The following is a 57671-nucleotide window of genomic DNA, read 5'->3' as shown; positions in this document are numbered from 1 at the left end:
CTGCAACACTACTTCGTCTCTGCCTGGGCACCGAATGCCGACGATACCAACAGCTTCTACAGCCGTGTGATCCCGGGCAAAGGCCAGGCCATCATCGGTTACAAGGCGCCGCTGGTTGACGTGGCTGCCGGCCAACAGGCTGAAGTGACCAGCAAGCTGTGGGTCGGTCCCAAGCTGCAAGACCAGATGGCCAAGGTGGCTAACCACCTCGACCTGACCGTCGACTACGGCTGGCTGTGGTTCATCGCCCAACCGCTGCACTGGCTGCTGACCGTGTTCCACGGTTTCGTCCAGAACTGGGGTCTGGCCATCATCATGCTGACCCTGCTGGTGCGCGGCATCATGTTCCCGCTGACCAAGGCCCAGTACACCTCCATGGCCAAGATGCGCATGCTGCAACCCAAGATTGCGGCCCTGCGCGAGCGCTTCGGCGATGACCGCCAGAAGATGTCTCAGGGCATGATGGAGCTGTACAAGAAGGAGAAGGTCAACCCGCTGGGTGGCTGCCTGCCGATCCTGGTTCAGATGCCGATCTTCATCGCCCTTTACTGGGCACTGATGGAGTCCGTTGAACTGCGTCACGCGCCGTTTGCCCTGTGGATCACTGACCTGTCAGTGAAGGACCCCTTCTTCGTGCTGCCAATCCTCATGGGTGCCTCCATGTGGTATCTGCAGAAGATGAGCCCGACCACCGTAACCGACCCGATGCAGCAGAAAGTGATGCAGTTCATGCCGATCATCTTCACTTTCATGTTCCTCTGGTTCCCGGCTGGCCTGACTCTCTACTGGCTGGTGAGCAACGTCATCTCCATCATCCAGCAGACCATCATCTATCGTCAGCTGGAGAAGAAAGGACTGCATTCACGCAGCTAATCTTCCCGTGATGACAAAAGAGGCGGCCTTCGGGCCGCCTTTTTTATTACAATGTCTCCCACTACGTTTTCCTATCAGCGAACAAACGAGCCAAGCAAGATGACAACAGATACGATCGTGGCCCAGGCCACCGCGCCAGGCCGTGGTGGCGTCGGCATAGTCCGGGTCTCCGGCCCCGCCGCCGAACAGGTCGCCGGGATAGTGCTCGGCAAGCTCCCTCGGGTGCGCTACGCCGAATATCTGCCGTTCAAGGATGAGCAAGGCCAGGTACTGGATCAGGGCATCGCCCTGCTGTTCAAAGCTCCCAACAGCTTCACCGGCGAGGATGTGCTGGAGCTGCAGGGCCACGGCGGCCCCGTCATCATGGACATGCTGATCCGCCGCATTCTGAAAATCGATGGCATCCGCCCTGCCCGCCCCGGCGAGTTCAGCGAGCGCGCCTTCATCAACGACAAGCTGGATCTGGCCCAGGCCGAAGCCATCGCTGACCTTATTGAAGCCTCCAGCGAACAGGCCGCCCGCAGTGCCATGCACTCCCTGCAGGGGCAGTTCTCCAGCAAAATCCAGCAACTGGTGGAGAGCCTGATCCGGCTGCGCATCTATGTGGAAGCGGCCATCGACTTCCCGGACGAGGAGATCGACTTCCTCTCCGACGGCAAGGTGGCGGGCGACCTCTACGCCATCATGTCCGAGCTGGACGACGTGCGCGGGGAAGCCAAACAGGGCGCCCTGCTGCGGGAAGGGATGAAGGTGGTGATCGCCGGTCGTCCCAACGCCGGCAAATCGAGCCTGCTAAATGCCCTGGCGGGCCGTGAGTCGGCCATCGTCACCGAGATTGCCGGTACCACCCGCGATGTGCTGCGCGAGCATATCCATCTCGATGGCATGCCGCTGCACATCATCGACACCGCCGGTCTGCGCGACACCCAGGACAAGGTGGAGCAGATCGGTATCGAACGCGCCTGGGCCGAGATTGAACAGGCCGATCGGGTGCTGTTTATGGTGGATGGCACCACCACAGATGCGGTTGACCCGCGGGAGATCTGGCCGGAATTTGTTGATCGGTTGCCAAAAAACATCGGCCTCACCGTCATTCGCAACAAGGCCGATCTGACAGGCGAGGATCTGGCACCGAGCCAGGAGCAGGGCCACGCCGTCTACCGCATCTCCGCCAAGACCGAGCTGGGACTGCCTGCCCTGCGCGAGCACCTGAAAGCCTGCATGGGCTTCCAGGGCAACACCGAAGGGGGCTTTATGGCCCGTCGCCGCCATCTGGATGCGCTGGAGCGTGCTGCCGAGCGGCTGCTGGTGGCCAAAGAGCAGCTGGAAGTGTTCGTGGCCGGCGAGCTGGTGGCCGAAGAGTTGCGCCTGGCGCAAGAGTCCCTCTCCGAGATCACCGGCGAATTCAGCTCCGACGATCTGCTGGGCCGCATCTTCTCCAGCTTCTGCATCGGCAAGTAATGTGGTGAAAAATCAGCAATAAAAAGCAGCCAGTGAGAACATAAGATATTGTAAATATTGGACTTTGTTTTTTACTGGCTGTTCTTGCCTGATCTTGTTTCGTGAGAATTTACCCCGAGAGTACCCCGAAGTAACCTCTCGGGGTACTTTCGGGGGACAATTATGAAGATCAGCATCGAATTCCGCGAACCGGACGCCGAAGGCAAGCGCGCTCTGCGCTTAACCTATTACGCCGGCTCCTACCTTGACCCAACCACGGGCATCCGCAAGCACAAACGCAGCAGAGAGCCCCTGGATCTCTTCCTGTACGACAAGCCGCGAACCCCAGCACAGCGGCTCCACAACAAAGAAACCCTGCGAGCAGCCGAAGCCATCCGCGCCAAGCGGCTCTTCGAGTACGAGACAGGTAAACACCATCTGGATTTCTCGAACGCCTACAAGGCCAGCTTCTTCGAGTACTTCCAAGAGGTTACAGACCAAAAAGCGGCAGGCAGCAAGAGCAACCACTCTATCTGGATATCAGCCCTCAAGCATTTGCGCCAGTACCATAAACTGCCAGAGCTGACTTTCGAGGAAGTAGATCAGCTGTTCCTGGAGGGGTTTCGGCACTACCTGATGCACAAGGCCCGCACCAAAAGCGGCACACCACTGAGCCGCAACACCCAGAGTGCCTATTTCAACAAGTTGAGAGCAGCCTTGAACCAGGCAGAGCAGGATCGGCTGCTGCCGGATAATCCGGTACGACGTGTCAAAGCTATCCAGGGGGAGAAGAACAAGCGGGTTTATCTGACCGAAGATGAGGTTCGGGCCATGGCCCAGGCTGAGTGCCGCTATGACGTTCTTAAGCGCGCCTTTCTGTTCTCTTGTTGCACTGGCTTGCGCTGGTCCGACATTCACAAGCTGACCTGGGCCGAGCTGGAGCCCTTCTATGGCCATTACCGTATCGTCTTCACCCAGAAAAAGACCAGCGGCCTGCAATACCTGGATTTGAATGACATGGCGATGCAGCTGATGGGGCGCTCAGGCAAGGCAACAGAGCGGATCTTCAAGGGCCTCAAGTACTCGGCTTGGCACAACATGGAGCTCACCCGGTGGGCGTTGCAGGCGGGTATAACCAAGAAGGTAACCTTCCACAGCGCGCGTCATACCTTCGCCGTCATCCAGCTTAACCGCGGCGTCGATATCTATGCCCTCTCCCGCTTGCTGGGACACAGTGAGCTGAGAACCACAGAGATCTATGCAGACATCCTTGAATCACGGCGTAGAGATGCCATGCTCGATTTTCCCAACGTATTGGAGTGATAGAAGCACCCTCGACGAGATCATGGCCAGGAAAAGCCAACAAATAGGCCAGCGCGACCATGCGCTGGCCTAGATTATCTTAGATAATATAGATCGGATTTCAGGATCGCCCTGCAGCCCAAGCGGTAACTGGGTTTCACTGAATTGGCTTGTGACCGTTATCGTGAACTTTGTGACCACTTTCGTGATAGTTTGTGACCGTTATCGTGATAGTGCAGGCCGGCCGATGGTAAACCGCCCCTTGGCATGTTCGCAGATAGACCAGCCCAAAGCAGTCAGCTCATCCAATGCCTTACGAACTCGTGATTGCCGCTTGCGATGGGTGGCCGTGCTGACCTCATCGGGAAAGGCATAAGCGACCAAGGTGTCTAACTGCACTGCCCTTTTCTGACCACAATCCACCCAGGCACATAGCCGCTGATGCAACAACCGAGCGATGCTGCCATTCAAGTGCCGAACTTCTGTCATGTCGATACGAACATGGCGACCATTACCCATAATGGCGTAGGTCAGCAAGGGATTAAGCGCCAAAAAAAGTCCATCAGTCTGAGTGTCACTGACATAGTTCGCCAATAAGCGAAAGCCGCTACGCTGGCCAGCCACCTTTGCGATCACCGACACCTTCCACAATCGCTCGATACAGCAACGTACAGTATTGGTATCCCGAGGATTGGCGTATCCAACCTCCTTGGCCAGTTTGCGCAGGCTGCTTCTGACCACCAATACCCTTTGCTGGTTGGCAGCCCAACGAAGATCCAGAAGATCTCGCAATATCGCCCCAGTTTCGCTCACCGCAACTGGCTCAATCTCGTTACTTTGTGACTCAAGTCCAGCCAGGGCAACCAACCCCTGAAGCACACGGAGGTCATCTGCACCCAGCGGCTCAGGCCCGGAGAACTCGATCTGATTGCCACCACCGAAACGGTAAATCACCTCCAGCTTGTCACGGCGGCGTTGGCCATGCGAGATCGCCCTAAACAACCCGGGTGCAAGACAGTGCATATGGTCATGCCTAGCATGGGTCAATTCAAAGCAAGACACGTTTGCCTCCCGCTCGGCGTGTTACGCCCAACCTAGCGGGAGCGGGATACAGCACGCCACCTTCCCCCCGCACCAACCAGCGCTCCGGTAGTGGCGGCCCATAATTACTTTTGCTTACCCCAAACCGCACGTGAAGCTTGCTCTTCTCTGCCGATACACCCAGCTGCTGCGCCTCTTTCTTGGTCATAGTGGCGAGGTAGCCCTGCCAGCGCACATTGTCTACCAGCACCGACGAACCACGGCTTGCCTGCTGCAGATCGCCAACTTCTTGGAATACTGCGGATTTGCTGGTGTGGTGTACAAACAACACAGCGCATCCCAGCCTCATGGCCAGCCGCTCCAACTGACCCAGTACCTGCGTCATGGCACAGGCCGCGTTCTCGTCGGCATCGTGGAAGCGCCTCAAAGTATCGATGACAATCAACCTCACCCCTTCAGCCCATATAGCAATCGCTTCCCACCAATGGCTATCCAGCACATTCGGACTGGAGCCATGCAGCGGTATAAGACGAAGGTTTCGTTCGACGTTGGCACGAAGTTCAGCATCAAGACCTCCGCCCAAGGCAAACAAGCGCTGGTGCAGTACAGGCCAAGGGTCCTCAGCAGGCAGGTAGAGCACGGTTCCCCTGCCCAGCTTGCCAAGTCCAATCCAATCCGGCCCACCGGCGATCTGCATTGCCAGTTGCAATGCCAACATCGATTTGCCCACCCCTCCCGGTGATACCAACGCACCAACGCAGCCAACAGGCAGCCCCGGGAGGACAAAATCGAGGGGTTTCGGAGGTTCAATAAAAGCCGACCGGAGATCCTGGGGGCAGAGAGATGTAATCAGATCCTGTGTCATACCCACCTCACAACCGCCCATGGCTAGCTTGCCGCACACGCTTGGTTACATGCTCGGTGAGTTCGGCGTCTGGTGAAATGCGGTGGGAGAGCAGCCAGTCCAGCAGCTCAACGCGCTTGAAGTAGATCTTTTTGCCTTGTGGCTTGTAATGCGGCAGACGCTTTTCACTGGTCAGCCGGTACACATAGCAGACAGAAACCCCCAGCAACTCAGCGCACTCCTCGGCAGAAAGCACCTCTTTTTGCGCCTGTCCTTGCTGGATTACCAACTGCTTAAGCTCATAAAGCTCTTTCAGGATTGCCCCATTCGGATCACTGAAAACTGACGAATTTTGTTCGCGCATGCAGATTGTCTCCTAGTTACAAACATCAGCATGCAAGAGCGTACTGGGGGCTAGGCGAAAACCTCGTTGCTGTAGTTGTCCAATTTGGGCACCAAGAGCGATTTTTACGGAGGGAAAACTTTCACATGTGAGAGCCACACAACAAGATTCATCGCCATTGATGCAAAAAAAGATCGAACATTGTCTTGACGGAACAAAGTCTCATCAGAGACACTAAGCATCAGCATCATTAGCGATGACGAGATTTTTTGTGAAATTACACCTGAACCAAATCGCCACTATCAGCGCTGGTTATCCGTTTCGCGGCAAGATCCCCGAGTATCCAGAGGGGAATCTGGCCGTTGTGCAGATGAAAGACACCTCGTCAGAGTTCGGTGTCGACTGGATGAGCTGCTTGCGCAGTGAGGCAACTGGCAAAAAAGCACCGGACTGGCTGCAAACTGGAGATATTCTGGTGGCAGCACGGGGCAACCAAAACTATGCCGTGCTGGTTGATACTCGGCATGCCCCACTGCCAGCTGTGGCGGCCCCCCACTTTTATGTGGTACGGCCACAATCTGATGCACTGATCCCGGAGTTCCTCGCCTGGCAGCTCAATCAGCAGCCCTGCCAGCGTTACTTCGAACTGCATGCCGAAGGCACCCTGACCAAGAGTATTCGCCGCCAGGTGTTGGAAGAGGCCTTGATTGGGCTTCCATCACTGGCAGAACAACAAACCATTTTGGCAATGGCTCGCACGCTGCAGGAGGAGCGCCAATTGATGCAGCTCCTCCAGCACAATGGCGAGCAGATGATGCATGCCATCGCGACTCGCCTACTTGAACAATCCGATACAGATGCCTCTTGAGGCTCGCATACCCGTTATTACGCCAAGGAAACACCCTTTATGACCGAACAGATCAATCAGGACGTTATCAACAACACCGTTTGGGGTGCTTGCGATGTCTTCCGCGGCACTATCAGCGCCGATACCTACAGGATTTCATCCTCACCATGCTGTTCCTGAAGTACATCTCCGATGTCTGGCAGGATCACTACGACGGCTACAAGAAGCAGTACGGCGACGCACCAGAGCTTATCGAAGAGATGATGAAAAGCGAGCGCTTTGTGCTGCCCAAACAATCCAGCTTCTACACCCTCTATGAACGACGTCACGAGCCAGGAAACGGCGAGCGGATCGATCAGGCTCTGCACGCACTGGAAGAAGCCAACGGCACCAAGCTCAAAGATGGCAACAAGAGCGTGTTTCAGGACATCAGCTTCAACAGCGATCGCCTCGGCGAAGAGAAGCAGAAGAACACCATACTGCGCTATCTGCTGGAGGAATTTGCCAAACCGGAGCTCAACCTGAAACCAAGCCGGGTCGGCAACCTCGACGTGATTGGCAACGCCTACGAGTACCTGATCGGCAAGTTTGCCGCCAACAGCGGCCAGAAGGCTGGCGAGTACTACACCCCGCCCGAGGTCTCCGATCTGATGGCAGAACTGCTGGATCCGCAGCTCGGCGATACCATCTGCGATCCCGCCTGTGGTTCCGGGTCGCTCTTGATGAAGTGTGGCCGCAAAGTGGCACAAAAAAATCACGGCCAGAAACGTTACGCCCTCTACGGGCAGGAAGCCATCGGCTCCACCTGGTCACTGGCCAAAATGAACATGTTCCTGCACGGGGAAGACAACCACAAAATCGAGTGGGGCGATACCATCCGCAACCCCAAACTGCTGGATAAAAACGGCGATCTGATGCACTTCGATATCGTGACCGCCAACCCGCCGTTCTCACTGGACAAGTGGGGTCATGACGAGGCTGGGATTGATAAATATGGCCGCTTCAAGCGCGGCATTCCACCCAAGACCAAGGGAGATTACGCCTTTATCCTCCATATGATCGAGACCCTGAAACCCAAGAGCGGTCGCATGGGTGTCGTGGTGCCTCATGGCGTGCTGTTCCGGGGTTCGAGCGAAGGAAAAATTCGCCAACAATTGATTGACGAGAACCTGCTCGATGCGGTGATCGGCCTGCCGGAGAAACTGTTCTTTGGCACCGGCATCCCCGCCGCCATCCTGATCTTTAAAAAAGAGAAGGTGGACGACAATGTGCTGTTTATCGACGCCAGCCGCGAATTCAAGGCCGGCAAGAACCAGAATGTACTGAGCCCGGAGAATATCGCCAAGATCGTCGCCACCTACCGCAACGGCGGCAATGTCGATAAATATGCCTATCTGGCCTCACTCAAAGAGATCAAGGAGAACGACTACAACCTCAATATCCCCCGCTACGTGGATACCTTCGAGGAGGAAGAGGAGATCGATCTGCTGGCGGTACGTGCCGAGCGGGAGTTGCTAAAAACCCAACTGACCGATCTGGAAACCGAGATGGCCAAGTATCTGGAGGAGCTTGGTTATGGTGCCTAATGGATGGAAGCTTGTTGAAGCTAAGGATGTATGTGAATCCATTTCTGTTGGCGTAGTCATCAAGCCTACTCAATATTATATTGAAGAAAGTGAAGGGGTTAAAGCCTTCAGGTCAGCCAATGTCAGAGAAGGCTTTATCAATGATAATGACTGGGTATATTTCTCCCATGAAGGACACGCTGCAAATAAAAAAAGCCAGCTTAAAGCCGGAGATATTTTAATAGTACGTACAGGATATCCTGGTACCGCCTGTGTGGTGACTCCTGAATTTGAAGGCTCAAATGCAATAGACATTGTAATCGCACGACCAGATAGGGAGCAGATCATATCTGAGTATCTTTGTGCATATACAAACAGCCACATGGGGAAGAGCCAAGTCTTGGATCTACAAGGGGGTATGGCACAGAAGCATTTGAATGTTGGCGCATATCAAGTGCTAAAAATTAAACTTCCCCCACTCCCCGAACAAAATAAAATCGCCCAAATCCTCTCCACCTGGGATAAGGCCATCATTACCACCGAACAACTGCTCGCCAACAGCCAGCAGCAGAAAAAGGCGCTGATGCAGCAACTGCTCACCGGCAAAAAACGCCTCGGGATACCTGATAAAAGTTACGAGTTCCGGAAAACTCGGTACGGAACTATTCCTAAAGATTGGGAATATCCCGCAATCAAGGATATTTGTACGCAGGTGACCCAAAAAAATACAGTGTCTGCTGACTATCCAGTTCTATCATGCTCCAAGTACGATGGTTTTGTTGACTCGCTTAAGTACTTCAAAAAAAAGGTCTACAGTGATGACACATCTGGCTATCGGTTAATTCACCGAGGTTGTTTTGGTTTTCCATCCAACCACGTTGAGGAAGGCTCGATTGGCCTACAGAATCTCTACGATACTGGAATTGTTAGCCCTATTTATGTTGTCTTTCGAGCAAAAACGAAAAGTGTAGATAACGATTATCTTTATGCTGTTTTAAAGACTGATCACTATCGACAGATCTTTGGTGCTGCCACTAATGCATCGGTTGATCGCCGGGGAAGTCTCCGTTGGAAAGAGTTCAGCTTGATACATGTGCCACTTCCACCGCTTGATGAACAACAAAAAATAGCCGCAGTCCTGTCCACCGCCGATCAAGAAATCAGTGCCCTACAACAAAAACTCGACGCCTTAAAGCAGGAGAAAAAGGCGCTGATGCAACAACTGTTGACCGGCAAGCGGCGGGTCAAGGTGGAGGCGGCTGCATGAAAAAAGTGACCATTCACCCCATGACCGAGGCCGAAGTGGAGTGGCTGGAGCAGCGGTTGATGGAATATGGCAACGACGATTCGATGCTTAGTTTGTCGGCGCTCGACGGCTTTCTGACTGCGGTACTCTCCGGCCCCGAGCTGGTGCCACCCAGCCAGTGGTGGCCGGTACTCTGGGGTGGCACGCCCCCTGAGTGGTCGTCCGAGCGGGAGATGAAACGGACGCTGGATTTGATCCTCGGCCATATGAATATTCTGGCCCATACCCTCTGTTATCAGCCCAAGCACTTTATCCCGGTGCTGATGGCCAACTATGTCGAAGGGCAGGAGATCTGCAACGCCGAAGATTGGTGCTTTGGCTATCTGCGTGGCATGGCACTGGGAAACTGGCCAGCCTTGCCAGAGGAGCTGGATAGCTCGCTTGAGGTGATCCGCCTGCATGGCAGCGATGACAGGCTGCCACAGCTTGCCAGCCTGTCGCTACCGGAGCATCAACAGAGCGTGGCCGAGGTGGGCACCGCCGCCTTGCGACTGCACGCCCATTTTCTGGCCCAACGGGGGCCAAGCACAGCGCCGATAGTCGCACCAGCCCTCACACCAGTAACCCTGCCGGTTAGAGCGGCCTCCAAGATCGGGCGCAATGACCCCTGCCCCTGTGGCAGCGGCAAGAAGTTCAAGCAGTGCTGTTTGCACTGAGTTGAGATGGCAAGACCCCGAATAGACGCCATCGGTAGTACACAGTTGAAGGAGCGTTCAGAGGCATGATCGAATTTACCCCGGAGCAGTTGCTGGCTCAGTTGCGCGAGCTGGATGAGTGTCCCCGTATCGAGGCCAAGCGGGGCTGCGACATCGGTTCATCCGTCATGCAGTCGATCTGTGCCTTTGCTAATGAGCCAGGCCTTGGTGGTGGCTATCTGCTGCTCGGGGTTAACGAGCCAAATGAAGCACACGACACCTTTTCGGTATGCGGTGTCAGCCACAGTGACCAGCTCCTCAACACGCTGCAGACCAACTGCCGTGATCAGTTTGAACAGCCGATCCCGGTACAGGCGCAAGCCCATCAGCTGGAGGGCAAACGTGTGCTAGTCGTCTTTGTCCCCGAACTGGAGCCGGCAGCCAAGCCTTGCACCTTTAAGGGGAAGTTCGACAGCAAGAACAAGCGCAAGAGCGGCGTCTGGCGACGGGGATTGAACGGTGATTACGAATGCTCCCAGCTGGAGCTGGAGCCCTTGCTGCTCGCCAAAAATGGCCTGGGGTTCGAGCAGGTTCTGCTGCCTGACGCCCACTGGGATGATCTCGATCCCCACGCCATCGAGCTCTATCGCACGCTGCGCAGCAAGGTTCGCCCTCATGCTGAAGAGTTGCAGGCCAGTGACAGTGAGATGCTCCAATCCCTCAATCTGGTGAAAAAGCGCCAGGGTGAATGGGTACCCAATATCGCCGGCTTGTTGCTCCTTGGCAAACCGCTAGCGCTGCGAAGACTGTTACCCGCCATGCGCGTGGACTACGTGCGCGTCGCCGGCACTCAGTGGGTGGAAGACCCTCAACAGCGCTTCGACACCACGCTGGATCTGCGTGAACCCCTGCTGACGCTGATCCCCAAACTGGAAGCCACCATTCTGGATGACTTGCCAAAGCATTTTCGTCTGGAAGAGGGCAAAACCCAGCGAGACGACCAGCCCTTGCTGCCACATAAGGTGATTCGCGAAGCGGTGGTCAACGCCGTCATGCACCGTGATTATCAGGTTAATCAGCCCATCATAGTGGTGCGCTTTAGCAACCGCCTCGAGATACGCAACGCCGGCTACTCTCTCAAGCCGGAGGCGATGCTGGGGGAGATGGGCTCTATCCTGCGCAATCCGGTGCTGGCTTCTGTGCTCTACGACGTCAGCTTTGCCGAGACCAAAGGCTCCGGCATCCGCACCATGCGACGTCTGCTGGACCAGGTGGGTCTGACCGCGCCTGTTTTCATGAGTCAGGTCATCCAGAACCAGTTTCTGGCAACCTATCTATTGCATCAACTGATGGGCGAAGAGCAGTTGGCCTGGCTCAAACAGTTCGCTCATTTCACCTTGAACAACGATGAGGCCAAAGCACTGATCCTGGCCAAAGAGACGGGAGCGGTGGATAACGCAGGCCTTCGCGCCATTACCGGCCTTGATACGCTAGCCGCCAGCCAGATACTGGGAAGATTGCATCATCAGTACCAGTTGCTGGTCAAAGGGGGGGCAGGCTCCTCCACTTACTACGAGCTGTCAGCGCCTCACGAACTCCCGCTGTTTGCTGCTGCCAATGATGAGGGCCCCCGCTCAAATGCGGGTGACCCCGTGGCAAATACGGGTGACCTCGACGCAAATACGGGTGACCTCGCGGCAAATAGAGGTGACCTCTGCTCAAATGCGGGTGACCTCCCGTCAGATCTGCTCGCTCGTATAGACCAGCTCACCCCCAAAGCACGCAGAAATAACCTGTGGCCAGTGATTCTGTGGCTCTGTGCCATGCGTCCTTACAAGACTGAGCAACTGGCCAAAACGCTGAACCGGCGAGAAAACGCACTAAAGGCGTCCCATTTGAACATTATGAGGGAACAAGAGGGCTTGATTGGCTATGCCTACCCAGAAGTACCCAATCATCCGGAACAGGCTTACCAAACCACAGAGAAAGGGCGCCAATGGCTCGCTGCACGGGGAATTGAACTCAATGACTGATCATCACCACGCACCCAAGTTTCAAGAAGAGTTCAGCGCCAAGATCCCGGCCCTGACCCTGCTGACCCAGCTGGGCTGGACTTTTCTGCCCCCCAAGCAGGCACTGGCAGCCCGTAACAATAAATATGACCAGGTCGTGCTGAGCCAAATTCTGCGCGAGGAGCTGAGCAAACGCGCCTTTGTGTATGCTGGCAAGAGGTATCCGCTGTCCGCCAAGTCAGTCGACAATCTGGTAAGTGAGCTGTGTACTCCAGCGCTTAACGAAGGGCTGATGACCGCCAATGAACGGACCTATAACCATTTGCTCTATGGCATGTCGGTCACCGAATTCATTGACGGCAAGAAGGTGAACCCGACCATTGCCCTGATCGACTGGCATCACCCGCACAATAACCGCTTCACCTTTACCGAAGAGTTTCACGTCACCCGAGCCAGTGGTATAGAGTCTCGTCGCCCCGATATCGTCTGCTTCGTCAATGGCCTGCCATTGGCGGTGATCGAGGCAAAACGCCCGGATAGCAACGCCAAGAAGGGACCTACCGTCAAGGAGGGGATCTCCCAGACTATTCGCAACCAGCTACACGGTGAGATCCCGCTGTTGTTCGCCTATAGCCAGTTGCTGCTATCCATCAGCGGTATCGAAGGACGCTATGGCACCTGCGGCACACCGGAAAAATTCTGGGCAGCTTGGCGTGAAGAAGACATAAGTGACGCGCAGATGGCCGAGATCAAGAATCGGCCGATTCCCCAAGAAACCCTCTCGACACTGTTTGATCATCGCCCAACGGCCACACTGGATTGGTACCAGACCCTATTGGCCGCCGGCGAGTTGGCTGTGACGGACCAGGATCGGCTGCTAATCAGCCTGCTGTCACCTGATCGGCTGCTGGATATGACCCGTCTGTTTACCCTGTTTGACAAGAAAGCCGGCAAAATAGTGGCCCGCTATCAGCAGGTGTTCGGCATCAAGCGACTGATCGAGCGGATCAGCCACAAGCGCCCTGATGGCGGCCGCCAAGGCGGGGTGATCTGGCACACCACAGGCTCAGGCAAGTCGTTCACCATGGTCTTCCTGAGCAAGGCGATGATCCTGCATGATGCGCTGAAAGCCTGCCGCATCATTGTCGTGACCGACCGGGTGGATCTGGAAAGCCAGCTCAGCAAGACCTTCTCATCCAGTGGTGAACTGGCTGGCAAGAAGGACAAGGACGCGGCGATGGCCACCTCGGGCAAGCGACTGGCTGAGCAAATAGGCAAGGGTACCGAGCGCATCATTTTCTCGCTGATCCAGAAGTTCAACACTGCTACCAAATTGCCTGAGTGCGTCAACAAGAGCTCGGACCTCATCGTGCTGATTGATGAGGGGCACCGTAGCCAAGGGGGCGAAAACAATATTCGCATGCAACTGGCCCTGCCCAATGCCGCCTTTGTGGCCTTTACCGGCACCCCTCTACTGAAAAACGACAAGACGACCAACAAGTTTGGCCCCATCCTGCACGCTTACACCATGCAGCGAGCCGTTGAGGACAAAGCGGTCACCCCCCTGCTCTATGAAGAACGCATCCCGGATCTCGATGTGAACGACAGGGCGATTGATGCCGGTTTTAACCGCATCGCCACCAACCTGACCGAGGAGCAAAAGGCTGACCTGAAGCGCAAATACACACGCAAAGGCGAGCTCTACAAAGCCGATGACCGGCTCCAGCTTATCGCTCGCGACATAGCCGAACACTTCGACAAGAACATTCCGGAAGGGCTGAAAGGTCAGCTCGCCTGCGACAGTAAGTCTTCCGCCATCAAGTACAAGCAATATCTCGATGAGGTTGGATTGTTCGAATCCGCCATTGTTATCAGCTCCCCCGATAGCCGGGAGGGCAATACCGATGTCGATGAATCTAACCTCCCTCTGGTCGTGCAGTGGTGGAAAGATAACGTGGGTAGCCAGGATGAGCAGCTCTACACCAAGCAGATTATCGAACGCTTCGCCGACAAGGATGATCCGCTCAAGCTCTTGATCGTGGTAGACAAGTTACTGACCGGTTTCGATGAGCCCAAGAATACGGTGCTTTACATCGACAAACCCTTGAAGGAGCACAACCTGATCCAGGCCATCGCCCGGGTCAACCGGCTGCACCCGGACAAAGAGTTTGGCTTGCTCATCGACTACCGCGGCATTCTCTCGGAGCTAGATACCACTATCGCCAAGTATCAGGATCTCGCCTCACGCACTCAGGGTGGCTACGACCTTGACGACATCGCCGGCCTCTACAACCAGATGAGCTCTGAATACAAGCGCCTGCCACAGCTCTACAAGGACCTGTGGAACATCTTTGCCGGGGTAAAGAACAAGCAGGACATAGAGCAACTGCGCCAGGTGCTGGTACCCCGAATGGAAGAGGTTGAGGGAGAGCTGGTAGATGTGCATCTCAAGGTGCGTGAAGACTTCTATGAGGCACTCTCCCGCTTTGCCAGTTGCCTGAAAGTAGCTCTACAGTCGGCCTCGTTCTTCGAGGACACCGCCTTTACCGAAGCGGATCGCCGCCATTACAAAGAGACGCTGCAGCAGTTCTCCAGCCTGCGGCAAACCGTGCAACAGGATGCAGGTGAAAGAGTCGACTACCACGAGTACGCCCAGCAGGTGAAAAAGCTGCTCGACAAGCATGTGGTTGGCGTCGAGGTCAAAGAGCCCGGTGGTGTGTATGAAGTCGGCAAGATGGGACTGCAAAAACCGCCGGAAGAGTGGAGCAAAGAGAAGACCCGCAACGAGACTGACATCATCAAGACTCGCGTCACGCGCATGATTGAGCAGGATCTCAGGGATGACCCTTATGCTCAGGAGTCTTTCTCAACCTTGTTGCGCCTCGCCATTGCAGAGGCGGAAAAACTGTTTGATCACCCTCTCAAGCAGTACATGCTGTTCCGCGAGTTTGAAGAGCAGGTACAGGAACGCCGCCTGAACGATATGCCTGATGCGTTTGGCACTAACCGCCATGCTCAGGCCTACTTCGGGGTCTTCAAAAAGAACCTGCCACAACTGTTTGACAGCCAGGATGCTCAGGTTGAAGAAAAGTGGGTCAAACTCGCTTTCGAGATCGACCGGTTGGTTGATGCCTCGGTCGCTGAACACTCTATCAACCCGCAAAATATTGAAGCCGATATTCGCAAGAAGCTGCTGCCATTGCTGTTCACCGAGTGCAAGGCCATCGGCTGTGGCATGGATCAAGCCAAGCGCATGGTGGAAATGGTCGTGCAGATTACCCGAGTTGGTCACAGTGGGATGTAACTGCAGATGAGTACCTCCGGCAACATGACCAATAGGCTCCAGCACTTTTCCTATGGCAGCGAGCTCATCCGGTTCGAACGGCTTACCAGACCCAAGGCCGGCAAACTGCTGATCAAGGTGCATCCTGACTGTCGGGTTGAGGTGATGGCCCCACCGCAAACGCCAGATGAAGAGGTGCTTGCGGCGGTAAAAAAACGTGCCCGCTGGATCTACGAGCAGTTGCGTGACTTTCGTCAGCAGTTGGAACATGTTACGCCACGCCGTTATGTCAGTGGCGAGAGTCACCTTTACCTCGGCAAGCAATACCTGCTCAAGGTCATCGTTGCACCAAGCAGTGTGCAAGGGGTCAAACTGCTGCGAGGCAAGCTGGAAGTATCAGTCAGGCAGCCAGGACCCGAGACAGTGAAGGCTCAACTGACCCAGTGGTATAGAACCCGCGCCAGAGAGCTTTTCGCCAAACGTCTCGATGCCATGTTGGAACAATCCTTGTGGGTTGTGGATCGCCCTCCGCTACGCCTGCTGAATATGCAAACCCAATGGGGAAGCTGCTCGCCCAATGGCCGGATCACACTCAATCCTCATCTGGTAAAAGCCCCCAGAGAGTGCATTGATTACGTCATCCTCCACGAGCTTTGCCACCTAGCCGAACACAACCACAGCGAGCGATTCTGGCGGTTGCTCAGCCAGGTGATGCCGACCTGGGAGAAGACCAAACAGCTGCTCGACGGGATGGCCCACCGACTGCTGACATCCTGAAATATGAGGGGCAAAATTCCAGATAGATAGGAATCCGCCCCCATCAATTCCAGCACACCAAGGTCCATCATCCCTTCAAATAAGACGACCAACATTCCAGAGCGAAAAACAACACGAACATTCCAGATAGATGGGAAGGCCCCTATCAATATTCCAGGTGCTCGTTCTGAAGCGAAATTCCACTATCTGGAATATCCTCACCAAGATTCCAGATAGATAGTTATGTGGAGGGGAACTGGACAGGGGTTGGCCGGGAATGAGGGCGCTGATTCCGCTGGTCAATAAACCACTGGATTCCATAGTTCCAACTTTGTCACTAACGAACAAACTCAACATTTTCAATAAGTTGATTGAACGCCAACACCTTCAGTGCCATGCTGAAATTATCTTCAGTGGTGGAGCAAAACGATGGATGCGTTCAGTTGGGGGATGGCGGGCTTATTGGCCTTCTTCACGCTTGTTTTCGTGTGGAGTCTGTATAGCTACAAAGCGCATGCAAAAGAGCGGCACCATGAAACCGATCGCTGATATCGCCCTCATGGCGGTGGTTGCGCTGGGCTTGATGGCACTTGGCGACACGTTGTTTGCATGGCTGCTGATCTGCCAGCCACCGGTTTACTGGTGCTGGCCAATACTGGCCTGGGCCACCAGACGCCCCATCACGGCCAGGTTGCAGTTAATGGCTCTTGCCGCACTCACCTGCTGGCACTGGCCCGCCGGGCTGTTCACTGCGCTGAGCATCGCTCTTATCTGGACAGCGAAAACCCTCAAGACAACCCCACGCTCAAAACGCAAGGGTGGGCCGGTCATCAAAAATTACTACTTCTGGAGCTAACTGCGCGCCTCCTTGGCCACACTGGCGATAAGGTACCTTGAGCAACCAAGCATCTCCTGAATCGCGGAATAACTGTGGCCAGTCACCAACAGCCTGGCGATGTGCTGACGCTTCTTCTCATCCTTCTGCCTACCACGGTATTTCCCTTCATCCCTGGCCTTGGCAATACCCTGCTGCTGCCTGCGACGGCGATCTTCATAGTCTTTACGAGCGACGGCTGCGAGCATATCCAACAGCATGCCATTTACAGCCTGCAAGATGGCGCTGGTGAACTCGGAGCGGCTGTCCCCCTGTAATGCCACCCAGGAAGTCGGAAGCTCAGGAGAAACGATGGAGAGCTGTTTCTGTGCCAAAAGCTGCTTCAGTGTTTGCCAATCCGTCTGATTGAGACGGGCCAGACGATCAATCTGCTCTACCAGCACAATGTCACGATCTGCAGCGTCGCGGATCAGCCTCATAAGCTCAGGCCTGTCCAGCGTCGCTCCCGACTCATTCTCCACATAGAAACTGGCAATCTGATGGCCATGCTCAGCAGCAAAACCAATCAGCAGCTTTCGTGCCCGCTCAGCATCCTGTTCCATAGTCGATGCACGTAAATACGCCCGTATGAACATTGAAACCCCCATCAGTCTGTTTAAAGTGGTTCTTAATTATTGGTTCAATATAAGTGGTTTCAATATTTCTTTCGAGAGGATATCGAGTGGTTTTTATGGGGTATACCTTTTTAGAACCACCACATGACGATCGAAATACGACCTTTCGATAGCCTTCTGATCTGACAGAACAAACTTTAAGTGTGATCCGTCATCACAAAGTCGCTTTTGAGTTGTATTTGAGTATTTAAGCGACGTTGCTCACCATTCCTGATCTGCTGAATGGGATGCCAAAGGAGGAAATCTACAGAAGCTGGGCTTTGAGGTGAGTCATCTTTTCGACTCACCGAACAAGCCAGCAGCCAAGCGCAGCGCGGCAGGCTATTGAACGTTACGTACAAAAGCCCAACCATGTGACACCATACTAACCAGTATTCTGTCTCAAACTACCAAATGACCGTACCAAGGGGACAGCTTGCCCTAGCACCAACTGGGATCTGGCGGTGGCCTTTGCTCCGACTAAACAGAGTGGACTACTGGATACAGCACTCAAGAACTGCTGGCGCTGTAGTGGCAATGAGTTCTGGGGAAAACTCTCGGTTATCGATATCAATAAACATTAAGTAGAGAAGTAGAGATGAGCGATAACGCTTATATCGGCGCTTTGCGCACCAGCTTGTCGCGCTACCAGGCCGAGCTGTCAGAGATCCGGGCAATTCTGGCGCTGCGTACCCTTTCCAATCTGGAGTACCGCGCCGCCGAGCGAATCCTGCAAGTTTCTATCGAAGCAAGTATTGGCGTGGCAAAACACTGGGCCAAAACGCTGGCAGGCCATACCCCACAGGATGCCTATCAGGCATTCGAGTTCCTTGTCCTACGTGGTGAGCTATGCCCCGACACTCTGATCTGTTGGAGCAAGCTCATTAGCCTTCGCATTGCGCTGGTGCACGACTATCTGAATATTGACCCCGAGATCATCCGTAGCGTCATTGCTCAAGGCTATAGCGACCAGCTGTTCACGTTTGCAGAGCAAGGTCTCGACTGGTTGGCTGCCCATATTGATTGAAACTTCGACGTCATATCTCCGTTTACCGTTCTCTTACCCGCTATAGGGGATAACTGTTAAATACCGCCTATAGCGTGTAAGTTATATTTACCTCCTATAACAGGTAAACATTGATATACCTGCCATAGCGTGTAAATTGGAAGAAGGCATGCTACCAGGTTGTCAAATCATGAAAGTAACCAGCGCCAAGCAGCTGAGCGCCTGTATCAAGGATGCCAGGCTTTCGCAAAAGCTCTCTCAAGGCAAAGTGGCCGAGAAAGTGGGGATTAGGCAAGACACAGTATCCAGCTTCGAGCTCAACCCTGAGTCCACCAAGCTGGAAACCCTGTTCAAGATCCTCGCGGCACTCGAATTGTCACTGGACATCAAACCCCGCAATGAGTCATCCGATAGTCCGACATCGGGCTGGAAGGAGGAGTGGTAATGGCCAATCTGGCTGTCTACATGAACGGCTATCGGGTAGGCACATTCACCAAAACTACCAGCGGTGCCCATCAGTTTCAGTACCATGAGTCCTGGCTGGCACAACCAGGCAGCCGTCCCATCTCACTCTCCATGCCATTGCGCCATCAGGCCTACCGAGGCGATGAAGCATATAACTTCTTTGATAACCTGCTGCCAGATAATACGGAGGTGAGGAACAGGGTTGTAGCACGCTATCAGGCGGTATCAACCCAGCCCTTCGATCTGCTCAGTTGCATTGGCCAGGATAGCGTAGGGGCATTACAGCTGGTTACCGAAGGACACGATGTTCCAGATGTCAGGCGAATCGACTACAAGGCCCTTTCCGATGACGAGCTCGAGCAGATCCTGACCAGCTACAAATCAGGAATCCCTTTGGGGATGGTCAGGGAACAAGAGGAGTTTCGGATCTCTATCGCCGGGGCGCAAGAAAAGACTGCGCTGCTCTATCTCGATGGCCTTTGGTACTTGCCACTCAACGCAACGCCGACAACCCACATTATCAAACTCCCTATCGGCAAGATTGAAAGCCACTCCTACTCGATAGACCTCTCCCAAAGCGTAGAAAACGAATATCTCTGCACTCTGATTGCCAAGGAGTTTGGTCTACCCGTACCTCACTGCTTCATGATGCAGGTTGGCCAGGTCAAAGCACTGGCTGTGGAACGCTTCGACAGACGTTACGCTGCCGATCGCAGTTGGATCATGCGCCTTCCCCAAGAAGATTTCTGTCAGGTATTGAATGTTCCGTCAGCACGGAAATACGAGAGCCATGGAGGACCAGGGATCACTGACATCATGGAAACCTTGCTGGGCTCTGCGACACCAGAACAGGATCGCTACCTGTTCATGAAATCTCAGGTCCTGTTCTGGCTGCTGGCGGCCACCGATGGCCATGCAAAGAACTTCTCGGTCTTTATTGAACCGGAAGGGCGTTTTCGCCTGACCCCTTTTTACGACATCCTATCTGTCTATCCAGTGTTTGGCGGCCGAGGCCTCAACCGAAGGGACGCCAAGCTCGCTATGGGCCTAGCAAGCAGCAAGGGAAAGAAGTACTCCATTGAGCAGATATTCCCGCGTCATTTCTTCCAAACGGCAAAAACTGTGGGATTTGAGCGTTCTGCTATGGAAGAGATCCTGACAGAACTGGCCAACTCCGTTGATGATGTTATTGAGCGCGTTACCCAGCAATTGCCAGCAGACTTCCCCGACACCATCAGCAGCACCATTCTAGAGGGCCTAAAAGCCCGCTCAGCCAGGCTGATAAAGGGTTGGGATTAAATTGGCGTTATGTGGGATGACTGCACGGTTAGCCAAACTACCTATGGGAAACTTGCACGGTTCGAAGAGTAAAGCGGCTTTCCAGGCACCGGACGATGCTATAGTCGGTTCAAAATATGTTCAAAACTCACCTAAAAAGCGGTTTTGAGTGCGTGTGGTGGCATCGCGTTGATTCATATGGGAAGGCTGCACGATCGAGAATGGACTATGTGGGAACGCTGCACGATGACAGAAACCCGTGAGCGGCCTCTCAATATGCTGTTTTAGTTACTTTTACCCCAAGTGGCCCCCGAAAAGTCACTAACATATTGAAGATAATAAATTATTTACATTCTGCATCGGCAAGTAACGCCGCACGACAGACAATAAAAAGCCCGGGTTCATCCCGGGCTTTTTATTGTGCGTTTGTCCCGTCCTGAATATGGTTTACACCTTTCCCCCCAATAAATGGAGAGCCCGATGGGACAAGGTGTGAAACGGACACAGCGCGATTACTCGCTGACTTTTAAACTGGCGCTGGTCGAGCAGATTGAAAAAGGCGAGCTCACCTACAAACAGGCTCAGGTGCGTTATGGCATTCAGGGCCGCTCCACCGTTCTGGTATGGTTGCGTAAACATGGTCGGCAAGATTGGAGCCAGGGGGCTTCTGTGCGTGCCGGCAGGAGCATCACCATGCCTGACCACGACAATCAGACGCCCGAACAGCGCATCAAGGAACTTGAGCAACAGCTGGCGTTGATGAGTCAGAAGGCCCAGTTCTTTGAGGCCGTCGTCGATGTACTGAAGAATGACTACGGCGTCTCCATCGTAAAAAAGCGACCCGGCAAGTCCTCTCGCAGCGGCAAGTCGAGAGGCTGACCATTGTCAGGGCTTGCCTGTTTCTGGGGATAAGCCGGCAGGCTTACTACAAGCGCAATCGGGTCGCCGACGAGCGCCATGCACAGGGATTGCAAGTGGTGCGTTTTGTGCGTCAGGTTCGACTGCGACAACCGCGGGTGGGCACTCGCAAGCTGCATTATCTGCTGCAGGGTCAGGATGATGGCGGGCTCAAGGTCGGGCGGGACAGGCTGTTTCAGATATTGGCCGAGCACCGCCTGCTGGTGCAGCCCAGGCGGGCGTATCACAAGACCACCCACAGTTTTCACCGTTTCTACCGTCATCCCAACTTGCTCAAGGCGGGGCCAGAGCAGGTCACACCGGTGGCCCCGGAGCAGGTCTGGGTCGCTGATATCACCTATCTGCCAGCCAGAAGCGGGCCGCTGTACCTGAGCCTGGTGACGGATGCCTACTCACGCAAGATAGTGGGCCATCACGTGCACGAAGGGATGCACGCCGAATCGGTGGCGATGGCGTTCAAGAAAGCACTGAAGCAACGACGTGGCGGCGGTGAACTCATCCATCACTCTGACCGCGGCGTGCAGTATTGCTCTGGGCTGTATCAGTCATTACATGAACGGTACGGGGTGAAATGCTCGATGACGGATGGGTATGACTGCTACCAGAATGCGTTGGCGGAGCGGGTGAACGGGATTTTGAAAGGAGAGTTATTGTTGCAAAGCCCGCAGGATTTGACGCAAGCGCGGGAAATGGTGCGTGAAGCAGTGGATATTTACAACGCGGAGCGGCCGCATCATGCGTTGAAATACAGAACCCCCGATGCGGTACATAGGGGGTTCTGAGTGGAGCAAAGCTAGCCGAAAATGTGTAAACCTATTTCAGGACTAGACAGTTTTTTGTCCGCGAACCTAGAGGCGACGCAGGCACCACATGAAGTAAGCGCCCCCTAACAGGGTGGAGACCAGCCCGACCGGCACCTCCTGCGGGAAGAGGAACTGCTGGCCGACCCAGTCTGCCGATACCATCAACAGGGCGCCGGAAGCGGCGGCCCCAAGCAGGTGCCAGCGTGCCCGCACCAGCCCCATCAGCTTGGCCATATGTGGCGCCAGAAGACCGACGAATGAGAGCGGCCCGACCACCAGGGTGGCACTGGCGGTGAGCACGGCCACCAGCAGCAGGATGGCGAGCTGGGCACGGTTGAGGCGAATGCCAAGCGCGGTCGCTACAGCACTCCCCATCGGCAGCAGATCGAGCCAGCGGCTCACCAACAGGCAGGCGGACAGCATCAACAGCGCCAGCCCCACCAACCCATAAGCCACCAGCAGGGTGACGTAGTAGGTGGAGCCGGACATCCAGGAGAGCAGTTGCTGCACCCGCATGTCGCCGTTGGCCAGCGCGATAGCCTGCAGCGGCTCAAACAACGCCGTGATGGCGATACCGGAGAGCAGGGTCCGCTCCGGCTGGAAGCCGTGCTTGCGATTGACCACCACCAGCAGCAAGAGACAAGCGAAGGCACCGAGCAGGCCACCGGACAGCATCAGCGGCAGGGGCAATGCAGGCAGCAACAGCGCCGTCGCTATCACCCCCATAAAGGTGCCACCGCTCACCCCCAGCAGCTCCGGGCTCGCCATCGGGTTGTTGCTGACCCGCTGCAACAGGGTGCCCGCCAGCGCTAGCAGCACACCGGCCGCCCCCGCCGCCAGAGTGCGCGGCAGTCGCCACTCCAGTTGTGCCTGCCAGCGGAGCCAGCTTGGCCAGCACCAGCCCGTCATTCCCTGCCCAAACAGCAGGGAGGCGACCACGACCAGCATCAACCCGACCAGCAACAGGCCAATAAGGCGAGCCGGTGCCGGATGTCGGGCCACCAGCAGACCGGCGTTTGCCTTCGGCGTACCCGACTTGATGCCAAGGCGCGGGATCAACCAGAGCAGCAGCGGCGCCCCCAGCAGGGCGGTCATGGCGCCGGTGGGGATCAATACTGGCCAGAAGCGACTCAGACTCTGCAGCAGCAGATCGGTCGCCGCCAGCAGCAGGGCGCCGAGGATCGGTGCCCACAACAGCCGCTGGCCGAGCTGGCGGATCCCGAGCAGCCGCACCATGGCGGGTGCGGCCAGCCCGATAAAGCCGATCAGCCCCACCACGCTCACCACGCAAGCGGTGACAAACACCGCCAGCCCCAGTCCGGCAAAACGCAGATGCTGCAGGGAGACCCCCAGACTGCGGGAGCTGGCATCATCCAGCTCCAGCACCGCCAGCGGGCGCACCAGTACCGCGGCCAACGCAGCAGCTGCCAGCAAGCGGGGCAACAGGTAACTCACCCCGCTCCAGCTGTTCTGCACTAGCGAGCCACTGCCCCACACCAGCAAGCCTTTCAGCTCCTCCTGAAAGAACAGCAAGAGCCCCATGCTGATGGCCGCCAGATAGAGGTTGATCACCAGCCCGGCAAAGACGATGACCACCGGATTGAGCTGGTGACGCCAGGCCAGGGCAAACACCAGTGCCATCGCGAGGCTGCCACCGGCCATGGCGATCCACTCCCGCCCCAACAGCAACCAGGAGGGGGCAAACAGGGTCACCATCATCAACGCCAGTTGGGCACCGGAGGCCACCCCCAAGGTGGTCGGTGACGCGAGCGGGTTGCGCAGCACCTGCTGCATCAGGGTGCCCGCCAGCCCGAGCGCCGCCCCGGCCAGCAGGGTGACCGCCAAGCGGGGCAGCCAGCTGAAATGCACCACTGCTTGGCTGACGTCATCCAGATTGGGGGTGAAGAGGCTCCGCCACCAGAGCGCACCAGGCAGCTGGCGAGCCAGCTCCCAATACGCGAGCAAGAGGGTCAACCCCAGCAGGATCGAGACCGGCCGCAGCAGCGGCGATGTGAGCAGTCGCTTCATCGACCAGCCTCCATACGCTCGGCATCTTGCAGCAATGCATCACTGAGCAGACCGGCGAAACGGCGGGCGGCAAGTACGCCGCCAAAACTCCAGACCGCAGGCAGATGCAGCACGGGGGCTTGGCGTACCAGCGGCAGATGCTGCCACAGCCCAGGCTCCTGCAGCCGTTCGCTCACCCCTACCGGGATGGGATCGACCACCACCAGCCGCGCGGTTGGCAAGGTCATAAACTGCTCGATGCTGACCACCGAGAAACCCCAGTCATTGGTCTGCTCCTGCCAGCCATTACGCAGCCCAAGCCGCGTCATCACCGCATCGAACAGGCTGTGGCGACCAAACACCCGCACATGGCGCTCATCGATAAACTGCACCACCAGCAGGGGCGGCAGATCCGCAGGCAATCCGGCCTGCATGCTGGCGAGATCCCGATCCAGCCCGGCCAGCAGCCGTTCGCCCTCGGCAGTTTTGCCCACCATACGGGCGAGAGTCAGGGTCACCTCGTGCAGTCTCTGCCACAGATCGGTTTGCCCATCATAGAGGGCGATGGTGCTCACCGGCGCGATGCGGGAAAGAGTTGGCGCCAGCGGGGCCGCCAGCGGCGAGATGAGGATGCGGTCGGGTTTGAGCTCTGCCAGCAGCTCACGGTTGGGCTGGGTGCGCAGGCCGATATCCACCACTCCGGCGGGTAGCCGTGGCTCGCCAACCCATGCCTGATAGGGGCCAACATCCCCAACGGCCAGCGGAGTCACCCCGAGTGCCAGCAGGGTTTCGGCTATGGTCCAGTCGACGGTGGCGATACGGGGTAGCGGCGCAGAAGCGATCGAGGATGTGTCAGCCTGCGCCACAAGTGGTAACAACAGGCTGATAAGGCAGGGAGCCATCTTCTTCAATAAAAGGTTCAAGGATGCCCCCGGTCAGACGATGGCGATGGGATGAGCATGAGCCGGGTGGCGAATGACCTCCATCGGAATGCCATAGATAGCATGCAGGGTCTCGCTGGTCATGAGCCCCTCAGGTTCACCGTGGGTGAGCAGGCGGCCGGAGTGGAGCGCCACCAGCCGATCACAGAAGCGGGAGGCCATATTGATGTCGTGAATGACGATGATGACCCCAAGGTTGAGCTGACGGCTCAACTGCTTGACGAGCGTCAGCACCTCCACCTGGTGGGCCACATCCAGCGCGGCCAGCGGCTCGTCCAGCAGGATGAAGCGGCTCTCCTGGGCCAGCAGCATCGCCAGCCAGACCCTGCCCCGCTCGCCGCCGGAGAGGGTATCAACCAGCCGATCGGCAAAGCGTTCGGTATGGGTAAGGGCGATGGCCCGATCGACCTGACGGTGATCCTCCACCCCCATCCGGCCCAGCAGGCCACGCCAGGGGTAGCGGCCCATCTCCACCAGCTCCCGCCCGAGCAGATTCTCGGCGCTCGGCAGATGCTGGGGCAGATAGGCCACCTGACGGGCAAACTCCCGATTGCCCCAGTCGGGCAGCGGCTTGCCATCGAACAGGATCTCGCCGTCGCTGAGGGGTTGCTGGCGTGCCAGCAGCTTGAGCAGGGTCGATTTGCCCGACCCATTGTGGCCGATGAGGCCATAGACCTGTCCCTGCTCGAAACGCAGGTCGGTGGGGTGCAGCAGCGTGCGGTCATTGACCGTGAAGCTGGCTGATTTCATCTCGAACATAAGCAATTCCTGTGCTGGCTTGCCGCCAGTCTCATCGGTGCCAGCATCAAGCCGGCACCTCGCAATCCAGGTGAGCGATCGCATCACGGCTCACTGCGGCGCGGCGCGCCCCGGTCAGTTCGGTGAGCTGACCCTGACGCATCTCCAGCAGGCGATCTGCCAGCGGGAAGTAGTGATCATCGTGACTGATGGCAATCATCGTCTTGCCCATCTCCTTGAGGCGCGGCAGCAGCGCCTGATAGAAGATGCGGCGGAACTGGGGATCCTGATCCGCAGCCCACTCGTCAAACAGCATCACCTCGCGCTGCTCGGCCAGCGCCAGTAGCAGGGCGACCCGCTTGCGCTGCCCCTGAGAGAGTTCGATATCGGCGATAAATCCATCCTCGATGGTGAGCTTGCTGCCCATCTGCAACCGCTCCAGCCACTCGGCCACCAGCTCATCCTTGGGTTCCGGCCCCAACAGGTGCTGGAACAGGTGATAATCGGTGAAGATGGCGGAGAAGAGCGCCAGATAGCCGTTGCGATCGGTGATCGGCTCACCATCCAGCAGGATCCGGCCCGATACCGGCTGGTAAAGGCCGGTCAGCAGCATGGCCAGCGTCGACTTGCCGGAGCCATTGCCGCCGATGATGAAGATCTGCTCCCCCTTTTCGATGACCAGATCGATGGGGCCAACGGCAAAGCCGCCCTCCCCCTGATAGTGAAAGCTCACCTGCTCCAGCTCGATACGCTGCCAGGGTCGGATGGCGGGCGGCAGCGGGAAGTCCGCATCCGGCTCGGCCAGATTGAGGGCGGCTATCTTGTCGAACGCTACCTGAGCGGCAAGCAGGGTCGGCAGGGCGCCAATCCCCTGCAACAGCGGGGTGCGCAGGAACAGCAGGGTCAGGGCGAAGGTGGCGGCCACATTGGTGTTGGCCCAGCCAAGGCCGTTGGCCAGAAAGAAGACCAGACCGATGGCCCCCAGCATCATGATATTCGACCAGTTCACCGCGCTCAGGTGATAGGTGTCGGCGCGAATGATCTGCTGGCGGTAGTCACGGGCATTTTGCTCATAGAGCTGGTGGTAAACGAAGTGAGCCCGCTCGCGGTTGAGCGCCAGCTCCTTGCTGCCGGCGATGATGGCCTGATAGTTCTGATAGAGCCGATCTTCGGCCTGACGCATGTGGGAGAGATGGCAATAAACACGGTTCACCAGCAGCCAGCCCACCACCATGGTGACGGTGACCCAGAGCGTGGTCACCCCGAGCAGGGCCGGAGAAAGCCAGCCAAGGTAAAGGGCAGAACCCAGCGTGAGCACCAGCCCCTGCACCAGCTCAGGCAGGCGCACGAAGGCGATGGTTATCTGGCCGATGTCGCTGGAGAGGGAGGCCAGCAGCGGCCCCTGACCAATCTGGCGGATGCGGGCGACATCGGTATCCAGCAGTTGCTTGAGCTGACGGCCGCGCAACCGGTAGACAAAATGGTGACCGAGAGTGGTCAGGGCCAGCTGAGATCCGAGCGTGATCACCAGCAGCAACACAATCAGGCCGACCAGCTGACCGAGGATCGGCAGCGGATCACCTATAGATTCGATAAGAGACTGATTGATAAAAGCAATGACGCCAATCCCGCTGACGGCACTGAGCAGACTGAGCAGGGTGATGGCGATAAAGGGCCAACGATATTGGCGATAAACCAGAGACAAGAGTTCCATAACGGACCGGTATTCCAGAGAGATCAGAACAACTGCAGGTGAAAAGAAGGGCGGAAATCCGGTTCCCGCCCGACTTCGATTACCAGCGGTAGTTGATGCTGCCCACTACGCTGCGCGGCTCGCCGTAGTAGCAGTAATAGTCACAACTGGCCACGTAGGTTTCACCCAGCAGGTTGTTGACGTTGAGCTGGGCGCGCCAGTTCTTGGCAAAGTCATACCCGATCATCGCATCCCAGACGGTATGGGCTGGCACCTCGGCAGAGCCGTAGATGGGGGTATAGTCCGCATTCACGGCGCCAATACCCACGCTGGAACCGATATAACGCACACCGGTACCCAGCTCCAGACCCGAAGCCACCCCTTGCTGCACCTTGTAGTTACCCCAGAAGGAGGCCTGGTGGCGCGGGATCAGGCTGGCACGGCGATCGCCACTGCCGGTGTCGTTGGTTTTGGCATCTGTGTAGGTATAAGCAGCGGTCAGACGCAGCGCATCGGTCACCTGCACGCTCCCTTCCAGCTCAATCCCCTGAGAGGTCATCTCGCCAGCTTGGGTCTGCTGGCCTGAGCCACTGGAAACCAGAGCGTTACTTTGCTCCAGATCGAACAGCGCCAGATTGATGTAACCGTCGAGGAAGGCAGGCGCATATTTGACGCCTGCTTCATACAATTTTCCCTCACGGGATTTATATGAAGTTTTGGTATTCGGATCGATCCCGGGCAACATCAAGAACGACTCAGAATAAGCAAGATATGGCGAGATGCCGTTGTCGGCCAGATACATCAAGCTGCCGGAAAGGGATAGCGCATGATCGTACTGCTTTTCATCTCTATCATATGTTTTGCTGATGTTATGGGTCTCGACATAGTCAAAGCGACCACCTCCTGTCAGCAACCAGCGATCGTCCCAACGGATCTGATGCTGGGCATAGATCCCCTCTTGAGCCATGGTTGTTTTTTGGTAAGTGGCCGTTGACTCGTCAAAACCGGGGAAACCGCTGTAATCCGGGTTCATGGTATTGATGGAGCCCATGGCGTAATTGTCGGCCTCGACCCCTTCATTGACGTGACGCTGCAGATCCACCCCCAGCAACAGGGTCTGCTCGGTGCTGTCGGTGTTCCAGTAGCCCACCATCTGGTTATCCATGGTGGCACTCTTGGTATTGCCATCGCGGTAAACCAGACCGCGGTAGGCGGTCGTGCCTTCATAGGTCGGGAAGATATAAGTCTGCCGCAGCAGCAGATCGTTGTAGTTGAAGCGCACGTTCTGCTTGAACTCCCAGCTCTGGTTGAGCTGGTGGGCCAGCTCGTAACCGGTGGAGATCTGGGTGTTGCGGTTGCGATCGTAATCCGGCTGACTCAGGTTGGTGGAGGGATCAATCTGGCCACCTGACGTATTCAGAGTGCCATAGACCGGGAAGAAGCCGTTGGTCGGGACCCCTTCGTCGTGCAGGAAACTGGCCAGCAGGGTCAGGCTGGTACGATCCGAAAGATCGAAGGTGACGCTCGGCGCCAGATAAACCCGATCGTTGTAGGTGCCGGTAAGCACCCCATCACGCTCTTTATAGAGAGCCACCATCCGGTAGCGGCTGCTGTCGGAGAGCGCGTCAGAGACATCCACCCCGACCTGACGATGATCCCGGCTGCCAAGCTGCAGATCCACCAGCCCTTGCGGCGTGGTGGTCGGTCGCTTGCTAATGGCATTGATCACCCCGCCCGGAGGCGCTACGCCATAGAGCATTGAAGCGGGCCCCTTCAGCACTTCCACACTCTCCAGGCCGAACGGTTCCGGCGTCCAAAGATAGTAACCAGAGCCAAACAGGATGCTTCCATCGAGATAGGAAGCAGCATCGAAGCCACGCACCTTGAACCAGTCGGTGTTGTTGTCGGAACCATAGAGGCCGGTCAATACGCCGGAACGATAGCGAAGCGCCTCATCCAGCTGCAACACGGCGTGCTGATCCAGCTCCTCGCGATTAACTACGGAAACGGCGCGAGGGGTCTCGGCCATCGGCACTTCCACCTTCATGGCCGTACCGGTCACCACCATGGTTTCGCTGGCTTTGGGCAGCTCAGCGGTGGTTTGTTCGGCCATCAGCGGCAGGGAGACGAGCAAACCGGAGAGCGAAAGCACGCCGAAGGCGCCCTTCTTGCCGGGTCCTGTAGTGTATTTTTGCGCAATCATATTAAAGTCTCGTTTATCAATGAGTTATGTTGTTTTAATTGTTATTTGTGGTCGTTTGTCACGACATCACCCTGTTCCATGGGCGAATAAAGCAGCGCAATCCTACTACAGGAGCCGTGATCGAATCGATTCAGTAATTGCTAATCATTTGCATCTACATTGTTATCTAGCTGCATCGTTGGCAGGATCTCGCAGGGGATGGGAGTCATCAGGAGAACCATGAGCGGAGAAGAAAATGAAGAGGGATATAAAGAAGCAGAAAAAAGATCGACGGGATGGATCCGGCTGCATTATCTGACTGGATCCATTATCCCCAAGCTTTATCCATATTTATCCACACCCTTTGGCGGTAGAATCCGGCTTTCCGTTTCTTTGTCTGAAATCAGGATCCATTCCATGGCCAAACTCAATCTCGTCGTCGGCTCCATGCTGGGCGCCGCCGAATATGTCGCAGACCACGTCGCCAACCTGCTGGAACAGGCTGGCCACCAGACCCGGATCCACAACCCGGCCAAGCTGGCAAAGGTGCTGGATGATGCGGGATCCATCCTGCTGGTGGTCACCTCGACCCACGGTGCCGGTGATGTGCCCGACAACCTGCAACCCTTCGCCAAGGATCTTGCCGAGCAGCATCCGGATCTTAATTCATTGAAATATGGCGTGATCGCCCTTGGCGACAGCAGTTATGACACCTTTTGCCAGGGTGGCAAGACGCTGGATCGCCTGCTGGCCGAGTGCGGTGCCAGCCGGATCGGCGAGCGGCTCGACATAGATGTGACCCAACACGAGATCCCCGAAGATGCCGCAGAAGTGTGGATCCGCGACTGGATGACGATGATCGCCTGATCAGCGTGCGGGAGATCCTGAAAAAAAGCTTGATCTCCCCACTTATCCCCAGATCGACTATCCACCATGTTATTAACAGATTGATCCGGGGGAGTTGTTCTACAAGGTTACCCACAACGCCCAGGAGTAATGTGCATAACTACGGTGTAAAGCTCTGCAAAACCTATAGTTATCCATGTATTAGATCCATACCGACAGACCTCTGTGTATAAAAGTCCTGGTTATCCCCTCGCTCACCGGGCCAGGATCCAAGCTTTTCCACAAGCTAGGATCGTCCTTAAATTAATGATCTTTATGATCAAAAAGTGCTTATCAACAGAAAGGGCGGATCCTAATAAGAGATCCAGTAAAAGATCGATCTAAAGATCCTTAAGATCTAATTAGTGGATCCTCCCTTCATACTGAACGTTAAGTAGACGTTCCCCTCAGGACGCGAAACAGATAGAATGTTCCGCCCTTTAGCCCAGGCAAATAAAGATCTTCAGGCGTGCAGATCAAGGTGATCCCAATGCAATACCATGAACAATTTGATGTGATCGTCGTCGGTGGCGGTCATGCCGGAACCGAAGCAGCAACAGCGGCAGCCCGTATGGGCATGAACACCCTGTTGCTGACCCACAATATCGATACGCTGGGACACATGTCCTGTAATCCGGCGATCGGCGGGATCGGCAAGGGACACCTGGTCAGGGAAGTTGACGCACTCGGCGGGATCATGGCGCGTGCCATTGATCTTGGCGGGATCCAGTTCCGCACCCTCAACTCCTCCAAGGGCCCGGCAGTGCGAGCCACTCGTGCCCAGGCGGATCGCCTGCTCTACAAGGCCGTCGTTCGCCAGATGCTGGAGAACTACCCGAACCTGAAGATCTTCCAGCAGGCCTGTGACGATCTGATCATGGACGGGGATCGTGTTGCCGGTGTGGTCACCCAGAGCGGGATCCGCATCAGCGGCAAGACAGTGGTGCTGACGGTCGGTACCTTCCTGAACGGTTTGATCCACATCGGGATGGAAAACTACAAGGGCGGCCGTGCCGGGGATCCTCCCTCGATCGCCTTGGCCCAGCGCCTGCGTGAATTGCCGCTGCGTATCGATCGTCTCAAGACGGGCACCCCGCCGCGCATTGATGCCCGCAGCGTCGATTTCTCCGTCATGCAGGAGCAGCACGGTGACGATCCGCGCCCCGTCTTCTCGTTTATCGGCAATGCCAGCCAGCATCCCCGTCAGGTGCCCTGCTACGTCACCCACACCAACGAGCGTACCCACGAAGTGATCCGCAATAACCTGGATCGCAGCCCCATGTACGCCGGGGTGATCGAGGGGATCGGCCCGCGCTACTGCCCGTCGATCGAAGACAAGATCACCCGTTTCGCCGACAAGACGGCGCACCAGATCTTCGTCGAGCCGGAAGGCCTGACCACCCACGAACTCTATCCGAACGGGATCTCTACCAGCCTGCCGTTTGACGTGCAGGTGCAGATTGTCCGTTCCGTGCGCGGCTTCGAGAACGCCCACATCACCCGCCCCGGCTATGCCATCGAATATGATTTCTTCGATCCGCGGGATCTCAAGGCCAACATGGAGAGCAAGTGCATTCCAAACCTGTTCTTCGCCGGCCAGATCAACGGCACGACCGGTTACGAAGAGGCTGCGGCACAAGGCCTGATGGCCGGCCTGAACGCGGCCCTGCGTGCCCAGGACAAGGATCCCTGGAACCCGCGTCGGGATCAGGCCTACATGGGAGTGATGATGGACGATCTCTCCACCCTGGGGACCCGCGAGCCTTACCGCATGTTCACCAGCCGTGCCGAATATCGCCTGCTGCTGCGTGAAGACAACGCCGATATCCGCCTGACCGCCATCGGTCGTGAGCTGGGTCTGGTGGATGAGGAGCGCTGGAGCAAATTCAACGCCAAGATGGAACAGGTCGAGCTGGAGCGTCAGCGCATGCGTTCAACCTGGATCCACCCGCAACATCCGTCACTGGAAGCGGTCAACGCCCTGGTCAACACCCCGCTGACCCGCGAACAGAGTCTGGAAGAGCTGCTGCGTCGCCCCGAGGTGACCTATGATGCGCTGATGGCCATCGAAGGTGTCGGTCCTTCCGTGACCGATCCTGCCGCGGCCGAACAGGTTGAGATCCAGATCAAGTACGCCGGTTACATCGAGCGTCAGCACGATGAAGTGGAAAAGCAGCTGCGCAACGAAAACACCCTGCTGCCGCTGGATCTGGATTATCGCGAGGTGAACGGCCTCTCCAACGAGGTGAAAGCCAAGCTGAACGATGCCAAGCCGCAGACCATTGGTCAGGCTTCCCGCATCTCCGGCATCACCCCGGCGGCCATCTCCATCCTGCTGGTTCACCTGAAAAAACACGGCCTGCTGCGTAAAACCGCCTGAGGAATCCCATGCTGGAAAGATTGAACGGCCTGCTCAAGCAGGCCGAAATTGTTATCACCGATACCCAAAAGAGCCAACTGGTGAAGTTGGTCGAGTTGCTGCACAAGTGGAACAAGGCTTACAATCTCACCTCGGTGCGAGATCCGGATGCCATGCTGGTCAAGCATATCCTCGATAGCCTGGTGGTAAGCCCCCACTTGCACGGTGAGCGCTTCATCGACGTGGGGACCGGTCCCGGCCTGCCGGGATTGCCGCTGGCGATCATCAATCCGGACAAGCAGTTCGTCCTGCTCGACAGTCTGGGCAAGCGGATCAACTTCATCCGTCAGGTAATCCAGGAGCTGGGTCTGACCAATGTGACGCCGGTCAAATCCCGGGTTGAAGAGTATCAACCCGAGGTGGGATTTGATGGTGTACTGAGTCGGGCATTTGCCTCGCTGGAGGACATGCTGAGCTGGTGTCACCACCTGCCGTCAGAACAGGGTTGCTTCCTGGCGCTCAAGGGACAATATCCCGAGCAGGAGCTGGCCCAGTTGCCTGCCAATATCCGTCTGGTAGCCTGTCATGAGTTGCGGGTGCCGGAGCTGGAAGGCGAACGTCATCTGCTGGAATTCAAACATATCCAGCCCGAATAGGGTCGCAGTTTCATTTAGGGGATCGTGTGGGAAAAGTCATCGCCATAGCCAACCAGAAGGGTGGAGTGGGTAAAACCACCACCTGTGTGAATCTGGCCGCCTCCATGGCTGCCACCCGGCGCAAGGTGCTGGTGATCGATCTGGATCCGCAGGGCAATGCCACCATGGGCAGCGGTGTCGACAAGTATGACGTCGAGCGCACAGCCTATGAGCTGCTGATCGAGGATGCCCCCATCAGCGAAGTGATCATCCCCGAAACCACCGGGGGCTATCACCTGATTGCCGCCAACGCCGACGTGACCGCGGCCGAAATTCGTCTGATGGAATTTTTCGCCCGCGAAATCCGCCTGCGCAATGCGCTGGCCTCGGTGCGGGACAAATACGACTACGTCTTCATCGACTGCCCGCCCTCTCTCAACATGCTGACCGTGAACGCCATGGCCGCCGCCGACTCCGTGCTGGTGCCCATGCAGTGCGAATATTACGCGCTGGAGGGGCTCACCGCCCTGGTCGACACCATCAGCAAGCTGGCCGCCGTGGTCAATCCGGAGCTCAAGATCGAAGGGGTGCTGCGCACCATGTTCGATCACCGCAACCGGCTGGCCAATGATGTGTCCGATCAGCTAAAACAGCACTTTGGCGACAAAGTCTACCGCACCATCATTCCCCGCAACGTTAGACTGGCGGAGGCCCCGAGTTTCGGTGCCCCGGCCATGCACTATGACAAATCATCGGTGGGCGCCAAGGCCTACCTGGCACTGGCTGGCGAGATCCTGCGCCGCCAGGAGCAGGAACGTCAGGCGACCATCGCAGACCGAGAGAGCATATGACTCCGAAAAAACGTGGGCTGGGCAAGGGGCTGGATGCCCTGCTCAGTACCAGCACGGCTGCCCGCCAGAAACAGGTGATGAGCGATCAACGTACTGAAGAGGCCATGGCCCCCACCAATCAGGGCGAGCTGCGCAAGCTGCCGGTGGAGTGGTTGCAGTCCGGCAAGTACCAGCCCCGCAAGGACATGTCCCAGGATGCACTGGAAGAGCTTGCCAACTCCATCCGCGCTCAGGGGGTGATCCAGCCCATCGTGGTACGCCCTCTCGGCGAACAATCCTTCGAAATCATTGCCGGTGAGCGGCGCTGGCGCGCGTCCCAGCTGGCGCGGCTCGAGGTGGTGCCCTGCATCGTCAAGGATGTACCCGACGAGGCTGCCGTCGCCATCGCGCTGATTGAGAATATTCAGCGGGAAGACCTCAATGCCATCGAAGAGGCGGTCGCTTTACAAAGACTGCTGACCGAATTCGAACTCACCCACCAGCAGGTGGCCGAGGCGGTGGGCAAGTCCCGCACCACGGTGACCAACCTGCTGCGTCTCAACCAGCTCAACGACGACGTGAAGCGTTTCGTCGAGCATGGCGACCTCGACATGGGCCATGCCCGTGCCCTGCTGGCCCTGAGCGGCCAGGCCCAGTCCGAACTGGCCAAGCTGGTTGCCCAGAAAGGGCTGACCGTGCGCGATACCGAGAAGCTGGTGCAAAAAGCGCTCGAACCGGCAAAAGCCAGGGTCGAACCGGCCCGTGATCCGCAGATCGGCTACCTGGAGCGCCAACTGGCAGAAAAAATTGGCAATCAGGTGCAACTTCAGCCTGGCAAGCGGGATAGCGGGAAGTTAGTAATAAGTTACGAGAATTTGTCCGATTTGGACCGTATATTGGGCTATTTTGGCGTGTCGGAATCGTGATTTTTACGCTTTTTGTAGTAATAAAACATCCATTCCTTTTGATATGACCATAACCCTGATTTGCCGCGGAAAGCCGCAAAAATTAAGGATTTTTGTCATATTGCAATAGCTGCCCTCAAGGGTATAATTTGACCGGCTTTAAGAGCTGTTAACATGGGGTCTTCGGATCCCGATTTTTTACAGTTCTGTAATGTTCAGGGGTAGGTTGGTGAAGCAGAAAATAGCCTTGGAAGGTTTGACACTGGCCTTGGTTATGCTCGTTTGTCAGCTCATCCTGATCCTGGCGATGAGTGCCGTCTGGTTTTACCTGACTGGTGCCAGCGCCGGTTATTCCGCTCTCTACGGAGGGGGGATGTACTGGGTTCCTCAAGCCTTGTTTACTGTCTGGGTGCTGCGCCGCAAGGTGACAACCGAGAGTGTGGGCCTGGTTTTGCGGGACTTTTATGGTGGGGCAGGGATTAAGCTCATTTCTACAACAGGTCTATTCGCCCTGATGTTTGGTGCGGGAGTCGAGGTCGTTACCGTCTCGTTTTTCGCCACTTATATCCTCGCCCTCGTTGTACAGTGGATGGTTTCATTCACGCTTAACAACCACTATTAGGAAAACTCATGTCTGCAACCGGAGAAGTCCTGACTCCTCAGGGATATATCTCCCACCACCTGACCCACCTTCAAGTCGGGTCCGGGTTCTGGACGGTCAATATCGACTCAATGGTATTTTCCGTCGTGCTAGGCGCCCTGTTTATCCTGCTGTTCCGCAAAGTAGCCGTTAACGCTACCAGCGGGGTGCCGGGTAAGCTGCAGTGCTTTGTGGAGATGCTGGTCGAGTTTGTGAATGGTAACGTCAAAGACATCTTTCACGGTCGCAACAAGGTCATCGCACCTTTGGGGCTGACGGTGTTTGTGTGGATCTTCCTGATGAACTTCATGGATCTGATCCCCGTTGACTTTATCCCTCACGCTGCACAATTGATGGGTATTCCCTATCTGCGTGTGGTTCCCTCTGCTGACGTTAACATCACCATGTCCATGGCTTTGGGCGTGTTCTTCTTGATCCTGTATTACAGCATCAAGGTCAAGGGTATCGGCGGGTTTGTGAAGGAGCTGACGCTTCAGCCTTTCAACCACCCGGCGGCCATCCCGGTTAACCTCATCCTGGAAACTGTTACGCTGATTTCCAAACCTGTTTCTCTGGGTCTTCGACTGTTCGGCAACATGTATGCTGGCGAACTGATCTTTATCCTGATTGCTGGTTTGTTACCCTGGTGGTCACAGTGGATCCTGTCCGTGCCTTGGGCAATTTTCCACATCCTGATCATCACTTTGCAGGCATTCATTTTCATGGTTCTGACCATCGTCTATCTGTCGATGGCGCAGGAAGACCATGGTTGATGCAACTCAAATAATCCTTTTTATACAATCAATTACATCTAAATAACTGGAGATCCTCATGGAAAACTTGAACATGGACCTGCTGTACATCGCTGCTGCAATGATGATGGGTCTGGCTGCTATCGGCGCTTCCATCGGTATCGGTATCCTGGGTGGCAAGTTCCTGGAAGGTGCTGCTCGTCAACCGGATCTGATCCCTGTTCTGCGTACCCAGTTCTTCATCGTAATGGGTCTGGTGGATGCGATCCCGATGATCGCCGTTGGTCTGGGTCTGTACGTGATGTTTGCGGTTGCTGGCTAAGTCGTTACGACTCTCCAGGCATAACCCATTAACTAACTTAAGAGGACATCGGCTGTGAATATCAATGCCACCCTCCTCGGCCAAGCAATTGCTTTTTTCTTCTTCGTAGTGTTTTGCATGAAGTACGTATGGCCGCCGCTGATTGCAGCCATCGAAGCCCGTCAGAAAGCTATTGCTGACGGTCTCTCTTCTGCCGAACGTGCCAAGAAAGATCTGGATTTGGCCAAGGCCAACGCCACCGATCAGCTGAAAGAAGCCAAGCTGCAGGCTGCTGAAATCATTGAACAGGCCAACAAACGCAAGGCCCAGATCATTGATGAAGCTGCCGCTGGTGCCCAGTCTGAGCGGGAAAAAATCCTGGCTCAGGGCCGTGCCGAGATCGAAGCTGAACGTCATCGTGCCAAAGAAGAACTGCGTAAGCAGGTTGCTGCTCTTGCCATTGCTGGTGCAGAGAAGATCCTGGCGCGTCAAATCGACCAGGCTGCCAACAGCGACATCGTCGACAAACTGGTAGCAGAACTGTAACGGGAACGGGGCTATGTCTGAACTGACTACAATCGCTCGCCCCTACGCCAAGGCTGCTTTCGAGTTTGCCGTTGAGCACAAGGCGGTTGACCAGTGGCTGGGTATGCTCGGTTTCGCTGCGCAAGTAGTGGAAAACGAGACCATGCACAACCTGGTAAACGGCTCTGTGGCCGCCGAAGAGCTGGCAACGCTGTTTGTCGGTGTCTGCGGTGAGCAACTCGACGTGCATGGCCAGAACCTGATCCGGGTGATGGCCGAGAATGGTCGCTTGGGTGTGCTGCCGGCGGTCGTTGCTGAATTTGTAGCGTTCAAAGCTGAACTGGATAAAGAGGTTCAGGCTGACGTGATTTCGGCGATCGAACTGACCGACCAGCAGAAAGCCAATATTCAGGCTTCTCTGGAACAACGTCTCGCGCGCAAAGTGAAGCTGAATTGCAGCATCGATGCGTCCTTGATGGCCGGGGTGCTCATCAAGGCCGGTGATCTGGTAATCGACGGCACTGTCCGCGGTAAGCTGGATCGCATGGCTGACGCGCTGCAATCTTGATTGGGGTATTAGAGCATGCAACTGAATTCCACTGAAATCGCCGAGCTGATCAAGCAGCGCATTGCGCAGTTTGATGTAAAGAGCGAAGCGCGTAACGAAGGTACTATCGTCTCTGTGAGCGACGGTATCATTCGTATTCACGGCCTGGCTGATGCCATGCAGGGTGAGATGATCGAGCTGCCGGGCAACCGCTACGCTCTGGCATTGAACCTGGAGCGTGACTCCGTCGGTGCGGTGATTATGGGTTCCTATGACGGTCTGTCAGAAGGAATGAAAGTAAAAGGTACTGGCCGCATTCTGGAAGTGCCGGTAGGTCGTGGTCTGTTGGGCCGGGTGTTGAACACCCTGGGTCAGCCGATCGACGGTAAAGGTCCGATCGACAACGACGGCTTCTCGCCGATCGAAGTGATCGCACCGGGCGTTATCGAGCGTAAGTCTGTTGACCAGCCGGTCCAGACCGGTCTGAAAGCCATCGATGCCATGATCCCAATCGGTCGTGGCCAGCGTGAGCTGATCATCGGTGACCGTCAGGTTGGTAAGACCGCCATCGCGATCGACACCATCATCAACCAGAAAGATTCCGGCATTAAGTGTGTCTACGTTGCGATTGGCCAGAAGGCCTCCACCATCGCCAACGTGGTGCGCAAGCTGGAAGAGCACGGCGCCCTGGCCAACACCATCGTGGTTGTTGCCTCTGCCTCCGAAGCGGCTGCTCTGCAGTACCTGGCTCCGTATGCCGGTTGCTCCATGGGTGAGTACTTCCGTGACCGCGGTGAAGACGCGCTGATCATCTATGATGACCTGTCCAAGCAGGCCGTAGCTTATCGCCAGATCTCCCTGCTGCTGCGCCGTCCGCCAGGACGTGAAGCTTACCCGGGTGACGTTTTCTATCTGCACTCCCGTCTGCTGGAGCGTGCTGCTCGCGTTAACGCCGAGTACGTAGAGAAGTTCACCAAGGGTGAAGTGAAAGGCAAAACCGGTTCTTTGACCGCGCTGCCGATCATCGAAACCCAGGCGGGTGACGTATCTGCGTTCGTTCCGACCAACGTGATCTCCATCACCGATGGTCAGATCTTCCTGACTTCACAGCTGTTCAACTCCGGTATTCGTCCGGCGGTTGACCCGGGTATCTCCGTATCCCGTGTAGGTGGTGCTGCTCAGACCAAGATCGTCAAGAAGCTGTCCGGTGGTATCCGTACCGCGCTGGCCCAGTATCGCGAACTGGCGGCATTCGCCCAGTTCTCTTCCGATCTGGACGAGGCGACTCGCAAGCAGCTGGATCACGGTGTGAAAGTGACCGAGCTGATGAAGCAGAAGCAGTACTCTCCGCTGAGCGTGGCTCACCAGTCTCTGGTGTTGTTCGCCGCCGAGAAAGGCTATCTCTCCGATGTCGAGCTGAACAAAATCGTCGACTTCGAAGCCGCTCTGCTCTCTTACGCCAATACCCAGCATGCCGAGCTGATGGCTGAAATCAATGCCAAAGCCGACTACAACGACGCGATCGTTGGCAAGCTGACTGCGTTGCTGGATAGCTTCAAAGCAACCCAGACCTGGTAAGCGTGTGTGGCAGCGTGAGCTGCCACTTGATGGAGAGTAAGAGATGGCCGGCGCAAAAGAGATACGTAACAAGATCGGGAGTGTGAAAAACACTCAGAAGATCACCGGCGCTATGGAAATGGTGGCAGCAAGCAAAATGCGCCGTGCGCAGGAACGCATGTCTGCCAGCCGTCCGTACGCTGAAACCATGCGCAAGGTGATCGGCCATATCGCTCAGGGGAACCTGGAATACAAGCACCCCTACCTCATCGAACGTGAGGTCAAGCGAGTGGGTTACATCGTCGTCTCCACCGACCGTGGCCTGTGTGGTGGTCTGAACATCAACCTGTTCAAGGCTGCCCTCAATGATATGAAGCAATGGAGCGCGAAAGGTGCCAAGGTTGACCTGGCACTGATCGGTAACAAGGCCTCCAACTTCTTTGAACGGCACGGCGCCAAGGTTAAAGCTCATGTCGCAGGACTGGGCGATAGTCCGAGCGTCAATGACCTGATTGGTTCAGTCAAGGTCATGCTGAAGGCTTACGACAACGGTGAGATTGACAAGCTGTATCTGGTGTACAACAAGTTCGTCAACACCATGGTGCAGCAACCACGGGTCGATCAACTGCTGCCTTTGCCCGTAACTGAAGACAGCAAGCTCGCCAAGAAACACCACTGGGATTACCTCTATGAGCCGGATCCCAAGAAGCTGCTGGATACCCTGCTGGTTCGCTACGTCGAATCTCAGGTTTACCAGGGCGTAGTGGAAAACTTGGCAAGTGAACAGGCAGCCCGAATGGTTGCCATGCAAGCCGCGACTGACAACGCCGGTAACCTGATTAACGATCTGCAACTGGTATACAACAAGGCCCGTCAGGCCAGTATTACCCAGGAGCTGACAGAGATCGTATCCGGTGCTGCTGCGGTGTAAGGCAAGGGTTATCAAAGGTTTAGAGGATTTGACATGAGTAACGGTTTCATCGTCCAAATCATCGGCGCTGTGGTGGACATCGAGTTCCCGCAGAATGCCGTGCCCCAGGTGTACGATGCACTGAAGGTCGTTAGCGAAGGTCAAGGCCAGGGTCTGGTGCTGGAAGTTCAGCAACAGATCGGTGGCGGCGTCGTTCGTTGCATCACCATGGGCTCCTCCGACGGTCTGCGTCGTGGGTTGGAAGTAGTGAATAGCGGTAAATCCATCCAGGTTCCGGTCGGTACTGCGACTCTGGGTCGGATCATGAACGTACTGGGCGAGCCAATCGACGAAAAAGGTCCGATCGGTGAAGAAGAGTGCTGGTCTATCCACCGCGCTGCCCCCAGCTACGAAGATCAGTCCAACAGCAACGATCTGCTGGAAACAGGCATCAAGGTTATCGACCTGGTATGCCCGTTCGCCAAGGGTGGTAAAGTTGGTCTGTTCGGTGGTGCCGGTGTAGGCAAAACCGTAAACATGATGGAGCTGATCCGTAACATCGCGATCGAGCACAGTGGTTACTCTGTGTTCGCCGGTGTTGGTGAGCGTACCCGTGAGGGTAACGACTTTTACCACGAGATGATGGAGTCCAACGTACTGGACAAAGTATCTCTGGTTTACGGTCAGATGAACGAGCCGCCCGGAAACCGTCTGCGCGTTGCGCTGACCGGCCTGACCATGGCCGAGAAGTTCCGTGACGAAGGTCGTGACGTGCTGTTCTTCGTGGACAACATCTACCGTTACACCCTGGCCGGTACCGAAGTATCCGCACTGCTGGGCCGTATGCCTTCCGCAGTAGGTTACCAGCCGACCCTGGCCGAGGAGATGGGTGTTCTGCAAGAACGTATCACCTCCACCAAGACCGGTTCCATCACCTCCGTACAGGCCGTTTACGTGCCTGCGGATGACTTGACTGACCCGTCTCCGGCGACCACCTTCGCCCACCTGGATGCGACCGTCGTACTGTCCCGTCAAATCGCGGCACTGGGTATCTACCCGGCCGTTGACCCGCTGGACTCTACCTCTCGTCAGCTGGATCCGCTGGTGGTTGGCAAAGAGCACTACGAGACCGCTCGTGGCGTTCAAACCGTACTGCAGCGCTACAAAGAGCTGAAGGACATCATCGCCATCCTGGGTATGGATGAACTGTCAGAAGAAGACAAACTGACCGTAGCCCGTGCCCGTAAGATCGAGCGTTTCCTGTCCCAGCCGTTCTTCGTAGCAGAAGTGTTTACCGGTTCTCCGGGTAAATACGTGCCGCTGAAAGAGACCATCCGTGGTTTCCAGGGCATCCTGAAAGGCGAGTATGACGATCTGCCCGAGCAGGCGTTCTACATGGTTGGCGGTATCGACGAAGTCGTCGAGAAATCCAAGAAACTGTAAGCCTCGACAGGAGGGCCCATGGCAGAGATGATCTCCTTTCACCTGGACGTGGTGAGCGCCGAAGGAAAACTGTTTTCCGGTCGCGTGCAATCCGCTCAGGTATCAGGCTCCGAAGGTGAGTTGGGTCTCCGCCACGGTCATGCTCCGTTGCTGACTGCCATCAAGCCGGGCCTGGTCCGCTTGGTGAAGCAGAACGGAACTGAAGAGGTGCTGTACATCTCCGGCGGTATGCTGGAAGTACAACCTGAATCCGTGACCGTGCTGGCGGACACTGCGATTCGTGCTGACGACTTGGATGAGGCGAAAGCCCAGGAAGCCAAGCGCGCAGCCGAAGAGCGGATCCACAGCTCCCATGGTGATATCGACTACGCCCAGGCCGCCACCGAGCTGGCCAAGGCGATGGCTCAACTGCGAGTCATCGATATCGTCAAAAAGAATTACCGCTAATAACGGTGATGTAAAAAGCGACCTTCGGGTCGCTTTTTTTTTACCCGTTGGATAGACTCCGCCGAGTATTTCTCATGTTCCAAAGGCCAATTTATGTCCCTCAACGTCGTGATCTTGGCGGCGGGTAAAGGTACCCGCATGCGCTCTTCCCTGCCCAAGGTACTCCACCCGGTAGCCAACAAACCCATGGTTTCCCATGTGATCGATACTGCACGTCAGGTCGGTGCCGAGCAGCTGCATCTGGTCTATGGGCACGGTGCCGAACTGCTGAAAGAGCGGATCGTGGCGGCCGATGTCAACTGGGTGCTGCAGGCGCAACAGCTGGGGACCGGTCACGCCGTCGCCCAGGCCATCCCGTTTTGGAAGGATGAAGACGATGTGCTGGTGCTCTACGGCGATACCCCGCTGATCCAGCCAGAGACCCTGCAACGACTGCTGGCTGCCAAGGCAAGCGATGGCATGGCGCTGCTGACTGTGGTGCTGGACAACCCCACCGGCTATGGCCGCATCGTCCGTGAAAACGGTCAGGTGGTCGGCATCGTCGAACAGAAAGATGCCAACGCCGAGCAACTGACCATCCGCGAAGTGAACACCGGCGTGCTGGTGGCCAACGGCGGTCAGTTGCGCAGCTGGCTCTCCCGCTTGGACAACAAGAATGCCCAGGGTGAGTTCTACCTGACCGACGTGATCGCCATGGCGCACGGCGATGGCTGCCCGATCGCAGCGGTCCATCCGGAGCGTGCCGCCGAGGTGGAAGGGGCCAACAACCGGGTGCAGCTGGCTGCCCTTGAGCGCAGCTACCAGCAGATGCAGGCCGAGAAGCTGATGATCGCCGGTGCTACCCTGATCGACCCGGCCCGCTTCGATCTGCGCGGAACCCTCGAGATCGGTGAAGAGGTGGTGATCGATGTCAACGTCATCATCGAAGGCAAGGTAACCCTCGGCAACCATGTTCGTATCGGTGCCGGTGCCGTGCTGAAGGATTGCGTGATCGGCGATCACACTGAAGTGAAGCCCTACTCCATCGTTGAAGGGGCTCAGGTGGCAGATCAGTGTTCGGTCGGCCCGTTTGCCCGTCTACGCCCGGGGGCTGTGCTCGAGCAGGATGCGCATGTTGGCAACTTCGTCGAGATGAAGAAGGCCCGTCTGGGGGTTGGCTCCAAGTGTGGTCATCTGACCTATCTGGGGGATGCCGAGGTGGGCGCAAAGGTGAATATTGGTGCCGGTACCATCACCTGCAACTACGACGGGGTGAACAAATTCCAGACCATCATCGAGGATGATGTGTTTGTCGGTTCCGATACCCAGCTGGTGGCGCCAGTGCGCATCGGCAAGGGGGCGACTCTGGGGGCGGGTTCTACCATCACCAAGGATGTGGCCGAGAACGAGTTGGTGATCACCCGGGTGCCCCAGCGTCACATCAAAAACTGGGCTCGTCCGGTCAAGAAGAAGTGATGCCCGATCAATAAAATAGAACCGGCGCCTGATGGCGCCGGTTTTTTTTGGCTTATGACTGATGGTTGGTGTCACTGGTCGATGACTGGGGGGCCGCCCATGTGGTCGCGGGTGCGCTGTAGTCCATCACCTGATACCAGTCGAGCTTGCGGGTCAGCAGCATGATCAGCGCCAGGGTGGCGAACAGCAGCAGGGCGCCGAGCAGCAGAGCTATCTCTTCGGCCTGCAGCAGGCTGTAGAGAATGGCATAGACCAGCCCGAGCAGCGCAGCAAAGCCGATCCCCTGCTTCGGGCCACCCAGCACATGACTGAGGTAGAAGCCGTTGAGCAGCACGCTGGCTAGCGAGGCCACCAGATAGGCCCAGCCAAAGCCGAGGTGTTCAGTCAGGGCCAGTAGCACCAGATAGAAGATGGCCAGCCCCATGCCCACCAGCGCGTACTGGATCGGGTGAACCCGCAGCCCCTTGAGCAGCTCGAACATGAAGAAGCTGATAAAGGTAAGGCCGATGAAGAGCAGGGCATACTTGGCCGCCCGCTCGTTGAGCTGATAGTGATCCACCGGTTGCACCAGACTGACGCTGAAGGTAGGCAACACACCCTCCCCGCCGTTCATCGCCCGATTGAAGCGGCTCTCCATATCGGTGGCGAACCAGCTGGTCTGCCAGCTGGCGCTGAACCCCTCCTGATTGAGGCTGCGACTGGCCGGCAGGAAGTCACCGATAAAGTTGGGGTGGGGCCAGTTGCCGGCCAGCTGCAGCTTGCTTTCCCGGCCGAGCGGCACCACTTCCAGCTCGTTCATCCCCTGCAGATTGAGCTCCAGATGGAAGGTGCCATCCTGTTGCGGCAGGCTGTCGAGAGGAGCATGGATCCCGGCCTGGGTGCTGCCGAGGCGAGCACCCGGAGCAAAGGGGGTGCGCTGCTTGCCTAGCTGCAACTCGGGCACGCTGTTGATGCCGCGGGCATCGGAGAGCACCAGACTCAGGTAGGGTTTACCTGCCACCAGCTCGTCATCCCCGGCGAGCGGCGCGCTCTCTTGTAGTTGAGCGGCTGTCGGCAAACGGCCGGAGAGGGAGAGCCGGGTCTGGTAGACCTGCGCCTGATAGATGCCCAGCTTGCGCGGGGTGACCTCCATGTTGGCCTTGATATCCAACTGCTCCGGCAGCAGGTAGCGGTAGATCTGCTCCTGACGGACGAAGCGCTTGCCCTCCTGCTCGACCGTCACCGAACGGGTATAGGGCTGCACGATAATGGGCCCCATCAGTCGTTGCGGGCCGCTGCTGCTGGCCATGATGCTGTGAATGGCCTGACTGCGGTAAGCCTGACGCTCCCGGTTCAGCTCCATGATGGATTGCACCGGCACCATCAACAGCAGGCTGAGCAACAGCAGCAGAAAGATCTTGTGGGTGAATATCTGTTTGACCATGACACGTCTCCTTGTTTGATGGAGTGAGTCTGTCAGTCCGGTGTGAAGTGGTGATGGGTCTGTGTGAAGTGGCGGTGAACTGTTGAAAAACGGCGCCATCAGGCGCCGTGGGATTCTTCAGGGGCGGGAGCGCACCAACCGGGCGGCTTGCGCGAAACGATCGGTGTGGCCGTCGATGAGCCCGTGCATAAAATCGATGTAATAGATCAGTTCCGGCATCTCCTCGATGGAGCTGGAGGTCCAGTAGGGGGCTGAATTTTCCCCGTTGTCATGGATATCGGAGAAGAAGCGCGGGTCTGTCATCGGCGTCCGGCAATTTTCGTCGAGCAGGGTGAAGAGCTCCTCGATGGTGGGGAGTCGCCACCCCTCGCCCAGGCGGGCCGCTTCATCTTTGGCTTCAAGCAGCGTCAGCAGGGCCGGTGTGCCCACGCAGCCTTTCCCTTTCTGCCACTCGCTGCCCAGGCTGCACGCCTGCCATTCGAGGTGGTTTAGCCGATCATGGATGACTTCTCCCTGCCGTGTCAGGCGGTCGGAGAGATCACAGGCAGCCAGCGCCATGCTGGCCGGAAGCCAGAGCAGCAATAGAAATAATTTCATTTTTGTCTCGTTTACGAATGGCGGTCAGCCCGTCGCTGGTGGGCTGACCGTGGTTATCGGGGTTTATCTGGCGGGAAGCGAGATCACTGCTTTTTAAGTTGTGCAGGCAGGGCGGCCAGCACCTCTTCTTTCGCCTTGAGGGAGGCGAACTGCTTGCCGGGCTTTTGCATCACGGTATGGACGAAGATCAGTTGCTTGCCCGGTTTGCTGGCCCATCCGACGAACCAGCCGATCTGCTGATCGCGGTTGAGGCTGCCATCCAGCTTCTTCGGGTAGCCCATGCCGGTTTTGCCGTGGATCTGCCAGCCGTCGATCTCGCTCACCTTGAGGATATTGGCGGTGTACTGCAGGGTCTGCGCCGAGACAGGAAGCTTGCCGCTCAGCATCTTGCCGAGGAAGCGGGCCTGCTCCTCCGGACTGATGGCGAGGCTGGAGCTGAGCCAAGCCTGGGTCAGGCCGTCATGTTTGCCCGGATTACCGGAGAGATCCCGATTGCCGTAGTCGAAGCGGTCGACATATTGCTGGAAGCGCTCCATCCCCAGCCATTCGGTGAGCTGCTGGGAAAACCAGACCACCGAGTAGGTTTCCCAGCGGCGCGGGGTAGTGGTTTCGCGCCAGGCGGGCAGCCAGCCATCATAGCTCGGTTTGTAAGGCAGTGCCGGATGCTCTTCATCCACCAGATAGCCGCTGTCGTAACCCATCAGCGCCAGCGGGATCTTGAAGGTGGACGCGGGCGGTAGCTGGCTGGAGCAGTCCCCTTCGCTGGAGAGGGTCTGGCCGTTGCCGTCAGCATAGAGAAAGCAGCCGCTGGCGGCGGAGGCAGGCAGGGCTGCGAGCAGACCGGCAGCCAGCAGGCTGGAGAGAAGCAGGCGGGACATAGCATTTCCTTGAGCAAATGGATGAGAGAAAGCGGCAGTCTAATGCCGCTTTGTGTGGGGAATGTGAAGTTGCGGGGGGACTAAGTGAATGGCAGCCAGAGTTCCGCCAGCGCGCCTCCCTCTGGCCGGTTGCTCAGGGTCAGACGGCCGCCATGCTGGTGGGCCACCTCATGGGCGAAGCTGAGCCCCAGACCACTGCTCTTGCCCTTGTCCGGTCGTGGCAGGGAGTAGAAGCGCTCGAAGATGCGCGGCAGGGCGTAGTCGGGAATGCCGGGGCCGCTGTCGGTGACCCGAAAACAGTAGCCCTCCTCCTGCTGGCTGCCGCTCAAGGTGACCTGCCCGTAGGCGGGAGAGAAGTCGATGGCGTTATCCAGCAGGTTGCCGATGGCCTGCTCCACCAGCAGCGGATCCCACTTCTGTTTCGGCGCGCTGGCCAGCTCGGCCACCAACTCGACCTGACGGCGCTGGGCGATGATCTGGCGGGCGTCGAGGGTGCGCTTGCCCAGTTTTGCCGGTTCCACCGACTGGCGATCCAGCCCCTGCCCCGACTCCAGCCGCGCCAGTTGCAGCATTCGCTCGATCAGCTGCTGCATGCGGGCGGTTTCCAGATTGATGTTGCCGATAAAGCGTTTGGCAACTTCGGGGGGCGGCGTTTCGGCCAAAATTTCCCCTGCCCCGCGAATGGCGGCCAGCGGGCTCTTCAGCTCGTGGGTCAGGCTGTGCACATAGGCTTCGATGTAGCTTTTGCCATCGAGCTGGTGGCGCATGGTCTCCAGCGAGCGGCCGAGCCGATCCAGTTCGACGGTGTGCAGCCGTGGCAGCGGTGCCGCCTCCCCCTTGCTGACCGAGTCGGCGTAGTGCACCAGCTTGCCGATGGCGCGGTTGAGCCACCACACCAGCAGGCTGCCGATCAGCAGCGAGATGAGCAGCATCTGGCCGCCTGCCCGCAGCAGCTCCTGTTCCCCCCGCTCAATGGCGGGCATCAGGGTGCGATTGGGTTTGGCGACGGTGAGGGAGCCGATGATCTCGGCCCCCTCCCGCAGCGGCGCTGCCACATACATGGTCGAGCTGGCGGCATCGTCGGGATCGGTGCGGGTGCTGCGGGCGCCATATTGGCCGCGCAGGGTGCGGTAGACATCGTTCCATCGGGAATAATCCTTGCCCAGATCCGTGCCGTCGGAGTCGTAAATCACCATACCCTTCTGGTCAGTGACATAGATGCGGTACTCCGCCTGCTGCTTGAGGTGGCCGTCGATCATCGCATTGATGGGATTCTGGTTGAGGCGGGCGAAGGCGCTGGCCAACCGCCCGTTCATCATATTGCCCTCTTTCAGATCATCGAGCGCCAGCGGTGCCAGCAGCTGGGTCATGTCTACCAGAGTATCCTCGGTGGCGCTGCGCACCCCGGGTTTGATCTCCTCGACGAAGATCTCCAGCACGAACCAGGCGGCCAGCGCGAAGATCAGCAGCAGGCCGCACAGCAGTTGCAGTCCGAGTCTCATGCCAGCTCCAGGCTGTAGCCCAGCCCGCGATGGGTGAGGATCAGGTTGGCTTCTGGATCATGTTCGCGCAGCTTGGCGCGGATGGTCTTGATGTGGGTATCGACGGTGCGATCCAGACTCTCCTCCGCATCCTGCCACACCAGATCCATCAGCTGCTGGCGGGAGTAGACCCGCCCCGGCGCCAGCATCAGGGTCTTGAGCAGCAGATATTCGTAGCGGGTGAGGGCCAGCGGCTGGCCGCGAAAGTGAATGCGGGCCCGCTCCTCATCCAGTACCAGCAGGGCGCTGGGCTGGGGGGCGACGGGCTGGCTGCGGCGCAGGATGACCCGCACCCGGGCACACACTTCCCGTGGCGAGAAGGGTTTGGCCACATAGTCGTCGGCACCGATCTCCAGTCCGATCAGCCGGTCTATCTCCTCGCTGCGGGCGGTGAGGAACATCAGGGGGATATCGGTCAGCGCCCTCACCTGCTTGCAGAGTTCGAAGCCGCTGATGTCGGGCAGCCCCACATCGAGGATCAGGAAGTCGGGTCGCGTCTGTTCCAGTCGTGTCAGCAACTGTTGGCCCAGCATGAACCACTCCACCTCGAACCCGTCGGTCTGCAGGGCGTAAATCAGGGTGTCGGCGATGCTGGCCTCATCCTCCACCAGCCAGATGACTCTCTTTTGCATGGCATCCTCGTCGCAAATTGGCACCCCATTCTGGCATCGAACCAAATCGGATCCTATTTGCTGTTTTATTTTTCCGAAAAAGGGGCTAATATTTCGATGTTCTTTCGAATCGAAACTTAAAAATGACCAAACGTAATACTCAACAACGCCGACACACCATAGTGACCCTGGTACAAGAGCAGGGTGAAGTGAGCGTCGACGCCCTCGCCAAACACTTTTCTACCTCCGAAGTGACTATCCGTAAAGATCTGGCCGTACTGGAGACCGGTGGTCTGCTGCTGCGCCGTTACGGTGGTGCAGTCCCCTTGCCGAGCGAGATGGTGGTCGAGGCCAACCCTGAACAAGTTTCGAACCGAAAGTTAGCCATTGCCCGTGCGGCGGCCGAGCGGCTGCGTGATCACAACCGCGTCATCATCGACAGTGGCAGCACCACCAGCGCCATGATCCCCATGCTGGGCAACAAGCGCGGCCTTATCGTGATGACCAACTCCCTCAATGTGGCCGGTGCCCTGCGCGAGCTGGAAAATGAGCCTACCCTGTTAATGACCGGTGGCACTTGGGACCCTCACTCCGAATCCTTCCAGGGGCAGGTGGCAGAACAGGTGTTGCGATCCTACGACTTCGACCAGCTATTTATCGGTGCCGACGGCATCGACCCGGAGCGTGGCACCACCACCTTCAACGAGCTGGTCGGTCTGTCGCGGGTCATGGCCGAGGTATCGCGGGAGGTTATTGTGATGGTCGAATCGGAAAAGATCGGCCGCAAGATCCCCAATCTCGAACTTCCCTGGTCGAGCATCCATACCCTGGTGACCGACGAGGGGCTGGCCAGCGAGGCCAGAGAACAGATTCAAGCCCAGGGGGTGACGCTTATCTGCGCCCCGGTCACTTGCTGACATCGAGCTCTGAACCATCCAACTGACTTTACGATTTGCATCTCAAGGAGAAGTGTATGTGTGGCATCGTCGGGGCTGTTGCCCAACGTGATGTGGCTGAAATTCTGGTAGAGGGCCTGCGCCGTCTGGAGTACCGCGGTTATGACTCAGCCGGTGTGGCCGTGTTCAGCGCCAACCAGCCGTTGCAGCGGGTTCGCCGTCTGGGCAAGGTGGCCGAGCTGGCCAAGGCGCTCGACGAGCAGTCCGTCCATGGTGGTACCGGCATCGCCCATACCCGCTGGGCCACTCACGGCGAGCCTTCCGAGCGCAATGCCCACCCCCACGTCTCCGAGCATATCGTGGTGGTACACAACGGCATCATCGAGAACCACGAAGAGCTGCGGGAAGAGTTGAAGGCGCTGGGTTATGTGTTCAGCTCCGACACCGATACCGAGGTGATTGCCCATCTGGTCCATCACGAGCTGAAGAGCGCCGGTAGCCTGCTGGCCGCCATGCAGACTGCGGTGAAGCAGCTGCGCGGTGCCTACGGTACCGTGGTGATGGACAGCCGCGACGACAGCCGCGTGGTGGTGGCCCGCTCCGGTTCACCGCTGGTGATCGGCCGCGGTATCGGCGAGAACTTTATCGCCTCCGACCAGATGGCGCTGCTGCCGGTGACCCGCCGTTTCATCTTCCTGGAAGAGGGTGATGTGGCCGAAGTGACCCGTCGCGATGTGCAGATCTTCGATACCAACGGCAACGCTGTGGTGCGCGAAGAGCAGGAGTCCGAGCTCTCCCACGATGCCGGTGACAAGGGTGAATACCGTCACTACATGCTCAAGGAGATCCACGAGCAACCCAAAGCGATCACCAACACTCTGGAAGGGCGTCTGGGCTGCGATCACGTGGTGGTCGAATCGTTCGGCAACGGCGCGCGCGCCATCTTTGGCAAGGTCGAGCACGTGCAGATCGTTGCCTGCGGTACCTCCTATCACTCCGGCATGGTGGCCCGCTACTGGTTCGAAGAGATTGCTGGCGTCTCCTGCGATGTAGAGATCGCCTCCGAGTTCCGCTATCGCAAGTCGGTAGTGCGCCCCAACAGCCTGCTGGTGACCCTCTCCCAGAGTGGCGAGACCGCCGATACCCTGGCCGCCCTGCGTCTGGCCAAGGAATCCGGCTACATGAGCTCGCTGGCTATCTGCAACGTGCCGGGCTCCTCGCTGGTGCGTGAATCGGATCTGGCCTTTATGACCCGCGCGGGGGCAGAAATTGGTGTGGCCTCCACCAAGGCGTTCACCACCCAGCTGGCTGGCCTGCTGATGCTGGTGGCCTCCGTCGGTCACTGCCGTGGCCACCTGAGCGCCGCCGCCGAGGCTGAACTGGTCAAGGCGCTGCAAGCCCTGCCGCTGCGTATTAAAGAGAGTCTGGCGCTGGCCAAGGATATCGAAACCCTGGCCGAAGAGTTTGCCGACAAGCAGCACAGCCTGTTCCTCGGCCGCGGCAGCCAGTACCCCATCGCCATGGAGGGGGCGCTCAAGCTCAAAGAGATCTCCTACATCCACGCCGAAGCCTACGCCGCTGGCGAGCTGAAGCACGGCCCGCTGGCGCTGATCGATGCCGAGATGCCCATCATTGTGGTGGCGCCGAACAACGATCTGCTGGAGAAGCTCAAGTCCAACGTGGAAGAGGTGCGCGCCCGTGGCGGTATCCTCTACGTGTTCGCCGATGCCGACACCGGCTTCAAGAGCGACGAGACCATGCGGGTCATGAACCTCAACCATGTGGAAGAGGTGATCGCCCCCATCGTCTATACCGTGCCGCTGCAGCTGCTCTCCTACCACGTTGCCCTGATCAAGGGCACCGACGTGGACCAGCCGCGCAACCTGGCAAAATCAGTGACCGTTGAGTAAGTCACTTTTGATAAGTCACTTTCTGAAATGACAAAGAGCCGCAATTGCGGCTCTTTTTGTTTCGGCTGAGGGTTACGACAGCCGCAGGTTGGTGATGGTGACCTCGTCGAGGGAGGGCACTATGATGCCGCTGGTGATCCCTTTGGCGATGGCCTGACTGCGGTTCTTTGAGTCGGTCTTGTTGGTCACCTGGGTCAGGTGGAAGTTGACCGTCCGCTCACTGATGCCGAGGATGGTGGCGATCTCCCAGGAGGTCTTGCCCTCGCTGGCCCAGAACAGGCACTCCTTCTCCCGATCCGACAGTTCGGTCAGGTACTTCATCATATCCGGTCTGCTTTTGATCAGTTGCAGCGCGGAGTTGAAGATATAGCTGGCGCAGAAAGACAGCAGCGGGACATTTTCAAACATCAGGTCGGAGTTGGATTTATCCTTGGTGATGAATGAGAGAATGCCGTGCTCCCCCTGCGGGGTGTGCAGCGGAAAGGAGACGCCATTGCGTACCCCGAAATCGGCGGCCAGGTTCATCACGTCGCGGCTGGCACTGGGCAGCCAGGGCGAGTCGCAGTCGAGCTTGTTCCAGAAGATCGGCTGGGTCTGTTTCAGCCCCAGATAGACCACCGGATCCTGGGTCAGATACTGGTTTTCGCTGTAGGCGTCAAACCAGGTGGTCGGACAGTTGTTGAACAGTGCCACGTGGGATTTTTGCATGCTGATGGGGAAAATAATCAGCAGCCGAAAGTAATCGAAGCCCATTTGATGACTGAAGCGCTCCAGCAGTTGCTGGATATCGCTGGTTTTTGTTGCCTTGGTGAACTTGTCGATATGTTCCCAGATCGCATCGTTGAGCATTACTTTCTCCTTTTTCGATCTCTATCACACTGATCGAAAAGATTTTTTATCGTTATTTATATTTGTGCGGTGGCTATTGGCGCCACTTATTCCGTGCGTGCTTAAAAATTATCCTTTTTTTGTGCATAAAGGCCAAGAAAATCCTCTCGTTGCCAGTCCGCCCTGCATTTGAGATAATGATAATAGTTATCATTAGTAAGATGTATTTCAATGAACAAATTATGGGGTGTGGCCCTGCTGCCACTGTCAGTCCACTTTGCTGCCATCGGGGATGAGCTGGTTGCTCCCGCCCTCAAGAACAGCATAGCTGCCGGGAAAGCCTCCCAGCAGCGGGTGGAAAAAGCCGCCGATGCCGCCGTTGCCGCACGACTGGAGCTGCAAAATGCCCAGCTGCAACTGCGTGACCTCGAAGCCTACAACCGCTACATGCAATCTCTGGTGGCCGATCAGCAAAATGAGCTGGGTAAATTGAGCCAGCAGCTGGAAGCGGTGCAAGAGACCCGTCAGGGCTTGATCCCGCTGATGTTGCAGATGCAGGCAGATCTGGAACAGCTGGTGCAAAATGACATTCCGCTGCGCAAGGAAGATCGTTTGGCGCGGGTTGAACAGTTGAAAGCGACCCTGGCTCGCGCAGACGTTAGCGAGGCAGAGAAATTCCGTCAGTTGCTGCAGGCCTATCAGATCGAAGCCGAATACGGCAGCCGGATGGACAGCTATTCCGCCGAGCTGGAGCTGGATGGTGCTCCGCGTCGGGTTGATGTGCTGGCGCTGGGGCGGGTCTCCCTGCTGGCAATGACGGCCGATCGCAGTCAGGCATGGCGCTGGTCTGCCGAGGCTAAGCAGTGGCAAGCCCTCGACAGCCAGTGGCTCTCCCCTATCGCCGAGGCGATGGATGTGGCCGCCGACAAGAAAGTTCCCCAGTTGCTCAATGTCCCCCTCTCTGTCAGCCGTAGTCAGGAGGCCCAATCATGAGAGTCACCATGAAGTGGTTCCCCCTCCTTATTGCTCTCTCCTGCGGTACCAACGCCGCTGTCGCCGATGAGTGGCAGCAGCAGGAACAGGCTCGTGAACAGCAGGCTCAGCAAGATCTGGCGACCGTTGCCAGGGAGCTCGGCACTGCCCGCGCCAGACTGGCCGAGGCTCAGCGCTTGAGCAAGGAGCTGGCCGGCAAGTTCGCCAGCAACGAGAAGCAGCTGGTCGAGCTCAACGCCCAGTGGGAGCAAGCCTCCGGCGACATGAACGAGATCTTCGCGGTCACCCGTCAGGGCGCCAGCGATGCGGTCAAGCTGCTGAGCGAATCCGCCGTCGAGGGCCAGTACCCGGAGCGTCTCGCCCCGCTGAAAGCCATGGCACAGGATAAACAGGTGCCGGATCGCGCCGCCCTCGCCCTTCTACCCACCACGCTGCTGCAGGAGATCCGTGAATCTGGCCGGATTGCCCAGTTCAACGGCAAGGTGCTCGATGCCCAGGGGGCTGCCAGCGAGCAGTCGCTGACCCGGGCAGGCAGCTTTGCCCTGCTGGGGAGCGAGGGCTTCCTGCAACCGACCGCCGAAGGCTTGAGCCCGGTACTGGGTCTGCCCGGTAGCGTGCTCTCTGCCGTTGCGGCTTATCAGGGTCAGGAAGGGGAAGCGCTGCCGCTGGATCCTTCTCATGGCACTCTGCTGGCGATGTTGGCACAGGCACCCACCTTCTGGCAGCAGGTACAACAAGGTGGTCAGGTTGGCGCCATTATCGTGCTGCTGGCTGCTATTGGTCTGGGAATTGCGGCTGTACGGTTGTGGAGCCTCTCCCGCGAACTCACGCTGGTGCGTCGCCAGCTCAAGAGCGGCGAGTATCACGCCGACAACGCCCTCGGCCGGGTGCTGACGGTGGCAGACAAACACCCCGAGCTGAGCATGGAGACCCTCGAGCTGCGTCTTGATGAGGCGATCCTGCAGGAGACTCCTCGCATGGAGCGCGGCATCGGCATGGTCAAGGTAATCGCGGCCATCGCCCCCATGCTGGGTCTGCTCGGTACAGTAACCGGGATGATCGGCACCTTCCAGGCCATCACCCAGTTTGGCACCGGCGATCCCAAGATCATGGCGGGCGGCATCTCCATGGCGCTGGTCACCACGGTACAGGGTCTGGTTGCGGCCATTCCGCTGATCCTGGCCCACAGCCTGCTGCAATCACGCTTCACCGAGCTCTCCAATGTGCTGGAGCAGCAAGTAGCCGGCATTCTGGCTGAGCGCGCCGAGAGCAATAACGGCGGGATGGAGCGAGCAGCATGATGCTCGACATCTGGCAACAGCTGCAGAGTTTCATGGGCCGTGGCGGCCCTGTGCTCTGGGTCATTTTGGCCCTGCTGGTGCTGATGTGGATTTTGATGATCGAGCGGCTGCTCTACCTCAATCTGGGTTTTGGCCCCTTGCAGCAACAGCTGCTCGGCCGCTGGCAGGCCCGCAGCGAGCGCCACAGTTGGCACGCCCGGGCAATCCGCAGCCGCTGGCTGGCGCAGGCAGAGCTGGAACTGAACCGTCATCTGATCTTCATCCGCACCCTGGTGGTGCTCTGTCCCATGCTGGGGTTGCTGGGCACAGTGACCGGCATGATCGGCGTATTTGATGCGTTGGCTGCGGCCAACCGCTTTAACCCGGAGAGCATGGCGGGCGGGATCTCCCGCGCCACTATTCCACCATGGCAGGCATGGTGGTGGCGCTCTCCGGCGTGTTGTTACTCAGTCGGCTCGAGAGTCAGGCCAAGCGTGCGCTGGCCAAGACCCGGGACGGCCTGCGAGAAGAGAAGGTAATGCAATGAGACGGCAATCCAAACGCCAGCGTGACGAAGTGCAGATCGACATGACCCCCATGCTGGATATCGTGTTCATCATGCTGATCTTCTTTATTGTCACCACCTCCTTCGTGCGTGAAGCCGGGCTCGAGGTGCACAGGCCCCAGGCCAGTCAAGCCAAGGCGCAGAAATCCTCCAGCATCATGCTGGCGATCGGGGCTCAGGGTCAGATCTTCCTCGACCGCAAGCAGATCGATGTGGAGCGGGTACAGGCCACCATTGCCCGTCTGCTGGCGGAGCAACCCGATGCCAGCCTGGTGATCCAGGCCGACGAGCGGGTGCCCCACGGCAAGGTGGTGCGGGTGATGGATGAGGCCAAGGCGGCGGGTATCGCCAATATCGCCGTGGCGGTGGCACCGAAATGAAATACAAGCTGATGAGCCTGGGGCTGGGGATTGCCCTCAGTCTGGGCATCCTGCTGTTTATGGCCACCCTGGTTGAACCGCCCCGGGGCGAGAAGGTGGCGAGCGAACAGAAGCCCATCGTCATCAATATGCAGAACGAGGTGACCGAGGTGCAGGTACGCGAGCGTCCGGTGCCGCAGGAGCCCGAACCTCTGCCAGAGCCTCCTGCCGCATTGGCCTCCACACCGCTGCCGATGCCCGCTGCGGCCCCCTTGGCGGCCGTTGAGCCGAGTCTGGATCTGGTATCCAGCCTCAGCGCTGTGCAGGTTTATGCCCCCGGTGTGGCGACCAGTACCGCGCCGGTCTTGAGTAGCAACTACCACGGCCAGCAGCAAGGGGCAGGGATCGGCGCCGGTGACATGCTGATGCCGCTGCAACGGATCGAGCCGGTTTACCCCTATCGTGCCCAGCAGTCAGGGATCGAAGGATTCGTCACCCTGCGTTTTAGCGTGAATGCCGAAGGTGGTGTGCAGGATGTTGAGGTGATTGAGGCTAAGCCCAAGCGTCAGTTCGAGCGGGCGGCCATTCAGGCGATCAACAAGTGGCGCTATCAGCCGAGACCGGGCGCCACCGACAAGCTGGTGCAAGTCATCACTCTCAAATTCAAACTGGAGTCATAACTATGTTGCGGATCTGGATCTGTCTGCTGGCCCTGGTCGGCCAAGCCTGTCTGGCGATGGAGGTCAGCCCCCACTTCTCCCGTCAGCTTGAACCCGTGATGAAGCTCTATCAGTCCGGTCATTGGCAACAAGCCCAGAGCAAGGCATCCGGCCTCAAGCCAAATAGCGATGCCGAGCGTGCCTGGCTGGCGCAGCTGCAAGCCTCGCTGGCGGCCAATCTGCAACAGACCGCCCAGGCGAGCCGTTATGTCGAACAGGCCCTTGCCTATAAAGAGTGGCCCGAGCAACAACAGCTCCAGCTGCTGCGACTGCGCGGCGATATTCAGGCCCAGCAATCCAACTGGTCTGGTGCCATCGCCAGCTACAAGGCGGCACTGGCACTCAAGCAAGACGATGGGCTGCACCTGCGTCTGGCTGGCCTCTATTACCACAACAAGCAGTACGGTGACGCCGCCAGCCAGAGCGAACAGTTGTTGAAGAAGGGTTGGCAGAAGCAGGCCGCCATTATTCGTCTCTCCGCCCTCACCGCTCAGCAACGTTATGGCGTGGCGGCCGATCAGGCGGTCGAGTTGATCAGCCACGAACCCAAAGAGAGCAAATGGTGGCAGCAGGCGGTGTCGCTCAACCTCTCTGCCAAACGGGGCGATCAGGCGTTGGCATTGCTGCAGACCGCCATCGACAAAAAACTGATGGATGACGCGTCTGCCCGCAATCAGCTGATCCGCCTCTATGCCTGGCAAGGGCTGCCTTATCGTGGTGCCCGTCTGCTGGAAGCGGCCATGGCCAAGGGACAGATGAAGCAAAGTGCTGAAAATCGCCAACTGCTGGCCCAATTGTGGGAAGGTGCCCGGGAGTGGTCACAAGCGGTCGATAGCTGGCAACAGCTGGCCAACCAGCATGGTCAGCCCAAAGCGGCCATGCGCGCCGCCGAACTGCTGCTGCAACAGGGCAAGACAGATGCTGCCATGACCCAGCTCGCCGCCATCAAGTCGGTAAAAGGCGAGCAAGGCAATCGTGCCAAAGCGTTGTTGGTGCAGGCACACCTTAATAAGGAGCAGTATGCCCAGGCGCTGGAACTGGCCCGTGAGCTGCAGCAGCAGGATAACTGGCAACAGAAGGCAACCAGCTGGGTCAACTATATCCGGGCACAAAG

General features: G+C 57.4%; 52 protein-coding genes and 1 pseudogene (2 of these 53 only partly in view). 38 read left to right on the top strand and 15 right to left on the bottom strand.

The genetic code is table 11. The features are described from left to right. The 3 genes from yidC to ACTG2O_RS03795 form a co-directional block, all read left to right on the top strand. On the top strand, window positions 1–873 hold the 3' portion of the coding sequence (yidC, locus tag ACTG2O_RS03805) for a membrane protein insertase YidC (protein WP_111900872.1). Its footprint begins 774 nt before the window's first position; only the last 873 of its 1647 coding nucleotides appear in the window; the start codon falls outside the window, past its left edge; it ends in the stop codon at window positions 871–873. Between the two features lie 99 nt (window positions 874–972). Beyond that, the gene (gene mnmE, locus ACTG2O_RS03800; protein ID WP_019445516.1) at window positions 973–2334 is read left to right on the top strand and encodes a tRNA uridine-5-carboxymethylaminomethyl(34) synthesis GTPase MnmE; all 1362 of its coding nucleotides are present in this window, start codon (window positions 973–975) and stop codon (window positions 2332–2334) included. Between the two features lie 162 nt (window positions 2335–2496). After that, a complete protein-coding gene (locus tag ACTG2O_RS03795) occupies window positions 2497–3636 on the top strand; it encodes a site-specific integrase (RefSeq protein ID WP_439975356.1) in 1140 nt (379 codons plus the stop codon). Window positions 3637–3837: 201 nt separating this feature from the next. Here ACTG2O_RS03795 and repC read toward each other — a convergent pair whose 3' ends face one another. From repC to ACTG2O_RS03780, 3 genes are read right to left on the bottom strand one after another with little or no spacing between them, the layout of a single operon-like run. Next, window positions 3838–4677, bottom strand: coding sequence for a replication protein C, IncQ-type (gene repC, locus ACTG2O_RS03790; protein ID WP_047439884.1), 840 nt, complete (start codon window positions 4675–4677; stop codon window positions 3838–3840). Continuing rightward, window positions 4664–5521: a helicase RepA family protein gene (locus ACTG2O_RS03785; RefSeq protein ID WP_439975355.1), complete on the bottom strand. Its 858-nt coding sequence runs from the start codon at window positions 5519–5521 to the stop codon at window positions 4664–4666. The genes repC and ACTG2O_RS03785 overlap by 14 nt, the downstream gene beginning before the upstream one ends. Before the next feature lie 7 nt (window positions 5522–5528). Next, window positions 5529–5864 carry a helix-turn-helix domain-containing protein gene (locus ACTG2O_RS03780; RefSeq protein WP_015848536.1) on the bottom strand — a complete coding sequence of 112 codons (336 nt, stop codon included), beginning with the start codon at window positions 5862–5864 and terminating at the stop codon, window positions 5529–5531. A gap of 250 nt (window positions 5865–6114) precedes the next feature. Here ACTG2O_RS03780 and ACTG2O_RS03775 point away from each other — a divergent pair, with 250 nt between their 5' ends. The 8 genes from ACTG2O_RS03775 to ACTG2O_RS03740 all read left to right on the top strand — a co-directional run bounded on the left by ACTG2O_RS03775 (window position 6115) and on the right by ACTG2O_RS03740 (window position 17103). Further along, window positions 6115–6711, top strand: a complete 597-nt coding sequence (locus tag ACTG2O_RS03775) for a restriction endonuclease subunit S (protein ID WP_226798893.1) — start codon at window positions 6115–6117, stop codon at window positions 6709–6711. 146 nt (window positions 6712–6857) lie between these two features. Beyond that, complete coding sequence (locus tag ACTG2O_RS03770; protein ID WP_439975354.1) at window positions 6858–8276, top strand: type I restriction-modification system subunit M; 1419 nt, start codon at window positions 6858–6860, stop codon at window positions 8274–8276. Continuing rightward, entirely contained in the window at window positions 8266–9522 is a 1257-nt protein-coding gene (locus tag ACTG2O_RS03765) for a restriction endonuclease subunit S (RefSeq protein WP_439975353.1), read from the top strand. The genes ACTG2O_RS03770 and ACTG2O_RS03765 overlap by 11 nt, the downstream gene beginning before the upstream one ends. Next, on the top strand, window positions 9519–10217 hold the full coding sequence (locus tag ACTG2O_RS03760) for a UPF0149 family protein (protein WP_439975352.1): 699 nt from the start codon (window positions 9519–9521) through the stop codon (window positions 10215–10217). The genes ACTG2O_RS03765 and ACTG2O_RS03760 overlap by 4 nt, the downstream gene beginning before the upstream one ends. 65 nt (window positions 10218–10282) lie before the next feature. Continuing rightward, complete coding sequence (locus ACTG2O_RS03755; protein WP_439975351.1) at window positions 10283–12229, top strand: RNA-binding domain-containing protein; 1947 nt, start codon at window positions 10283–10285, stop codon at window positions 12227–12229. After that, a complete protein-coding gene (locus tag ACTG2O_RS03750) occupies window positions 12222–15512 on the top strand; it encodes a type I restriction endonuclease subunit R (protein ID WP_439975350.1) in 3291 nt (1096 codons plus the stop codon). The genes ACTG2O_RS03755 and ACTG2O_RS03750 overlap by 8 nt, the downstream gene beginning before the upstream one ends. Window positions 15513–15536: 24 nt before the next feature. Further along, on the top strand, window positions 15537–16268 hold the full coding sequence (locus tag ACTG2O_RS03745) for a M48 family metallopeptidase (protein WP_439975349.1): 732 nt from the start codon (window positions 15537–15539) through the stop codon (window positions 16266–16268). Window positions 16269–16779: 511 nt separating this feature from the next. Next, window positions 16780–17103, top strand: coding sequence for a hypothetical protein (locus tag ACTG2O_RS03740; RefSeq protein WP_439975348.1), 324 nt, complete (start codon window positions 16780–16782; stop codon window positions 17101–17103). Here the strand turns inward: ACTG2O_RS03740 and ACTG2O_RS03735 are convergent. Further along, window positions 17100–17717 carry a recombinase family protein gene (locus tag ACTG2O_RS03735; protein ID WP_439975347.1) on the bottom strand — a complete coding sequence of 206 codons (618 nt, stop codon included), beginning with the start codon at window positions 17715–17717 and terminating at the stop codon, window positions 17100–17102. The genes ACTG2O_RS03740 and ACTG2O_RS03735 overlap by 4 nt on opposite strands. Window positions 17718–18333: 616 nt before the next feature. On the opposite strand from ACTG2O_RS03735, the gene hepT reads away from it, so the two are divergent. From hepT to ACTG2O_RS03715, 4 genes are all read left to right on the top strand, one after another. Continuing rightward, window positions 18334–18762 carry a type VII toxin-antitoxin system HepT family RNase toxin gene (gene hepT, locus ACTG2O_RS03730; RefSeq protein ID WP_331379470.1) on the top strand — a complete coding sequence of 143 codons (429 nt, stop codon included), beginning with the start codon at window positions 18334–18336 and terminating at the stop codon, window positions 18760–18762. 169 nt (window positions 18763–18931) lie between these two features. After that, window positions 18932–19186, top strand: coding sequence for a helix-turn-helix domain-containing protein (locus tag ACTG2O_RS03725; RefSeq protein WP_101323164.1), 255 nt, complete (start codon window positions 18932–18934; stop codon window positions 19184–19186). Next, window positions 19186–20505, top strand: a complete 1320-nt coding sequence (locus ACTG2O_RS03720) for a type II toxin-antitoxin system HipA family toxin (protein WP_227272716.1) — start codon at window positions 19186–19188, stop codon at window positions 20503–20505. The genes ACTG2O_RS03725 and ACTG2O_RS03720 overlap by 1 nt, the downstream gene beginning before the upstream one ends. A gap of 459 nt (window positions 20506–20964) precedes the next feature. Then, window positions 20965–22184 (top strand): IS3 family transposase gene (locus ACTG2O_RS03715; RefSeq protein WP_439975195.1). Its coding sequence is split into 2 segments (ribosomal slippage): window positions 20965–21313 and window positions 21313–22184, totalling 1221 coding nucleotides; the frame shifts between segments, so codons are not numbered across the junction. Window positions 22185–22250: 66 nt separating this feature from the next. On the opposite strand, the gene fhuB is transcribed toward ACTG2O_RS03715, so the two are convergent. The 5 genes from fhuB to ACTG2O_RS03690 form a co-directional block, all read right to left on the bottom strand. Continuing rightward, the gene (fhuB, locus tag ACTG2O_RS03710; RefSeq protein ID WP_439975346.1) at window positions 22251–24233 is read right to left on the bottom strand and encodes a Fe(3+)-hydroxamate ABC transporter permease FhuB; all 1983 of its coding nucleotides are present in this window, start codon (window positions 24231–24233) and stop codon (window positions 22251–22253) included. Further along, window positions 24230–25114, bottom strand: coding sequence for an ABC transporter substrate-binding protein (locus ACTG2O_RS03705; RefSeq protein WP_019445514.1), 885 nt, complete (start codon window positions 25112–25114; stop codon window positions 24230–24232). The genes fhuB and ACTG2O_RS03705 overlap by 4 nt, the downstream gene beginning before the upstream one ends. A gap of 33 nt (window positions 25115–25147) precedes the next feature. After that, window positions 25148–25912, bottom strand: coding sequence for an ATP-binding cassette domain-containing protein (locus tag ACTG2O_RS03700; protein ID WP_439975345.1), 765 nt, complete (start codon window positions 25910–25912; stop codon window positions 25148–25150). 46 nt (window positions 25913–25958) lie between these two features. Next, a complete protein-coding gene (locus ACTG2O_RS03695; RefSeq protein ID WP_439975344.1) occupies window positions 25959–27605 on the bottom strand; it encodes a multidrug ABC transporter permease/ATP-binding protein in 1647 nt (548 codons plus the stop codon). 79 nt (window positions 27606–27684) lie between these two features. Beyond that, window positions 27685–29787, bottom strand: a complete 2103-nt coding sequence (locus ACTG2O_RS03690) for a TonB-dependent siderophore receptor (protein ID WP_439975343.1) — start codon at window positions 29785–29787, stop codon at window positions 27685–27687. Between the two features lie 396 nt (window positions 29788–30183). On the opposite strand from ACTG2O_RS03690, the gene mioC reads away from it, so the two are divergent. The 15 genes from mioC to glmU all read left to right on the top strand — a co-directional run bounded on the left by mioC (window position 30184) and on the right by glmU (window position 43957). Then, the gene (gene mioC, locus ACTG2O_RS03685) at window positions 30184–30633 is read left to right on the top strand and encodes an FMN-binding protein MioC (RefSeq protein ID WP_019445510.1); all 450 of its coding nucleotides are present in this window, start codon (window positions 30184–30186) and stop codon (window positions 30631–30633) included. Window positions 30634–31141: 508 nt separating this feature from the next. Beyond that, the gene (mnmG, locus tag ACTG2O_RS03680; protein ID WP_439975342.1) at window positions 31142–33031 is read left to right on the top strand and encodes a tRNA uridine-5-carboxymethylaminomethyl(34) synthesis enzyme MnmG; all 1890 of its coding nucleotides are present in this window, start codon (window positions 31142–31144) and stop codon (window positions 33029–33031) included. Window positions 33032–33039: 8 nt separating this feature from the next. Continuing rightward, window positions 33040–33666, top strand: a complete 627-nt coding sequence (gene rsmG, locus ACTG2O_RS03675) for a 16S rRNA (guanine(527)-N(7))-methyltransferase RsmG (protein WP_019445508.1) — start codon at window positions 33040–33042, stop codon at window positions 33664–33666. 26 nt (window positions 33667–33692) lie between these two features. Continuing rightward, window positions 33693–34496 (top strand): ParA family protein, encoded by an 804-nt coding sequence (locus ACTG2O_RS03670; RefSeq protein WP_005357226.1) that lies wholly within the window; start codon window positions 33693–33695, stop codon window positions 34494–34496. Next, entirely contained in the window at window positions 34493–35401 is a 909-nt protein-coding gene (locus ACTG2O_RS03665) for a ParB/RepB/Spo0J family partition protein (RefSeq protein ID WP_005342343.1), read from the top strand. Before ACTG2O_RS03670 ends, ACTG2O_RS03665 begins: the two co-directional genes overlap by 4 nt. A gap of 190 nt (window positions 35402–35591) precedes the next feature. Continuing rightward, entirely contained in the window at window positions 35592–36002 is a 411-nt protein-coding gene (locus ACTG2O_RS03660) for an ATP synthase subunit I (protein ID WP_019445506.1), read from the top strand. Between the two features lie 8 nt (window positions 36003–36010). Further along, window positions 36011–36793, top strand: a complete 783-nt coding sequence (gene atpB / locus ACTG2O_RS03655; protein WP_005339335.1) for a F0F1 ATP synthase subunit A — start codon at window positions 36011–36013, stop codon at window positions 36791–36793. A gap of 58 nt (window positions 36794–36851) precedes the next feature. Then, on the top strand, window positions 36852–37094 hold the full coding sequence (gene atpE / locus ACTG2O_RS03650; protein WP_005307205.1) for a F0F1 ATP synthase subunit C: 243 nt from the start codon (window positions 36852–36854) through the stop codon (window positions 37092–37094). Window positions 37095–37148: 54 nt separating this feature from the next. Then, the gene (gene atpF, locus ACTG2O_RS03645; protein WP_005339336.1) at window positions 37149–37619 is read left to right on the top strand and encodes a F0F1 ATP synthase subunit B; all 471 of its coding nucleotides are present in this window, start codon (window positions 37149–37151) and stop codon (window positions 37617–37619) included. A gap of 13 nt (window positions 37620–37632) precedes the next feature. After that, window positions 37633–38166, top strand: a complete 534-nt coding sequence (gene atpH / locus ACTG2O_RS03640; RefSeq protein WP_005339341.1) for a F0F1 ATP synthase subunit delta — start codon at window positions 37633–37635, stop codon at window positions 38164–38166. A gap of 15 nt (window positions 38167–38181) precedes the next feature. After that, a complete protein-coding gene (gene atpA, locus ACTG2O_RS03635; protein WP_005339342.1) occupies window positions 38182–39723 on the top strand; it encodes a F0F1 ATP synthase subunit alpha in 1542 nt (513 codons plus the stop codon). Window positions 39724–39766: 43 nt separating this feature from the next. Then, complete coding sequence (gene atpG / locus ACTG2O_RS03630) at window positions 39767–40633, top strand: F0F1 ATP synthase subunit gamma (RefSeq protein WP_005339343.1); 867 nt, start codon at window positions 39767–39769, stop codon at window positions 40631–40633. A 33-nt stretch (window positions 40634–40666) separates the two neighbouring features. Next, window positions 40667–42055 (top strand): F0F1 ATP synthase subunit beta, encoded by a 1389-nt coding sequence (gene atpD / locus ACTG2O_RS03625; protein WP_005339344.1) that lies wholly within the window; start codon window positions 40667–40669, stop codon window positions 42053–42055. Window positions 42056–42073: 18 nt separating this feature from the next. Beyond that, window positions 42074–42502 carry a F0F1 ATP synthase subunit epsilon gene (locus tag ACTG2O_RS03620; protein WP_005339345.1) on the top strand — a complete coding sequence of 143 codons (429 nt, stop codon included), beginning with the start codon at window positions 42074–42076 and terminating at the stop codon, window positions 42500–42502. Between the two features lie 93 nt (window positions 42503–42595). Continuing rightward, window positions 42596–43957 (top strand): bifunctional UDP-N-acetylglucosamine diphosphorylase/glucosamine-1-phosphate N-acetyltransferase GlmU, encoded by a 1362-nt coding sequence (glmU, locus tag ACTG2O_RS03615; RefSeq protein ID WP_019445505.1) that lies wholly within the window; start codon window positions 42596–42598, stop codon window positions 43955–43957. A 52-nt stretch (window positions 43958–44009) separates the two neighbouring features. On the opposite strand, the gene creD is transcribed toward glmU, so the two are convergent. The 5 genes from creD to blrA all read right to left on the bottom strand — a co-directional run bounded on the left by creD (window position 44010) and on the right by blrA (window position 49028). Continuing rightward, a complete protein-coding gene (creD, locus tag ACTG2O_RS03610; protein WP_019445504.1) occupies window positions 44010–45380 on the bottom strand; it encodes a cell envelope integrity protein CreD in 1371 nt (456 codons plus the stop codon). A gap of 117 nt (window positions 45381–45497) precedes the next feature. Then, window positions 45498–45977, bottom strand: coding sequence for a DUF1566 domain-containing protein (locus ACTG2O_RS03605; RefSeq protein WP_026034948.1), 480 nt, complete (start codon window positions 45975–45977; stop codon window positions 45498–45500). Window positions 45978–46060: 83 nt separating this feature from the next. Next, window positions 46061–46855 carry an OXA-12 family class D beta-lactamase gene (gene blaOXA, locus ACTG2O_RS03600; RefSeq protein WP_439975341.1) on the bottom strand — a complete coding sequence of 265 codons (795 nt, stop codon included), beginning with the start codon at window positions 46853–46855 and terminating at the stop codon, window positions 46061–46063. A gap of 80 nt (window positions 46856–46935) precedes the next feature. Further along, on the bottom strand, window positions 46936–48357 hold the full coding sequence (gene blrB / locus ACTG2O_RS03595) for a beta-lactam sensor histidine kinase BlrB (protein WP_019445501.1): 1422 nt from the start codon (window positions 48355–48357) through the stop codon (window positions 46936–46938). Further along, a complete protein-coding gene (gene blrA / locus ACTG2O_RS03590; RefSeq protein ID WP_013724228.1) occupies window positions 48354–49028 on the bottom strand; it encodes a beta-lactam response regulator transcription factor BlrA in 675 nt (224 codons plus the stop codon). Before blrA ends, blrB begins: the two co-directional genes overlap by 4 nt. Window positions 49029–49150: 122 nt before the next feature. Between blrA and ACTG2O_RS03585 the strand changes: the two genes are divergently transcribed. Further along, window positions 49151–49924 carry a DeoR/GlpR family DNA-binding transcription regulator gene (locus ACTG2O_RS03585; protein WP_005339356.1) on the top strand — a complete coding sequence of 258 codons (774 nt, stop codon included), beginning with the start codon at window positions 49151–49153 and terminating at the stop codon, window positions 49922–49924. 56 nt (window positions 49925–49980) lie between these two features. Continuing rightward, window positions 49981–51813: a glutamine--fructose-6-phosphate transaminase (isomerizing) gene (gene glmS / locus ACTG2O_RS03580; protein ID WP_019445500.1), complete on the top strand. Its 1833-nt coding sequence runs from the start codon at window positions 49981–49983 to the stop codon at window positions 51811–51813. A gap of 72 nt (window positions 51814–51885) precedes the next feature. On the opposite strand, the gene ACTG2O_RS03575 is transcribed toward glmS, so the two are convergent. Beyond that, window positions 51886–52662 carry a helix-turn-helix transcriptional regulator gene (locus tag ACTG2O_RS03575; RefSeq protein WP_005339360.1) on the bottom strand — a complete coding sequence of 259 codons (777 nt, stop codon included), beginning with the start codon at window positions 52660–52662 and terminating at the stop codon, window positions 51886–51888. Between the two features lie 210 nt (window positions 52663–52872). Here ACTG2O_RS03575 and ACTG2O_RS03570 point away from each other — a divergent pair, with 210 nt between their 5' ends. The 6 genes and pseudogenes from ACTG2O_RS03570 to ACTG2O_RS03545 all read left to right on the top strand — a co-directional run. Further along, on the top strand, window positions 52873–53634 hold the full coding sequence (locus ACTG2O_RS03570; RefSeq protein ID WP_005357258.1) for a DUF3450 domain-containing protein: 762 nt from the start codon (window positions 52873–52875) through the stop codon (window positions 53632–53634). After that, a complete protein-coding gene (locus ACTG2O_RS03565; protein WP_019445499.1) occupies window positions 53631–54935 on the top strand; it encodes a MotA/TolQ/ExbB proton channel family protein in 1305 nt (434 codons plus the stop codon). The genes ACTG2O_RS03570 and ACTG2O_RS03565 overlap by 4 nt, the downstream gene beginning before the upstream one ends. Continuing rightward, window positions 54932–55461: pseudogene (locus tag ACTG2O_RS03560) on the top strand (MotA/TolQ/ExbB proton channel family protein). Before ACTG2O_RS03565 ends, ACTG2O_RS03560 begins: the two are co-directional and overlap by 4 nt. Further along, window positions 55458–55859 carry an ExbD/TolR family protein gene (locus ACTG2O_RS03555; RefSeq protein ID WP_005339369.1) on the top strand — a complete coding sequence of 134 codons (402 nt, stop codon included), beginning with the start codon at window positions 55458–55460 and terminating at the stop codon, window positions 55857–55859. The pseudogene ACTG2O_RS03560 and the gene ACTG2O_RS03555 overlap by 4 nt, the downstream one beginning before the upstream one ends. Further along, entirely contained in the window at window positions 55856–56518 is a 663-nt protein-coding gene (locus tag ACTG2O_RS03550; RefSeq protein ID WP_019445498.1) for an energy transducer TonB, read from the top strand. Before ACTG2O_RS03555 ends, ACTG2O_RS03550 begins: the two co-directional genes overlap by 4 nt. Window positions 56519–56520: 2 nt before the next feature. Beyond that, window positions 56521–57671, top strand: partial view of a hypothetical protein gene (locus tag ACTG2O_RS03545; protein ID WP_019445497.1) — the 5' portion only. 28 nt of this gene lie beyond the right edge of the window; only the first 1151 of its 1179 coding nucleotides appear in the window; its start codon is at window positions 56521–56523; its stop codon lies beyond the right edge, outside the window.

The organism is Aeromonas sp. 61P, from assembly GCF_051919545.1.
Taxonomy (GTDB): Bacteria; Pseudomonadota; Gammaproteobacteria; order Enterobacterales; family Aeromonadaceae; genus Aeromonas; species Aeromonas veronii.
The sequence above is the reverse complement of the archived record's forward strand: the minus strand, read 5'-3'. Positions and strand labels throughout refer to the sequence as shown.

Coding starts and splice junctions, on each gene's coding strand:
- ACTG2O_RS03690 (WP_439975343.1), bottom strand. CDS start 29,787: ATGATTGCGCAAAAATACACTACAGGACCCGGCAAGAAGGGCGCCTTC.
- blrB (WP_019445501.1), bottom strand. CDS start 48,357: ATGAGACTCGGACTGCAACTGCTGTGCGGCCTGCTGCTGATCTTCGCG.
- fhuB (WP_439975346.1), bottom strand. CDS start 24,233: ATGAAGCGACTGCTCACATCGCCGCTGCTGCGGCCGGTCTCGATCCTG.
- ACTG2O_RS03770 (WP_439975354.1), top strand. CDS start 6,858: ATGCTGTTCCTGAAGTACATCTCCGATGTCTGGCAGGATCACTACGAC.
- ACTG2O_RS03570 (WP_005357258.1), top strand. CDS start 52,873: ATGAACAAATTATGGGGTGTGGCCCTGCTGCCACTGTCAGTCCACTTT.
- blrA (WP_013724228.1), bottom strand. CDS start 49,028: ATGCAAAAGAGAGTCATCTGGCTGGTGGAGGATGAGGCCAGCATCGCC.
- atpA (WP_005339342.1), top strand. CDS start 38,182: ATGCAACTGAATTCCACTGAAATCGCCGAGCTGATCAAGCAGCGCATT.
- ACTG2O_RS03705 (WP_019445514.1), bottom strand. CDS start 25,114: ATGGCTCCCTGCCTTATCAGCCTGTTGTTACCACTTGTGGCGCAGGCT.
- ACTG2O_RS03585 (WP_005339356.1), top strand. CDS start 49,151: ATGACCAAACGTAATACTCAACAACGCCGACACACCATAGTGACCCTG.
- ACTG2O_RS03780 (WP_015848536.1), bottom strand. CDS start 5,864: ATGCGCGAACAAAATTCGTCAGTTTTCAGTGATCCGAATGGGGCAATC.
- glmU (WP_019445505.1), top strand. CDS start 42,596: ATGTCCCTCAACGTCGTGATCTTGGCGGCGGGTAAAGGTACCCGCATG.
- ACTG2O_RS03740 (WP_439975348.1), top strand. CDS start 16,780: ATGAAACCGATCGCTGATATCGCCCTCATGGCGGTGGTTGCGCTGGGC.
- ACTG2O_RS03575 (WP_005339360.1), bottom strand. CDS start 52,662: ATGCTCAACGATGCGATCTGGGAACATATCGACAAGTTCACCAAGGCA.
- ACTG2O_RS03620 (WP_005339345.1), top strand. CDS start 42,074: ATGGCAGAGATGATCTCCTTTCACCTGGACGTGGTGAGCGCCGAAGGA.
- atpB (WP_005339335.1), top strand. CDS start 36,011: ATGTCTGCAACCGGAGAAGTCCTGACTCCTCAGGGATATATCTCCCAC.
- ACTG2O_RS03695 (WP_439975344.1), bottom strand. CDS start 27,605: ATGGAACTCTTGTCTCTGGTTTATCGCCAATATCGTTGGCCCTTTATC.
- ACTG2O_RS03750 (WP_439975350.1), top strand. CDS start 12,222: ATGACTGATCATCACCACGCACCCAAGTTTCAAGAAGAGTTCAGCGCC.
- ACTG2O_RS03550 (WP_019445498.1), top strand. CDS start 55,856: ATGAAATACAAGCTGATGAGCCTGGGGCTGGGGATTGCCCTCAGTCTG.
- ACTG2O_RS03605 (WP_026034948.1), bottom strand. CDS start 45,977: ATGAAATTATTTCTATTGCTGCTCTGGCTTCCGGCCAGCATGGCGCTG.
- mnmE (WP_019445516.1), top strand. CDS start 973: ATGACAACAGATACGATCGTGGCCCAGGCCACCGCGCCAGGCCGTGGT.
- ACTG2O_RS03700 (WP_439975345.1), bottom strand. CDS start 25,912: ATGTTCGAGATGAAATCAGCCAGCTTCACGGTCAATGACCGCACGCTG.
- blaOXA (WP_439975341.1), bottom strand. CDS start 46,855: ATGTCCCGCCTGCTTCTCTCCAGCCTGCTGGCTGCCGGTCTGCTCGCA.
- glmS (WP_019445500.1), top strand. CDS start 49,981: ATGTGTGGCATCGTCGGGGCTGTTGCCCAACGTGATGTGGCTGAAATT.
- ACTG2O_RS03660 (WP_019445506.1), top strand. CDS start 35,592: ATGTTCAGGGGTAGGTTGGTGAAGCAGAAAATAGCCTTGGAAGGTTTG.
- ACTG2O_RS03755 (WP_439975351.1), top strand. CDS start 10,283: ATGATCGAATTTACCCCGGAGCAGTTGCTGGCTCAGTTGCGCGAGCTG.
- ACTG2O_RS03745 (WP_439975349.1), top strand. CDS start 15,537: ATGACCAATAGGCTCCAGCACTTTTCCTATGGCAGCGAGCTCATCCGG.
- ACTG2O_RS03665 (WP_005342343.1), top strand. CDS start 34,493: ATGACTCCGAAAAAACGTGGGCTGGGCAAGGGGCTGGATGCCCTGCTC.
- ACTG2O_RS03565 (WP_019445499.1), top strand. CDS start 53,631: ATGAGAGTCACCATGAAGTGGTTCCCCCTCCTTATTGCTCTCTCCTGC.
- rsmG (WP_019445508.1), top strand. CDS start 33,040: ATGCTGGAAAGATTGAACGGCCTGCTCAAGCAGGCCGAAATTGTTATC.
- mnmG (WP_439975342.1), top strand. CDS start 31,142: ATGCAATACCATGAACAATTTGATGTGATCGTCGTCGGTGGCGGTCAT.
- ACTG2O_RS03720 (WP_227272716.1), top strand. CDS start 19,186: ATGGCCAATCTGGCTGTCTACATGAACGGCTATCGGGTAGGCACATTC.
- mioC (WP_019445510.1), top strand. CDS start 30,184: ATGGCCAAACTCAATCTCGTCGTCGGCTCCATGCTGGGCGCCGCCGAA.
- ACTG2O_RS03735 (WP_439975347.1), bottom strand. CDS start 17,717: ATGTTCATACGGGCGTATTTACGTGCATCGACTATGGAACAGGATGCT.
- creD (WP_019445504.1), bottom strand. CDS start 45,380: ATGGTCAAACAGATATTCACCCACAAGATCTTTCTGCTGCTGTTGCTC.
- ACTG2O_RS03555 (WP_005339369.1), top strand. CDS start 55,458: ATGAGACGGCAATCCAAACGCCAGCGTGACGAAGTGCAGATCGACATG.
- ACTG2O_RS03795 (WP_439975356.1), top strand. CDS start 2,497: ATGAAGATCAGCATCGAATTCCGCGAACCGGACGCCGAAGGCAAGCGC.
- atpG (WP_005339343.1), top strand. CDS start 39,767: ATGGCCGGCGCAAAAGAGATACGTAACAAGATCGGGAGTGTGAAAAAC.
- ACTG2O_RS03760 (WP_439975352.1), top strand. CDS start 9,519: ATGAAAAAAGTGACCATTCACCCCATGACCGAGGCCGAAGTGGAGTGG.
- ACTG2O_RS03725 (WP_101323164.1), top strand. CDS start 18,932: ATGAAAGTAACCAGCGCCAAGCAGCTGAGCGCCTGTATCAAGGATGCC.
- hepT (WP_331379470.1), top strand. CDS start 18,334: ATGAGCGATAACGCTTATATCGGCGCTTTGCGCACCAGCTTGTCGCGC.
- ACTG2O_RS03765 (WP_439975353.1), top strand. CDS start 8,266: ATGGTGCCTAATGGATGGAAGCTTGTTGAAGCTAAGGATGTATGTGAA.
- atpE (WP_005307205.1), top strand. CDS start 36,852: ATGGAAAACTTGAACATGGACCTGCTGTACATCGCTGCTGCAATGATG.
- ACTG2O_RS03785 (WP_439975355.1), bottom strand. CDS start 5,521: ATGACACAGGATCTGATTACATCTCTCTGCCCCCAGGATCTCCGGTCG.
- atpD (WP_005339344.1), top strand. CDS start 40,667: ATGAGTAACGGTTTCATCGTCCAAATCATCGGCGCTGTGGTGGACATC.
- atpH (WP_005339341.1), top strand. CDS start 37,633: ATGTCTGAACTGACTACAATCGCTCGCCCCTACGCCAAGGCTGCTTTC.